Origin of the sequence: Kitasatospora sp. NBC_01300, from assembly GCF_041435235.1 — a bacterium.
Lineage (GTDB): Bacteria > Actinomycetota > Actinomycetes > Streptomycetales > Streptomycetaceae > Kitasatospora.
This window is the reverse complement of the sequence record NZ_CP108409.1, coordinates 1,178,186-1,234,841: the sequence shown is the minus strand read 5'-3', so window position 1 is coordinate 1,234,841 and position 56,656 is coordinate 1,178,186. Positions and strand designations below refer to the sequence as shown.

At 71.1% G+C, this 56,656-nt stretch carries 53 protein-coding genes and 2 pseudogenes (1 of these 55 only partly in view); 27 read left to right on the top strand and 28 right to left on the bottom strand.

Annotation, left to right across the window (positions count from 1 at the left end; all coding sequences use genetic code 11):
* The 5 genes from OG556_RS38755 to OG556_RS38735 form a co-directional block, all read left to right on the top strand.
* Positions 1-321, top strand: the 3' portion of a protein-coding gene (locus tag OG556_RS38755) for a hypothetical protein (RefSeq protein WP_331745039.1). The gene continues 99 nt to the left of window position 1, outside the view; only the last 321 of its 420 coding nucleotides appear in the window; the start codon falls outside the window, past its left edge; its stop codon occupies positions 319-321.
* Positions 318-908 (top strand): hypothetical protein, encoded by a 591-nt coding sequence (locus tag OG556_RS38750; protein WP_331745036.1) that lies wholly within the window; start codon positions 318-320, stop codon positions 906-908. The genes OG556_RS38755 and OG556_RS38750 overlap by 4 nt, the downstream gene beginning before the upstream one ends.
* 270 nt (positions 909-1,178) lie before the next feature.
* Positions 1,179-2,345, top strand: a complete 1,167-nt coding sequence (locus tag OG556_RS38745; protein WP_371523134.1) for an AI-2E family transporter — start codon at positions 1,179-1,181, stop codon at positions 2,343-2,345.
* 205 nt (positions 2,346-2,550) lie between these two features.
* Entirely contained in the window at positions 2,551-3,081 is a 531-nt protein-coding gene (locus OG556_RS38740) for a hypothetical protein (RefSeq protein ID WP_331745031.1), read from the top strand.
* Between the two features lie 231 nt (positions 3,082-3,312).
* Positions 3,313-4,038 carry a dienelactone hydrolase family protein gene (locus OG556_RS38735; protein WP_331745030.1) on the top strand — a complete coding sequence of 242 codons (726 nt, stop codon included), beginning with the start codon at positions 3,313-3,315 and terminating at the stop codon, positions 4,036-4,038.
* Between the two features lie 40 nt (positions 4,039-4,078).
* On the opposite strand, the gene OG556_RS38730 is transcribed toward OG556_RS38735, so the two are convergent.
* Together OG556_RS38730 and OG556_RS38725 are read right to left on the bottom strand one after the other, a co-directional pair.
* On the bottom strand, positions 4,079-4,561 hold the full coding sequence (locus OG556_RS38730; protein WP_331745028.1) for a hypothetical protein: 483 nt from the start codon (positions 4,559-4,561) through the stop codon (positions 4,079-4,081).
* Positions 4,562-4,770: 209 nt separating this feature from the next.
* Positions 4,771-5,382, bottom strand: a complete 612-nt coding sequence (locus OG556_RS38725) for a cysteine hydrolase (protein WP_331745025.1) — start codon at positions 5,380-5,382, stop codon at positions 4,771-4,773.
* Between the two features lie 184 nt (positions 5,383-5,566).
* On the opposite strand from OG556_RS38725, the gene OG556_RS38720 reads away from it, so the two are divergent.
* Positions 5,567-6,502: a LysR family transcriptional regulator gene (locus tag OG556_RS38720; protein ID WP_331745022.1), complete on the top strand. Its 936-nt coding sequence runs from the start codon at positions 5,567-5,569 to the stop codon at positions 6,500-6,502.
* 240 nt (positions 6,503-6,742) lie between these two features.
* Here the strand turns inward: OG556_RS38720 and OG556_RS38715 are convergent, their stop codons facing one another.
* Positions 6,743-7,171: a hypothetical protein gene (locus OG556_RS38715; protein WP_331745020.1), complete on the bottom strand. Its 429-nt coding sequence runs from the start codon at positions 7,169-7,171 to the stop codon at positions 6,743-6,745.
* A 525-nt stretch (positions 7,172-7,696) separates the two neighbouring features.
* Here OG556_RS38715 and OG556_RS38710 point away from each other — a divergent pair.
* The gene (locus tag OG556_RS38710) at positions 7,697-8,116 is read left to right on the top strand and encodes a VOC family protein (RefSeq protein WP_331745018.1); all 420 of its coding nucleotides are present in this window, start codon (positions 7,697-7,699) and stop codon (positions 8,114-8,116) included.
* A 64-nt stretch (positions 8,117-8,180) separates the two neighbouring features.
* Here OG556_RS38710 and OG556_RS38705 read toward each other — a convergent pair whose 3' ends face one another.
* Positions 8,181-9,101: a LysR family transcriptional regulator gene (locus tag OG556_RS38705; protein ID WP_331745016.1), complete on the bottom strand. Its 921-nt coding sequence runs from the start codon at positions 9,099-9,101 to the stop codon at positions 8,181-8,183.
* 130 nt (positions 9,102-9,231) lie between these two features.
* Between OG556_RS38705 and OG556_RS38700 the strand changes: the two genes are divergently transcribed.
* Positions 9,232-10,833, top strand: coding sequence for a bifunctional 3-(3-hydroxy-phenyl)propionate/3-hydroxycinnamic acid hydroxylase (locus OG556_RS38700; RefSeq protein ID WP_331745014.1), 1,602 nt, complete (start codon positions 9,232-9,234; stop codon positions 10,831-10,833).
* Positions 10,834-10,872: 39 nt separating this feature from the next.
* Here the strand turns inward: OG556_RS38700 and OG556_RS38695 are convergent, their stop codons facing one another.
* The 5 genes from OG556_RS38695 to OG556_RS38675 form a co-directional block, all read right to left on the bottom strand.
* A complete protein-coding gene (locus OG556_RS38695) occupies positions 10,873-11,757 on the bottom strand; it encodes an IS5 family transposase (RefSeq protein WP_331745013.1) in 885 nt (294 codons plus the stop codon).
* A 94-nt stretch (positions 11,758-11,851) separates the two neighbouring features.
* On the bottom strand, positions 11,852-12,406 hold the full coding sequence (locus tag OG556_RS38690; protein WP_331745484.1) for a hypothetical protein: 555 nt from the start codon (positions 12,404-12,406) through the stop codon (positions 11,852-11,854).
* Positions 12,407-12,579: 173 nt separating this feature from the next.
* On the bottom strand, positions 12,580-13,533 hold the full coding sequence (locus OG556_RS38685) for an ankyrin repeat domain-containing protein (protein ID WP_331745010.1): 954 nt from the start codon (positions 13,531-13,533) through the stop codon (positions 12,580-12,582).
* A gap of 191 nt (positions 13,534-13,724) precedes the next feature.
* A complete protein-coding gene (locus OG556_RS38680; RefSeq protein ID WP_331745008.1) occupies positions 13,725-14,096 on the bottom strand; it encodes a fic family toxin-antitoxin system, toxin component in 372 nt (123 codons plus the stop codon).
* Positions 14,093-14,335, bottom strand: a complete 243-nt coding sequence (locus OG556_RS38675) for a toxin-antitoxin system HicB family antitoxin (protein WP_063352545.1) — start codon at positions 14,333-14,335, stop codon at positions 14,093-14,095. Before OG556_RS38675 ends, OG556_RS38680 begins: the two co-directional genes overlap by 4 nt.
* 978 nt (positions 14,336-15,313) lie before the next feature.
* On the opposite strand from OG556_RS38675, the gene OG556_RS38670 reads away from it, so the two are divergent.
* The 3 genes from OG556_RS38670 to OG556_RS38660 are packed head-to-tail and all read left to right on the top strand — an operon-like array spanning position 15,314 to position 18,419.
* Positions 15,314-16,417 carry a bifunctional DNA primase/polymerase gene (locus OG556_RS38670; protein ID WP_331745005.1) on the top strand — a complete coding sequence of 368 codons (1,104 nt, stop codon included), beginning with the start codon at positions 15,314-15,316 and terminating at the stop codon, positions 16,415-16,417.
* Positions 16,414-18,018, top strand: a complete 1,605-nt coding sequence (locus OG556_RS38665; RefSeq protein WP_331745002.1) for a phage/plasmid primase, P4 family — start codon at positions 16,414-16,416, stop codon at positions 18,016-18,018. The genes OG556_RS38670 and OG556_RS38665 overlap by 4 nt, the downstream gene beginning before the upstream one ends.
* Positions 18,015-18,419 (top strand): DUF6009 family protein, encoded by a 405-nt coding sequence (locus OG556_RS38660; protein WP_063352543.1) that lies wholly within the window; start codon positions 18,015-18,017, stop codon positions 18,417-18,419. Before OG556_RS38665 ends, OG556_RS38660 begins: the two co-directional genes overlap by 4 nt.
* A 66-nt stretch (positions 18,420-18,485) precedes the next feature.
* Here the strand turns inward: OG556_RS38660 and OG556_RS38655 are convergent, their stop codons facing one another.
* The 3 genes from OG556_RS38655 to OG556_RS38645 all read right to left on the bottom strand — a co-directional run bounded on the left by OG556_RS38655 (position 18,486) and on the right by OG556_RS38645 (position 20,536).
* A complete protein-coding gene (locus OG556_RS38655) occupies positions 18,486-19,049 on the bottom strand; it encodes a hypothetical protein (RefSeq protein ID WP_331744998.1) in 564 nt (187 codons plus the stop codon).
* Between the two features lie 241 nt (positions 19,050-19,290).
* Positions 19,291-19,557: a hypothetical protein gene (locus OG556_RS38650; RefSeq protein ID WP_331744995.1), complete on the bottom strand. Its 267-nt coding sequence runs from the start codon at positions 19,555-19,557 to the stop codon at positions 19,291-19,293.
* A gap of 139 nt (positions 19,558-19,696) precedes the next feature.
* Positions 19,697-20,536, bottom strand: a complete 840-nt coding sequence (locus OG556_RS38645) for a hypothetical protein (RefSeq protein ID WP_371523133.1) — start codon at positions 20,534-20,536, stop codon at positions 19,697-19,699.
* Between the two features lie 2,725 nt (positions 20,537-23,261).
* Here OG556_RS38645 and OG556_RS38640 point away from each other — a divergent pair.
* Positions 23,262-23,543: a hypothetical protein gene (locus tag OG556_RS38640; RefSeq protein ID WP_331744992.1), complete on the top strand. Its 282-nt coding sequence runs from the start codon at positions 23,262-23,264 to the stop codon at positions 23,541-23,543.
* 1,998 nt (positions 23,544-25,541) lie between these two features.
* Positions 25,542-26,045 (top strand): hypothetical protein, encoded by a 504-nt coding sequence (locus tag OG556_RS38635; protein ID WP_331744990.1) that lies wholly within the window; start codon positions 25,542-25,544, stop codon positions 26,043-26,045.
* Between the two features lie 419 nt (positions 26,046-26,464).
* On the opposite strand, the pseudogene OG556_RS38630 reads toward OG556_RS38635, so the two are convergent.
* From OG556_RS38630 to OG556_RS38620, 3 genes and pseudogenes are all read right to left on the bottom strand, one after another.
* Positions 26,465-26,896: pseudogene (locus tag OG556_RS38630) on the bottom strand (MFS transporter); the annotation flags it as partial.
* Positions 26,897-26,928: 32 nt separating this feature from the next.
* Positions 26,929-27,213, bottom strand: coding sequence for a hypothetical protein (locus tag OG556_RS38625; RefSeq protein ID WP_371523132.1), 285 nt, complete (start codon positions 27,211-27,213; stop codon positions 26,929-26,931).
* Positions 27,214-27,462: 249 nt separating this feature from the next.
* A complete protein-coding gene (locus OG556_RS38620; protein WP_331745482.1) occupies positions 27,463-28,074 on the bottom strand; it encodes a TetR/AcrR family transcriptional regulator in 612 nt (203 codons plus the stop codon).
* Positions 28,075-28,329: 255 nt separating this feature from the next.
* Here OG556_RS38620 and OG556_RS38615 point away from each other — a divergent pair, with 255 nt between their 5' ends.
* The 3 genes from OG556_RS38615 to OG556_RS38605 all read left to right on the top strand — a co-directional run bounded on the left by OG556_RS38615 (position 28,330) and on the right by OG556_RS38605 (position 31,859).
* Positions 28,330-29,280, top strand: coding sequence for an alpha/beta hydrolase (locus tag OG556_RS38615; protein WP_331744985.1), 951 nt, complete (start codon positions 28,330-28,332; stop codon positions 29,278-29,280).
* A gap of 654 nt (positions 29,281-29,934) precedes the next feature.
* On the top strand, positions 29,935-30,573 hold the full coding sequence (locus OG556_RS38610) for a ParA family protein (protein ID WP_331744983.1): 639 nt from the start codon (positions 29,935-29,937) through the stop codon (positions 30,571-30,573).
* Positions 30,573-31,859 carry a ParB N-terminal domain-containing protein gene (locus OG556_RS38605; RefSeq protein WP_331744981.1) on the top strand — a complete coding sequence of 429 codons (1,287 nt, stop codon included), beginning with the start codon at positions 30,573-30,575 and terminating at the stop codon, positions 31,857-31,859. The genes OG556_RS38610 and OG556_RS38605 overlap by 1 nt, the downstream gene beginning before the upstream one ends.
* Positions 31,860-31,974: 115 nt before the next feature.
* On the opposite strand, the gene OG556_RS38600 is transcribed toward OG556_RS38605, so the two are convergent.
* Together OG556_RS38600 and sigJ are read right to left on the bottom strand one after the other, a co-directional pair.
* Positions 31,975-32,655 carry a hypothetical protein gene (locus tag OG556_RS38600; protein WP_331744979.1) on the bottom strand — a complete coding sequence of 227 codons (681 nt, stop codon included), beginning with the start codon at positions 32,653-32,655 and terminating at the stop codon, positions 31,975-31,977.
* Positions 32,656-32,806: 151 nt separating this feature from the next.
* Positions 32,807-33,814, bottom strand: coding sequence for an RNA polymerase sigma factor SigJ (gene sigJ, locus OG556_RS38595; RefSeq protein WP_331744976.1), 1,008 nt, complete (start codon positions 33,812-33,814; stop codon positions 32,807-32,809).
* A 168-nt stretch (positions 33,815-33,982) separates the two neighbouring features.
* Between sigJ and OG556_RS38590 the strand changes: the two genes are divergently transcribed.
* The 4 genes from OG556_RS38590 (at position 33,983) to OG556_RS38575 (ending at position 37,806) form a co-directional block, all read left to right on the top strand.
* Entirely contained in the window at positions 33,983-34,390 is a 408-nt protein-coding gene (locus OG556_RS38590) for a hypothetical protein (protein WP_331744974.1), read from the top strand.
* A 438-nt stretch (positions 34,391-34,828) separates the two neighbouring features.
* A complete protein-coding gene (locus OG556_RS38585; RefSeq protein ID WP_331744972.1) occupies positions 34,829-35,065 on the top strand; it encodes a hypothetical protein in 237 nt (78 codons plus the stop codon).
* 193 nt (positions 35,066-35,258) lie between these two features.
* Positions 35,259-37,103 (top strand): ABC transporter ATP-binding protein, encoded by a 1,845-nt coding sequence (locus tag OG556_RS38580; protein ID WP_371523131.1) that lies wholly within the window; start codon positions 35,259-35,261, stop codon positions 37,101-37,103.
* 61 nt (positions 37,104-37,164) lie between these two features.
* Positions 37,165-37,806 (top strand): nucleotidyltransferase domain-containing protein, encoded by a 642-nt coding sequence (locus OG556_RS38575; RefSeq protein WP_331744969.1) that lies wholly within the window; start codon positions 37,165-37,167, stop codon positions 37,804-37,806.
* Positions 37,807-37,855: 49 nt separating this feature from the next.
* Here the strand turns inward: OG556_RS38575 and OG556_RS38570 are convergent, their stop codons facing one another.
* Entirely contained in the window at positions 37,856-38,428 is a 573-nt protein-coding gene (locus tag OG556_RS38570; protein ID WP_331744967.1) for a dihydrofolate reductase family protein, read from the bottom strand.
* A gap of 391 nt (positions 38,429-38,819) precedes the next feature.
* Between OG556_RS38570 and OG556_RS38565 the strand changes: the two genes are divergently transcribed.
* Complete coding sequence (locus tag OG556_RS38565; protein ID WP_331744965.1) at positions 38,820-40,976, top strand: ATP-binding domain-containing protein; 2,157 nt, start codon at positions 38,820-38,822, stop codon at positions 40,974-40,976.
* A 79-nt stretch (positions 40,977-41,055) separates the two neighbouring features.
* On the opposite strand, the gene OG556_RS38560 is transcribed toward OG556_RS38565, so the two are convergent.
* Positions 41,056-43,119, bottom strand: a complete 2,064-nt coding sequence (locus OG556_RS38560; RefSeq protein WP_331744963.1) for an AfsR/SARP family transcriptional regulator — start codon at positions 43,117-43,119, stop codon at positions 41,056-41,058.
* A 111-nt stretch (positions 43,120-43,230) separates the two neighbouring features.
* Here OG556_RS38560 and OG556_RS38555 point away from each other — a divergent pair, with 111 nt between their 5' ends.
* Positions 43,231-44,109, top strand: coding sequence for an alpha/beta hydrolase (locus OG556_RS38555; protein WP_331744961.1), 879 nt, complete (start codon positions 43,231-43,233; stop codon positions 44,107-44,109).
* A gap of 126 nt (positions 44,110-44,235) precedes the next feature.
* On the opposite strand, the gene OG556_RS38550 is transcribed toward OG556_RS38555, so the two are convergent.
* The 4 genes from OG556_RS38550 to OG556_RS38535 form a co-directional block, all read right to left on the bottom strand.
* The gene (locus OG556_RS38550) at positions 44,236-45,543 is read right to left on the bottom strand and encodes a nucleotidyl transferase AbiEii/AbiGii toxin family protein (RefSeq protein WP_331744958.1); all 1,308 of its coding nucleotides are present in this window, start codon (positions 45,541-45,543) and stop codon (positions 44,236-44,238) included.
* Positions 45,540-46,304, bottom strand: a complete 765-nt coding sequence (locus OG556_RS38545; protein WP_331744957.1) for a hypothetical protein — start codon at positions 46,302-46,304, stop codon at positions 45,540-45,542. The genes OG556_RS38550 and OG556_RS38545 overlap by 4 nt, the downstream gene beginning before the upstream one ends.
* A gap of 252 nt (positions 46,305-46,556) precedes the next feature.
* Positions 46,557-47,726, bottom strand: coding sequence for a hypothetical protein (locus OG556_RS38540; protein WP_331744955.1), 1,170 nt, complete (start codon positions 47,724-47,726; stop codon positions 46,557-46,559).
* Positions 47,727-47,913: 187 nt separating this feature from the next.
* On the bottom strand, positions 47,914-48,759 hold the full coding sequence (locus OG556_RS38535) for a phosphotransferase (RefSeq protein WP_331744952.1): 846 nt from the start codon (positions 48,757-48,759) through the stop codon (positions 47,914-47,916).
* 232 nt (positions 48,760-48,991) lie between these two features.
* Here OG556_RS38535 and OG556_RS38530 point away from each other — a divergent pair, with 232 nt between their 5' ends.
* A complete protein-coding gene (locus OG556_RS38530) occupies positions 48,992-49,861 on the top strand; it encodes an NlpC/P60 family protein (RefSeq protein WP_331744950.1) in 870 nt (289 codons plus the stop codon).
* A 177-nt stretch (positions 49,862-50,038) separates the two neighbouring features.
* On the opposite strand, the pseudogene OG556_RS38525 reads toward OG556_RS38530, so the two are convergent.
* Positions 50,039-50,616: pseudogene (locus OG556_RS38525) on the bottom strand (maleylpyruvate isomerase N-terminal domain-containing protein).
* Between the two features lie 107 nt (positions 50,617-50,723).
* Between OG556_RS38525 and OG556_RS38520 the strand changes: the two are divergent.
* Positions 50,724-51,461 carry a hypothetical protein gene (locus OG556_RS38520; protein WP_331744947.1) on the top strand — a complete coding sequence of 246 codons (738 nt, stop codon included), beginning with the start codon at positions 50,724-50,726 and terminating at the stop codon, positions 51,459-51,461.
* Positions 51,462-51,901: 440 nt separating this feature from the next.
* Here OG556_RS38520 and OG556_RS38515 read toward each other — a convergent pair whose 3' ends face one another.
* The 4 genes from OG556_RS38515 to OG556_RS38500 all read right to left on the bottom strand — a co-directional run bounded on the left by OG556_RS38515 (position 51,902) and on the right by OG556_RS38500 (position 55,171).
* Positions 51,902-52,318: an arsenate reductase ArsC gene (locus OG556_RS38515; RefSeq protein ID WP_331744944.1), complete on the bottom strand. Its 417-nt coding sequence runs from the start codon at positions 52,316-52,318 to the stop codon at positions 51,902-51,904.
* Positions 52,311-53,372 carry an ACR3 family arsenite efflux transporter gene (gene arsB / locus OG556_RS38510; RefSeq protein ID WP_331745479.1) on the bottom strand — a complete coding sequence of 354 codons (1,062 nt, stop codon included), beginning with the start codon at positions 53,370-53,372 and terminating at the stop codon, positions 52,311-52,313. Before arsB ends, OG556_RS38515 begins: the two co-directional genes overlap by 8 nt.
* A gap of 89 nt (positions 53,373-53,461) precedes the next feature.
* Positions 53,462-53,860 carry a metalloregulator ArsR/SmtB family transcription factor gene (locus OG556_RS38505; protein ID WP_331744942.1) on the bottom strand — a complete coding sequence of 133 codons (399 nt, stop codon included), beginning with the start codon at positions 53,858-53,860 and terminating at the stop codon, positions 53,462-53,464.
* A gap of 63 nt (positions 53,861-53,923) precedes the next feature.
* Entirely contained in the window at positions 53,924-55,171 is a 1,248-nt protein-coding gene (locus OG556_RS38500) for an MFS transporter (RefSeq protein WP_331744940.1), read from the bottom strand.
* Between the two features lie 78 nt (positions 55,172-55,249).
* Between OG556_RS38500 and OG556_RS38495 the strand changes: the two genes are divergently transcribed.
* The 3 genes from OG556_RS38495 to OG556_RS38485 all read left to right on the top strand — a co-directional run bounded on the left by OG556_RS38495 (position 55,250) and on the right by OG556_RS38485 (position 56,636).
* The gene (locus OG556_RS38495; RefSeq protein ID WP_331744938.1) at positions 55,250-55,612 is read left to right on the top strand and encodes a MerR family transcriptional regulator; all 363 of its coding nucleotides are present in this window, start codon (positions 55,250-55,252) and stop codon (positions 55,610-55,612) included.
* 74 nt (positions 55,613-55,686) lie between these two features.
* Positions 55,687-56,493, top strand: coding sequence for an alpha/beta hydrolase (locus OG556_RS38490; protein WP_331744936.1), 807 nt, complete (start codon positions 55,687-55,689; stop codon positions 56,491-56,493).
* Between the two features lie 8 nt (positions 56,494-56,501).
* The gene (locus tag OG556_RS38485; protein WP_331744935.1) at positions 56,502-56,636 is read left to right on the top strand and encodes a hypothetical protein; all 135 of its coding nucleotides are present in this window, start codon (positions 56,502-56,504) and stop codon (positions 56,634-56,636) included.
* Positions 56,637-56,656 lie beyond the last annotated feature (20 nt).

The window sequence follows — 56,656 nt, the reverse complement described above, 5'->3', positions numbered from 1 at the left end:
TACGACATCGCCGCGACCGGCCTCGCCCCCATCGGCGCGTGGATGTTCCACCGCGCCCGGATGCGCCACCCGCTGGGCCGACACGACGGCGTCGCCTCCGCCCGGCGGGCCCACAGCGACGAGTCCCTGCTGCGGACCGCCGCGGCCTCGGGCATGCGGCCGTTGCTCTACGAGCCCCGCCGCGCCGCCAACCCCTTCTGCACCACCCTGCGCCCGGTCCTCGGCCTGCGCCCCCAGCTGGAAGCACCCCTGCGCCAGGCCCTCGGCCGAGCCTCCCGCCGGCTCCTCGGCCCCGAACAGTTCGCGCAGGCCACCCGATGACGCCCGCCCTGCCACTGGCCGCACTCGGCCTGGTCGACGCGGCGTTCAGCGGTTTCCGCGCCTACGCCGGCCGCGACGCCCGAATCCGCAAACACCGAGCCAACATGCGCGCCGCCCTGCGCGGGCTGGCAGTCGGAGCCGTCCTGCTGCTCGCCCCCGCACTGACCGCCGCTCTCCACCTGCTCACCGCCGCCGACCCGGACCGCGCCTACGCCACACTGGCCGCCGGCGGACTCGGCTACCTGCTTCCACTCACCATCTACGCCGCCGCCGTCCTGCTCTCGCTGGCCGCCTACTTCCTCCTGCCGTTCCGCGCCAGCACCCTCGCCATGGTCATCGGACTCGGCCCGCTCACCCTCCTGCGCCCACTGGCCATCGCCGCCGCCTGCCTCGGCACGCTCCTCGACAACGGCGGCTGGGCCTCCCTCCTGGTCGGAGGAGTGGCGGGGGCAGCGATGTTGTCCGTCGAGCCAGTCGTCCACCGCCGCTGGTACCGCCAAGTCCACGCCGCACGCGACAACACCACGGCAGCGGCCTTGGAACCAGGGCATCAGGCCATGAGCCCGGCCGCGCTCCGGACCCGGTGATCGGTGCACGTTCGCTGGTAACACGCTGCGCATGTTCATGTGTACGCCGACAGCTGGTCGCGCTCACGGCACACGTGTGCACGCGATCGTTTCCGGGCCGCCGGCCGTTTCCGGACCCTCGCCCGTTTCCGGCCCGTCGGCCCGGGTAGCCGCGCGACGCCGGACGAAGCCCGGCAGACGCCAGGGAGGCCGCCCGTGCGAGTGAACGGCGCGAGACCGGCCCGGCGGCGCCACCCGACCCGGGTGGTCCCGTCCCGGGCGCGCCCCGTCGTGTCCGACGGGTCCGGGGACCGCGTGCCGGCCGGGCTGCGGACCGCCGCCGGGTACACCTGGCGACTGCTCCTCCTCGGGGTGGCCGCCTACCTGGCCGTCGCCGTCCTCGGCCGGCTCCAGATGCCGGTCATCGCCGTGTTCCTGGCGCTGGTCATCACCTCGGTCCTGCGGCCGGCCGTCGACCTGCTGGCACGGGTGATGCCCCGCTCGATCGCCGTCCTGCTGGCCCTCGTGTGCGCCATCGTGGTCGTGGCCGGCGTTCTCGCCCTGGTGGGGACGACCGTCGCCAGCGAGTGGGGCCGATTGGGCACCGAACTGCGCGGCGGCCTCGGGCGGATCGACCGCCTGCTCACCGGCGCCCCCTTCCACCTGCGGGCCGGCACCGTCACCGACCTGCGGGCGAAGCTCGGCGAGTTCATCACCGCCCACCGCTCGGCGCTGCTCAGCACCGCGCTCAGCGGGGCGAGCCGGGTCGTCGAGATGCTCACCGGGCTGGCGCTCGCGGTGTTCTGCTCGGTGTTCTTCCTCCACTCCGGCGACCGGATGTGGTGCTGGGCGCAGCACCAGCTCCCGGCCCGGTCACGATCTGCCTGGAACCGCGCGGGGCAGGCCGCGTGGCGCACCTTCGACGGCTACACCCGGGGTGTGCTGATCGTGGCGGCGACCAACGCGGTGCTGGTCGGCGTCGCGCTGGCCGTCCTGCGGGTGCCGCTCGTGCTGCCGCTGATCGTGCTGGAGTTCGTCGCGGCGCTCGTCCCGCTGATCGGCTCGCCCATCGCGCTGGCCGTCGCCGCGCTGGTCGCCCTGGCGGCCCGCGGCCCGGTGGTCGCGCTGCTGGTGCTCGGGCTGATCGTGGTCATCGGCCAGATCGAGGGCCATCTGCTGCACCCGCTGGTCATGGGCTGGTCCGTCCGGATCCACCCGGTGGCGATCGCGCTGTCGGTGATCGGCGGCGCCGTGCTGGCCGGTGTCCTCGGCGCGGTGGTCGCGGTGCCGGTGGTGTCGGTCGCCTGGGCGGTGATCTGCGAACTCCGCGACCACGACCCACCGTCCCGCCCGGGCCCACGAACCAGCCCCCCAGCGGCGCACCACGGTCACCCGCCCCACCGACCCGCCGAACGCCGACACCCCCACCGCCCCACCCCCGGCCGCGGCACCCGATGACCGGTGACCGGTGACCGGTGACCGGCCTGATCACGCCATGACGGCCCGAAGGGTCGAATCCGCGCCGGAATTGCACGCGACCCGTGCCCTTCCGGCCCGGGCGTCGTTGGGCAGGTGATCGATGTGATCCGGCCCGGACGGTCCGCGCATTGCCAGGTGACCCGCCCAGGGCCCGACCCATTTGGCATGACGAGGGAGACTGACGATGAAGCTGAGTGTTCGACGCGGACTGCTGGCGGCGACCGCCACGGTCGGCCTGATCCTGGCGGTGGCCGCGCCGCAGGCCACGGCGGCCGGCCCGCAGCACCCCGCCTCCACCACCAGTGCCGAGCAGGCGGGCGGGCAGCGGGTGGCGCCGGGGGACCCGGTCCGCGACGGAAGCCCGGACTCCGCGGTCGACCGGGTCGCCGACTTCTACGGCGCCTACATCGACGCCGTCTTCGACGGCACCGACAACCTGTCGAACGACCTGCGCGCCCACTACCTCACGGTGGACTTCCAGCAGCGACTGGCCGCCTGGGAGGAGGCCAACCACGCCGACGGCGTCCTCCGCGCCCAGAACGTGCCCACCCACTGGGAGGTGCGGTACCACGACTCCGGAGCCGGCCACCTGTTCACCACCGTCACGCTCACCTGGGGCACCGGCCCCAACGCCGGGCACACCAGGCTGGCCGTGCAGAGCGACCTGAGCACCAAGCTCATCTCGGACATCGAGGACGCCCCGGCCGGGTACTGACCCGAGCCCGGAGCGGATGACGGAGCGGGCGGTGCGAGCGCGGGCGGCCGACGACGCCGCCTGAGACGAACCCGCCGATCCGCCTCCCGTCGACCGCCGTCCGTGGTGGGACCGGCCCCCGAGCCGGTCCCACCACTGCCGTCGCCGCATCGTCCGAGGCACACCCGCGCCGTTCTGCCGCCGGCTAAAAACCGGCCCGGCCGGGCTCGACGGTCACTACAGTCCGGTCCCATGACGACGGTTACCACGCGCACGGTCGAGTACCCGGCCGACGGCCTCACGATGATCGGGCACCTCGCGCTCCCGGCCGGCACCGGCCGCCGACCCGCGGTCCTGGTCGGACCCGAGGGGCCGGGGCTGAACGACTTCCAGCGCCGCCGGGCCGACGCCCTCGCCGAACTCGGCTACGTGGCAATGGCCTTCGACATCAACGGCGGGCGCTGGTTCACCGACCCGCAGGAGATGCTGGCGCGCATCACTCCCCTGCTCGCCGACCCCGACCGGATGCGGGACATCGGCCACGCGGCGCTCGACGTGCTGCGCGCCGAACCGCGGACCGACCCCGACCGGATCGCCGCCATCGGCTACGGCACCGGCGGCGCGATCGCGCTGGAACTCGGGCGCGACGGCGTCGACCTGCGCGCGATCGGAACGGTCAACGCCCTGACCACGGGACGGCCGGGCGAGGCCGCACGCATCCGCTGCCCGGTGTGGGCCGGGGTCGGATCGGAGGACCCGATCATGCCGCCCGCGCAACGGGACGCGTTCGCCGCCGAGATGCAGGCCGCGGGCGTCGACTGGCGCCTCATGGTCTACGGCGGCGCCCTGCACGCCTTCCACCACCCGACGGTCGGCCACGCCGTGCTCCCCGGCGTCGGCCACCACCCCCTGCACGCTCAGCGCGCCTGGCGCGACATCGTCGGCCTGCTCACCGAGTGCCTGCCCGTAGCGGAGTGACCCGGTCTACGGACCCGACCTGCCCGGCGAGTCAGGCGAGTCAGGCGTTGGGTTCTGCGATCTGACGCACCATGTGATCGCCCTCGAACCAGCGGCTCAACAGCTGGTGGACCGGGTCCGCGCTCCCCGCCTGGTCTCCACGGCCCCAGCCCCAGCCGGCTCCCTGGGCGGGCGGCGTGCCGCCGGTCATCGCGGCCAAGCGGATCAGCGCCGTCTCGGTGGCGCTCGCCTCCTCCTTCCCGAGGGCCCACATGAACACCTGCGGATCCGCGGCGGCCGCCAGGACCGGGGAAAGCCCGCAGCCGGCCGAATACCACAAGGTGTTTCCACGGCGCCGCGCGTCCCGGAACTGCTCGGTCCACGTCCTCTCGTTCCTCGTTCGCCTGGCCACGTTGCCCGACTTGCCGATGTACAGCACCGGATGACCGGCTGACCCCGCGTCCACCCAGGCGTAGATGCCCGACCCGGTCACCTCTGCCGGGCTCTCCGGCCCGATCGCCGCACGTATCGTGCCGATGTCCATGTACCCCTCCCAGGTCTCACGAAGGACGCCGACTGTACTGATCGGCCCCGGCGCACTGACAGCCGGGGCCGACCGACACCCCCTGGCCGACCTGCCCCGGCCGCGCCGGACACCTCGGCGGGCCCCGCTGTTGCCGGCACCCACGACCGTGACCCGCACGAACTCGACTCGACCCGACTCGACCGACTCGACCGGTGCAGCGGTTCGAGTCAGCCGGCCCGGAGCAGGGTGCGCAGCTCGGCGGTGTCGATGATGTGCGCCCGCGAGGGGAGGACCTTCTGGAGCAGGACGTCGTGGACTTCGGTGTCCGGGTCGGCGACGCCGTCGGACAGGACGTAGAGGTGGTAGTCGCGGTCGGCCACGTCGAGGACGGTGGACAGGACGACGCCGCTGGTACTGATACCGGAGACGACCAGCGTGGTGATGCCGCGCTCGCGCAGCTGCTGGTCGAGGTCGGTGGTGGACATGCCGCCGTAGCGGGTCTTGCGCACGGCGAGGTCGCCGTCCCGGGGGGCCAGGCGCTCGTGGACGGCCGTGGCAGGGTCCTCGTGGTGCATGACGCGGTGTCGGGCCAGCGGGGCGAAGGACTTGTTGGTGGCCGGGATCGCGTCCCAGTCGGCCTCGGTGAAGCCGACGCGTGCGTAGGCGATGGTGCCGCCGCTGGTGCGGACGTCGGCGATCGCCGCTTCCACGCGGTCGAGGAGGGCTTCCCGGCCCCCGCCCTCGGGCAGAACGGCCAGGATCGCGGGCTGGCAGTCCAGGACGAGCAGAGCGGTGTGCGCCGGGTCAAGCGCGGGGGCAGGTGCAGGGGCAGTACTCACGCGAGTGTTCTCCTTGCTTGGCGGCGCCCGGTCGGCGTGGGGACACGATTCGGCGGGCCGACGACACACCCCTTCGCACAACCGATCAGCGATCGGAAGCATCAAAGCGCGCCTCATCCTCGGGGATCAAACAACCAGAGGACCGCCAAGCCACAACCATAAGTTGTACCTATAGAGTGCCGTCATGGACCTCGACACCGTTCGGACCTTCGTCGCAGCCGCCGACGCTGGGCAGTTCCAGGAGGCCGCCGCCGAGCTGGCCGTCACCCAGCAGGCCGTCTCCAAGCGCATCGCCGCGCTGGAGCGCAACCTCGGCGTGCGGCTGTTCACCCGCACCGCACGCGGGGCCGAGCTCACCATCGACGGGCAGGCCTTCCTGCCCCACGCACGCGAGCTGCTGCGCGCCGCCGAGCGCGCGGTCGAGTCCGTGCGACCCGGCAGCCGTCCGCTGCGCGTCGACGTGATCAACCTTCGCGGCTCGGCGTCGGGCCTGATGCGCGGCTTCCACCGTGCGCACCCCGAGATCGATCTCGACGTGATGATGCTGTTCGAGATCGAGACGGCCGTCAACGCCATCCGCTCCGGTGCGATCGACGCGTCCTTCCGCGCCGTCGTCGCGCCCGGCCGGCCCCTTCCCGAGGACATCGAGTCCGTCCGGGTGGTCGACGAACCGCTCCAGCTCCTCACCGGTCCCGCCCACGCACTGGTGGGCGCCCGGTCGGTGACCGTCGCCCAGCTCGCCGGGCACCGGATCTGGATGCCCGGCATCGTCCCCGGTACCGAGTGGGGCGCCTACTACGACGACCTCGTCGCCGAGTTCGGCCTCACCATCGAGGCGACCGGCCCCAACTTCGGCTCCGACGCGCTCCTCGACACCATCGCCGACACCCCGGCCCTGGCCACCTTCATGGGCGAGCACACCCGCCTCGTCTGGCCCGCCGACCACGGCCTGCGCCGCATCCCGGTGACCGACCCGACGCCCGTCTACCCCCACTCACTCCTCTGGCACCGCGACAACCCCCACCCGGCACTCGCCACCCTCCGCGCCCACCTCGCCGCCACCACGACCGGCCACGACGCCCCCGGCACCTGGACACCGGACTGGGTCCTTCCACGCTGAACGCCACCGCGCCGGCGATCACCGTGACCGGATCGACGGGCGGCGGCTCTGGTCCCGGCCCGGTGCCCTGGGAAAGGTCTGCTCACCCCACCAGAGGTCGAACTCCAGCAGACCCAGGCGGCGGCCGCAAACCACGAATCCAGCGCCGAAGTTGGTCCCCACGTGCAACGTCGGGCGGTGCAGTGGCCGCTCGGGAGCGGGCACCGCACCGCCCGACGGCGGGGGGCCGTGGGCCGTGGGTCAGCGCACGGTCACGGTGAACACGGGGGAGGCGACGTCTCCGCTGACGATGCGCAGCTCGTTCAGGCCCTTGATGCCGAGCTTCACACCGAGCGAGTAGGAGCCGTTGTGGTTGGTGGGGACGGAGGCCGGCAGGGTGACCCACTTGCCGTGCTGCTTCTGCTGCAGGGTCACCTTGGTACCCGCCTTGAGGCCGGTGGTGGTGCCGTTGACCCGGAACAGCTGCCAGGCCTGGACGGAGGTGACGGACGGCGTGGCGGTGATGCCGGCGTGCGCGGCGGCCTGCTGCGCCGCGGCCTGCTGCGTGGTGGAGGTGGGGTAGGCGGCCGGGGCGGCCGCCATGGCGGCGGTGCCCGCCAGCCCGAGGGAGAGCACGGCGACGGTGGTCACGGCGGCCAGGCGCAGGGAGTTCCGCTTGGAGACGATCACGGGTGCCCCTTTCAAGGGGAGGTGATTGCTCGGCCCGAAGAGCACGGTCGGCGCGATTCGGGCTCTGTCATCTGTAGGGACGTCGCGCTCCACGCTTCGGTTGTGAGCGGATCGTCACTGCCTTGTAACAGTCGGCGACGCCCCGGAGTTCCCAACCCCCAAGCACGCGAGCGGAATTGGCACTTCCTGTTCTACGGACGCGACAGTCGGACCCGACGGTCTCCCTCGACGGCAGGCGAGGGCACAGCACCTCCGGACCCGGTGCGTTCGGGGCCTGTGGATACGTCGGCCGCCGGAGTCAACCGCAGGGCCCACTCCCCCAATCCCGCCCCTACGAGTCCGAACGGCAGCAGCTCCGACGGCGTGTCGGGCATGAGTTCGGGGCCGGCCACCAACGCGGCCTGCCGGGTCGGCGCCACCACCGCGTCGTCGATGCCCGGGTCCGTGGCGAAAGCGCCGGCGCCGTCTCCTGTCCGGCCGCAATTCGGTAGCGGACCGAGCGGTGCTTCCGGCAGGCTCGCGTGCATGGTCTCGGTGTTGCAGAACGTGGCGATCGACTGTGCGGATGCCTACGGGCTGGCTCGGTTCTGGAGTGAGGTGCTCGGTCATCCGCTGCACCCGGAGGACGGCCCGGGTGATCCGGAGACTGCGGTGATGCTGCCGGAGGGCCAGATGCTGTACTTCCACCAGGTGCCGGAACCGAAGACGATCAAGAACAGGGTCCACCTGTGCCTGCGTCCGGAGACCACCCGCGAGGCGGAGGTCGAGCGGCTGCTGAACCTCGGGGCCACCCTCGTCGACGACCGCCGGGAACCCGATGGTGCCGGCTGGGCCGTCCTCGCGGACCCTGAGGGCAATGAATTCTGTGTTCTCCGCAGCGCGGCCGACCGCGCGGCGATGTCCTCCTGCGACTCCACCACGCAACGGCCCGCTGCTCCGCAGTAGCTGGTCACAGCCGTTCGTTGACGGCCGGGACGACGCGGTGGTCCCGGCCGTTCTCACCTCCGGTTCAGCGCAGCGTGGCGGCGAGCGGTCGGACGGCTTCCAGCACGTGGCGGCGGAGCCACCGGGACGCGGGATCGTCGTCGAGTCGGCGGTGCCAGCGCAGTTCGATGTCGGCCGCGGGCATTTCCAGCGGCACCTTGTGCCACCGGAGGGGCACCTGTCGCTCGACGAGGTGCTCCGCCACCACCCGGGGGCCGAGGCAGATGACGTCTCCCTCCAGCGCCATCAGGGCTGCCACGGCGAAGGACGGCACCACGGCGACGACGCGGCGGGAGCGGCCCAGGCGGTGCAGGGCCTCGTCCAGCGGCCCGTGCGCGAGGCCTCGGCGGGAGGCGGAGATGTGCGGGTGGGCGCACAGGTCGTCCACCGTCAGCCGTGCGGCCTTGCCCAGATCGGAGTGTGCCGCCACCACGGCGACGAAGTGGTCGGAGAACAGCGTTCGCGCGCGCACGTCCGGAGGGGGCGGGTCGGCGACGCCGATGTCGAGGTCGAGCGAGCCGTCGCGTAGCCGATCGGGTTCCTTGGAGTCCTGGGCGACGAACCGCAGGCGGACCTCGGGTGCCTCGGCGGCGATCCGGTGGGTGAGGCGGGGTGCGAGGACGGGGCTGAGTCCGTCGTTGACCCGGATGGCGAAGGTGCGCCGCCACGATCGCGGGTCGCTTCCCGCGGCATCCACCCGGAGTTCGGCCGCGGCCTCCAGCAACGCCTTGACCCTGGCGGCCGACCGCTGGGCGAACGGGGTGGGTACGAGGCCCCGGCCGGCGCGCACCAGGATCTGGTCGTTCATCGCCCGTCGCAGCCGGCCCAGGGCCCTGCTGGTGGCCGGAATGGACAGGTGAAGGCGCGTCGCGGCCGCGGACACGCTGCCGGTGTCCATCAACGCGTCGAACACGCGCAAGAGGTTGAGGTCCAACTGGTCGGCCACGGACGCCCCCTTCGTTTGCGTCTGACGCAAACTCCCTGTGCAAATCATGCATTAGACATCGTGTCAGGAGCGTTCGAGACTGGCGTCGTGGCCACCACACCCTCCGTCCCACCCCCGAGGAGCTGCAGCCATGACGAACGACAGGCACCCTGAGAACCGGACGCCGTCCCCTACCGAAGTCCCCGCATTCACCGAAGCCCCCGAAACCGTCGAAATCGCCGTAGTCGGCTGCGGGCCGGTCGGCATGACGCTCGCGGCCCTGCTGGGCAAGGCCGGGCATTCGGTCGTGGCGCTCGAACACTACCCCGGCCTGTACGGCCTCCCGCGGGCCGCCAGCTTCGACGGCGAGATCATGCGCGCGTTCCAAGGGCTCGGACTCGTCGACGAACTGGCGCCCGCCCTGCGGACGCAGGACGCGTACGAGTGGCGCAACGGAGCGGGCGACCTCCTCATCCGACAGGTGTTCCGCAACGTCGGCGCCAGCGGTTGGGCGGACCTCTACAAGTTCCACCAGCCCGACCTGGAGACGGCGTTGCACTCGTTGTGCACCTCGCTGCCGAACGTCGACCTCCGTTTCGGCACGACGGTCACCGGCCTGTCCCAGGACCGTGACCAGGTCACCCTGAACACGTCGGACGGTGCGACTCTCGCGGCGCGCTACGTGATCGGCTGCGACGGCGGGAACAGCTTCGTGCGGAACGCCCTCGTCGTCGAGCAGGACGACCTCGGCTTCTCCGAACCCTGGCTGGTCTGCGACTTCACCCTCCGCCGCCCCGCGGCCGACCTGGGACTGCCGTCGATGCTGCAGATCGGCGATCCCGAGGGACCGACCACCGTCATCACCACCGGTGACGAACGCCAGCGGTTCTGCTTCCTGCTCGACGATGACGACGACTTCGGGCGGGAGCGTGCGGCGGACGCCGTGTGGTCCCGCGTGGGTCGCTACCTGTCCCGCGACGACGCCGACATCGCCCGTACCGCCACCTACACCTTCCAGTCGCTGGTCGCGAGGCGCTGGCGGGACGGCCGGGTCCTGCTCGCGGGCGACGCCGCACACCAGATGCCGCCGTTCCTGGGGCAAGGGCTCTGCTCGGGGGTACGGGACGCACTCAACATCGCCTTCAAGCTGGATCTCGTGCTGCGCGGAGTCCGGGGCGCCGAGGTGCTCGACACCTACCAGAGCGAGCGGGAGCCGCACGTTCGCGGCGTGACGGCCACGAGCATGGAACTCGGCCGCCAGCACACCCTGCGGGACCCGGTGCTCGCCCGCGAGCGCGACCGCACGCTGATGGCCCACCGACGCGCGCTCCGGGAGCCGGACCGGATCCGGCTGCCCGACCTCGGCCCCGGCCTGTTCGCCTCCGGCGGAGGCCGACTGTCCGTCCAGGGCTGGGTGAGCGACGGCCGACGGACGGGCCTGCTCGACGACATCGTCGGCGGAGGCTTCCGGCTGCTGGTCGCCGAACAGGCCCTCCCCCGACTGAACCGGGCCCAGCTCAGCGACCTGGGCGTCACGGTCGTCGGCTTCGGCCCCACCGCCACAGGCGCCGCCGGAGCCGCTACAGGATCCGGAACCGTTGTCGCCGACCCGGACGGCACCCACCGTCGCTGGCTGTCCGACCTCGGCGCCACCGCTGCCGCCGTGCGCCCCGACAACTACGTCTACGCGGCCGGGCCGGACGCGGACGCGGTGGCGAACCAGCTACTGGCCCTCCTCACCCCCGGCACCTGAGCCCGGAACCGACTCAGAAAGTGTTGGGTAATCGGGTGATCACTCGTTCTTGAGGTCGTCGGCGAGGCGGCGGGCTGCTTCGGTCTCGATGGGGCCGCGTGGTTCGACCTCCTCGCCGGCGAGGCGGGCGGCCATGAGCCGGATCATGGCGACCTTGATCATCGCTTCGGCGTGCGCGGTCTTGCGCTCGTAGTCCCGTGCCAACCGTCTGCACCGTCCCAGCCAGGAGAATGTCCGCTCGACCACCCACCTGCGGGGCAGCACCTGGAAGCCTTTCACATCAGCATTGCGCGGCACCGCGACGATCTCCAGGTTCTCGCGTTCCGCCGCCCAGCCGACCAGGCCCGCATCGACGATGTTGACGTAGCCGCCGTCGACCCAGACGAGCCCGACCTGCGGGAACAGCTCCCGGATGCCGGAAAGGACGAGCTTCGCGCCCGCCCGGTCCTGCACCGAGGCCGAGTGCACCACCGCCCGCAGGACCAGCCCGCAGGTGTCCACGAGCAGGTGCCGCTTGCGGCCCCGCACGCGCTTTCCCGCGTCGTAGCCGATCGCCTCGCCGCCCTGGTGGCTGCGGGCCGACTGCGAGTCCAGCACCGCCGCCGAGGGCTGCGGATCCCGCCCGTCCGCCACCCGGACCCGCTCGCGCAGCGTCTCGTGGACCCGGCTCCACGTGCCGTCGGCCGTCCAGGCGCGGAACCACCGGTAGGCCACGTCCCACGGCGCCAGATCGTGCGGCACCAGGCGCCACGCACATCCGCTGACCAGCACGTACAACACGGTGTCCACGACCAGCCTGCGCGGGAACTTCAACGGCCGCCCTCCCCGACGCGGATCCCGCTCGGGCAGCAGAGGCTCGATCACCAGCCACTGGGCATCCGTCAACGACGAGTCGTAGGAAGGCTTGCACGCGCAGACACACATGGCGGTGATCGTCGCGGATGCCCCGCCCGCGACGATCACCGCCAGCGCATCACGCCACGAAGTTGATCAATTACCCAACACTTTCTCAGCCGACTCAGCCGACCCCCAACGCCGTGCTCCGCGCCCGGAACCGCGCCCACGCCCACGAACCCGCGCCCACCAGCAGAGCCGCCCCCAGCGCGTACACCGGCAGCCAACGCGTCGTCGTCGCCGCCAGGCAGACGTCGACGGCCTGGCGGCTCTGCTCCCGCTGCACGTACGCCAACGCGTCACCGGCATTCCCGGCCAGGTCCCCCAGCGTGGCCTGCGTCCGCAGGACCTCGTAGCGGCCGGCCTCGACGCACCCGCTCCGCGTCCCCGGCATGGGTAACAGCCAGTCCCAGCGCTGAAGTGCCGGAGCCAGCGCCAGCGCCACGCACAGCCCCACGACCAGCGAGTACGCCACCAGGCTCCGCCCGTAGGCGGCCCGCCGACCCGGCGCCGGCAGCGGCGTACGGCCGAAGGACAGGACCACCGCGAGCAGCGTCACCCCGAGATAGGTGGAGAACCACTGCCATGACCCCTGCGCGAGCGAGAACGCCAGCACCACGCCGAGCGCCGTCCCCAGCACACCGGCATCACCGGCCGTCCGTCCCGCGCCCGCGCCCATCGACACGGGGCCGCGGTCACCTCCAGGGCTGTGCCCACTCACAGGCTCTCCTCGTCCGCCAACGGGGCACCAGCCTCCCGCCGGCACCCGGCACCACGGCTTGTCACCACACCGCTGGGCCCTCGGACGCCACCCGCCCGGCCCAGCCCGGGCCTACGGACGGGTCAGTGCCCTCACGGCTCCCAGTAGTCGACGTCGGGCAGCCGTATCCAGCTGTCGACGGGGCCGGTGACGGCGCGGGCATCGGTGGGGCGCAAGCCCGCGAAGGCACAGGCCTGGGCGACGGCGTGGTGGTGGTAGAGGTAGCCGGTCAGGACCTCGTCCGGGGTGTGGTTCGGGAGGGGGCCACCACCGGGGTGGAGGTCCCAGGCTTCGACGGTGCCGTCGCGGACGATGCTGCCCTGGTTGCCGCTCTTGGGGTTGGCGTACAGGCCGTAGCCGACCGTGCCGGCGGTCAGCCGGGCCATCACGCCCGAGGTGGACGGCGTGTAGCCCCAGGGCTGGGTGACGATGCATCCGCCGGGAACGGTCGTGACACCGGCGATGAGCAGGCCCTCGTCCATGTCGTACTCGTTCGGGTCGTCGAGGAAGTCCTCCATGAACTCCTCGTCCAACGGAGTGGCGTCCAGTCGGCGGACCGCTTCGGCGGCGTCGATGGCGGCGATGCAGGCGAGGCCGGTGCCCTCGTAGGGGAAACGGCCCAGGGCCTGGACGAGTTGCCGTCCGTGCCGGACGGTGGCCTGTTCGGTCGCTGTCAGACCGGCTTGTCCGTCCGGCACGGGGAACAGGTCGAGGACCGGCCCGGCCAGGGCGATGCGGCCGGGAGACCAGCCGCCGAGCTGGGGCCGCCACGGGTCGGCGCCTGCGGCTGCGAGGGCCCGGGCGTTGTCCGGCCGGTTCTGCATGACGGCCTCCCACAGGGCCGTCGTCCCGTTCTCCAGCGCGTCGACGTCCGACACCCGGCGCGTCAGTTCGGCCACCACCTCGGGCGAGCCGAACCCCGCGGCCTGGTGCAGGGGGCGGAGACCCCCGCCCCACAGGTCCGGATCGGCTCCTGCGTCGAGCCGCGCGCGGATGTCGTCGTGGTCCCGCCAGCTGTTCCAGGTCACACCGTCCCAGCCCGTCATCGCGGCCCCCCGTTCGTTCGTCGTCAGCGCGGCTCTCCGTGAGCGCCACCCGTCCACACACGATTGCATACCGGTCTGACAGTCGCTGTCCGGTGCCTTCGGTAGCTGCTGGGGCCGCGCCCTCGGTGAACACCACTCGTCACCGCACAGCGCCGCGGGGGCTCCCCCGACCGGCCGGTCGTCGACCGGGGTCAGCGGTACCAGGTGCGGACGGCGGCCGCCGTCTCCCGGACGTCCGAGTCCCCGGCGCGGATGCGGGCGGCCAGGTCGGCGGCCTGCTTGGGCTCCGCGGTGACGATGACCCCGGAGGCGCTGAGGTAGGAGGCGGCCACGACAGCGGCGAAGTGCTCGTTGGCGAACTCCAGGGCCGGGACGCGGATCAGCTGGTGCATGAGGGCCGCGGCCCGCTGGTGCACCTCGCCGTACACCGGCATGTCCATGACCTCGTCGAGGTGGCGGGCGACCGCGGCGGCGAGGGTGCCGTAGTCGGTGACGTCCGGATCGGCGGGCAGGAACTGGTGGGCGATGTCAAGCAGCCACGCCCGGTCTATCTGGAGGATCACGCGGCGTCCGCCGCGGCGCCGCGGGTGCTCTGCGGGTAAGGCCCGAACTCGGCCTCGAACGCCGGCGCCCAGGTCGGCGCGAAGTGCGCCGCAGCTGTCAGGAACCGTTCGCGCCGCTCGTCGGCCTCTTCGGCCAGCACCTTGCGGGCATAGTCCGTCAGGCTGAGCCCGGCGGCCTCCGCCCGCTGCTCCAGCGCTTCGTGCACGGCGTCGTCCAGTCGCACGTTCAGCTGCTTCATACCGGCGAATCGTAGTTCGCCGTACAGCTCGCTACAAGCCAGAAGACGGCGTGTCGGGCAAGACGGACCATCCCCGCGGACTCCGGCACGGCCTGAGCTACGAACTCGGCCGCCGGCCGGCGGAGCGTCGGCCCGTTGCTTGCTCGACCAAGTCGGAGTCTCAGTCGCTTGGGTCGCTTCAGTAGCTGCCCTGCCGAGGCATGTCCTGAGTCGCTGGGGGCCTCCGCCGGCTCAGACCTCCAGCGACCGAACCGGATCCGGTGCCACGAACAGGCCCTACGTACCGGGACAACAGGGCAACAGCACTGTCCTCGGAGGGCAGGGGCGACCGAAGCGACTCAGCGACTGAGTGCTGGAAGTGTTCAGGCACTGAGCGCTCCTGCGGACATAGTCCCAGGTCACAGCATCGAAGCGGCTCTCCAGGCCCTGCGGCGGAGCTACTGAAGCGACCCAAGCGACCCAAGTCGGGGACTTCCACGAGAACCTGGTCCGGCGACACGCCGGGGAAGAGTGCCCGAGAGACTCAGTCGCTTTCAGTCGCTGAGGTTCAGTCGCTGGGAAGAATCCCAGGTCAGGGCAGGTTCACCCACCCCGTCAGCGACCGAAGCGACTCAAGGTCAGGTATATGAAGACATTCCCCTGTGCGTGTGCGCGTTATAGACCCGGGCTACAGTCGCTTCAGTCGCTGTTTGCTGTTAAAACTGGCTTTGACCTGCGAAAATGCCGGAAGACCGAAACCAGCGACTGAACGGGGTCGGTCGCTGGCCCGGTTTTCGGTAGCTGAGTTTCGCCGCAGACTCCGGCAGTTCGCGTCCCCACGTCCTCGCTCGGATAGTCTGTGTGAGCTATCTTCTGGACTTCGGTCGCTTCAGTCGCTGATCCGGCGCCCACCAGTGCCCTGACCTGGCTATTTGCCCTCAGCGACTGAACGAGCGACTCAAGTCCGAGCAGCTACCAACCATGGGGAGAGGGACCAGCGTGACGGCGCCTAAGGCCGTGGGGAGCGACCGAGCGTTTCGCCAGCCGGATGCGCTGGCCGTTGCGCGCTGGTGCGCCGTCCAGGGTTGGCCCGTCCACCCGCTCGCACCAGGTCGCAAGACCCCGCCCGCCAACTGCCAGCCCTGCCAGGAGCCGGCCCACAGTCCCGCCGACTGCCCGTGCCCTGCGGCCGGTCGCTGGTGCCACGGCTTCCACGCGGCCACTCTCGACCAGGACGTCCTCACCGCTTGGTGGCGCGTCAATCCGGACTTCGGTACTGGGGTCGCCTGTGGCCCTGCGGGTCTCGTCGTCATCGATGTCGACAGCCACCCCAGCACCGTCCCTGCGCGGGACCGGATCCTCCCCGGGATCCCGATCCACGAGAACGTCAACCTCGACGGGCTGGAGAACGGGTACCACACCCTCGCTCTGCTCGCGGCCCTGCGCCAAGCTCCTGATCCTGCGACGGACACGGAAACCCTGCGCGTGCGCACCCCCTCCGGTGGCCTGCACATCTGGTACCAGGAGGACGCTCCCCGCAGGTTCGCCTGCTCCACGGGCTCCTCCAACGGTCGGGCCCTGGCCTGGCAGGTCGACGTGCGCGCCCACGGCGGCTACATCGTCGCCCCCGGCACCGTGACCACCGCCGGTACCTACACCGCGCTCCCCGGGGCGAGGACCCCCGCGCCCCTGCCCCAGTGGCTCAGCGACGAACTCGTCCGCACCGGCCACCTCAAGGACCAGCCCAGCACCCCGAGTCCCTCCCAGCCGTCCGTCCCCGACCGCGGCCGTGCGGCCGTCGTCGCGGCAGGCGGCGGCAAGCGCGGGGCCGAGCGAGTCCTCGACACCGTCCTCCAGGACGTCACCGACTGTGCCACCACCCCCGAGGGCGCCGGTTTCACCGGCAAACTCAACCGCGCCGCCTACACGATGGGAGGCCTGGTCTCCGCCGGTCACCTGACCCACACCGCCGCCGAGCGGCTCCTGCTGGACGCGGCCCACACCGCCCGCCCCAGCCAGGACAGGCAAAGCTCCGCCGTCATCCGCTCCGGCCTCGCCGCCGGCGCCCGACAGCCCCTGCACGTCGGGAAGGCACGCGGATGAACGACAGCACCCGCAAGAGGACGGTCTTCGATCCCGTGGCCACGGCCCAGCAGATCCTGGAGTACCCGCCGGTCCCCGGCCCAGCCTCCCCACCCCCCTGGCACGGCACCCCCGTCCAGGAAAGCCTTCTCGACACCCCGTCCGCCGAACCCGCACCGGCCCCCGAGCCTGTTCAGGAGACCAAGCAGGCCCCGGCGGGTCCGGAGGCGAGCGCGCACGGTCTCCTGCCCGACTCGCTGTCCGACCGGGGCAACGCCAAGCTCTTCGTCCACCTCTACGGAGGCGACTACCGCCACGTCCCCGGCCTCGGCTGGTACCGCTGGTCGGCGCACCGCTGGCAGCTCGACGAGGACGACACCGTCTTGTGGGCCGCCGGCGAGATGGCCGAGAGCATCGCCACCCACGACTCCCGCGGCGTCTACACCAACACCGATCTGCGTCGGCACCGCCGCCGGGCCCTCTCCACCTCGGGCATGAACGCCATGCTCGCCCAGGCGAAGTCCGCCCCGGGCATGGTCCTCAACGCCGCCCTCCTGGACGCCGACGCCTACGCCCTGTGCACCCCCGGCGGCGTGGTCGACCTGCGCACAGGCGCCATCGTCCCGCCCGACCCGAAGGTCCACCACCACTCCCGCTCCACCACCCTGGCCCCCGCCCGGATGCGGACCCCGCGCTGGGACCGCTTCCTCACCGACACCTTCGGCGACGACAAGGAAGGCCGGCAGACCCGCGACTTCCTGCACCTGCTGCTCGGCTACTCGATCAGCGGCGACGTCGGTGCCCAGGTCATGCCGTTCCTCTACGGCCAGGGCAAGAACGGCAAGAGCGTCCTGCTTGACGTCATGATCCAGCTGCTCGGCGACTACGCGGACGCCGCTCCGCCCGGCTTCCTGATGGCCAAGACCTTCGACGGGCACCCCACCGACCTCGCCGAACTCCACGGCCGACGCATCATCGTCTGCTCCGAGCTCAAGCCCGGCGACCGCTTCGACGAGGCCCGGGTGAAGCTCCTCACCGGCGGCGACAAGATCAAGGCCCGCCGGATGCGCCAGGACTTCTTCTCCTTCGAACCGACCCACAAGCTCTGGCTGCTCGGCAACCACCGCCCCGAGGTCGGCACCGGCGGCTTCGCCTTCTGGCGCCGCATGCGCCTGATCCCGTTCGAACGGGTCGTCCCCGAGGAACGTAAGATCGACAACCTGGCCCACGTCCTCGTCGCCGAGGAGGGCCCCGGTATCCTCGCCTGGCTCATCGACGGCGCCCGTCGCTACTTCGCCGGCGAGAAGGACCTCGCCGGTCCCCAGCGCGTCCAGGTCGCCACCACCGCCTACGCCGAGACCGAGGACCACGTGGGCCGCTTCCTCAAGGAGGCCTGCATCACAGGCGAGGGCATGCGCGCCGAACAGTCCCAGCTCTTCGGCGCGTACACCCGCTGGTGCGGATTCGAAGGCGCCAATCCCGTATCCGGTCGTGCGTTCGCTGCACGAGTTCGCGAGACACTGGGTATGACCTCCCCCAAGGAGATGGTCCTGTCCAACAGTCGCAAGTACTACCCGGGCATCGGCCTGATCACCGACGACACAGAGGAGCAGAACGCGTGAGCGCGCTGATCGACCCGGCCGAGCTCGCCCACGAAACCGATCTCGTCTGGCTTGAGGACACCACCGACCTCGACTACGTGCGCCAGTCCCTGGACCGCCTCACCACCCGCCGCGGCCGCCCCGCCTACCACCGCGACGGCCGCATGGTCGGCTACGCCATCCTCGGCCCCGACGCCAGGTCCTCCCGGGCCTCCGGCACCTTCCGTCGACGCGTCTTCTGGCTCCTGCCGCACGACCGCGACCAGGACCCAGAGGGCCTCTACTCCACCGGCGCCCCCTCCGAGGCCGTCGACCCGCGCACCGTCGCCCCCGGCGTCAAGGGGTACAAGACCGAGCGCTCCGAGGGCGGACCGGCCTCGCCGGCGATGCTCGAACTGGGGATAACGCTTCCGAAGGCGTGACCGTATCGGCGTGGGTGCACTCGCACCCACGCCGTTCTGCTCAGACGACTGCTTTTCGTCCGGCGGTTACGGCTCGGCGTCCGGGCGGCGCTTCTCCTCGAAGAGGGCCGGCTGCCCCGCCAGGAGGCTGTCCAGGAACCGGCCGTGCTGCGGGGGCGTGCGGTCCGGGTGTTCCATGGCCGGGGTGAGAGCCTGTGGAATCTCGGCCTGCGGAACCTCGGTCTTCGGAACCTCGGTCCGCAGGTCTTCCGCCCGCGGCTTCTCGGCTTGCGGCGTTTGGATCCGTAGGGTTTCGCTCTGGAGGACTCGGGCTCGGAGCACTTGGGTCTGCGGGACCTCGACCTGGCGGACCCGCCCGGCGCCCAGGACGCCGAGCGCCTCGGCGAGGCAGGTCATCGCCTGACCAGTCTCGGCCTCCCTCTCCCCCGGCCTCTCCCCCGCGCCGGTCTCGTTCTCCACCTGGGCGCGGCCGCGCGGCGACGTATGTGCCTTCGTGGCTCTCGCTGCCTTCGTACCGCCCCGGCCTGCCATCGCCGCCCCCGTGCGCGACGCGGCGGACTCCTTCCGAAGCCGGTCGACCTCCGTCTCCAGTGCCGCCAGGCGCATCCGCAGGTCGTCGAGCTCGCTCATGCTCCCCCTCGTTCAGGACCGTCCCCGGCCTCCCACGGCCGTTGACGTGCCGCTTCAGCCTAACCGGGCGCTCCCGGGCCGTCGCCCCCGGCTACGGACTTGGCCACGGGCATGCCAGTTCGTTCGACGAGCACGCGTTCGCCAAAGGCGACGGCACGTAGTTCGGACGCTGCCGCGCTGCCGTTACTTCACCTCCTGGGTATCGGGAGCGGCCGCTGAAACCGCGCGGCCGTTGCGGGCCTCACCGGGTTGCGGCTCCGGGCAGTCCGCAGAGGTCGAGCAACTCGTGGAGGTGGTCAGCTGTCAGGTTCGGGTTGGCTGCGGCTCCTTCCGCGTGCTCCGGGTCGTTCAGCAGAGCCGAGAGCAGGTCGAGAAGAAGACGCGGATTGGCTGCCGCGGCTTGACGGACGAGGGGTTCGGGATCGGAGAGCAGGCGGACAGGCGGCTGGGCCTGGCCGACGTCGGAGGCGGCCAGGGCACGGACATCCGGGTCGTCGTGGTCGAGCAAGTGGCCCAGGCCGGTGCGGGGCAGGCGGGGCAGCGTGAGCAGGTAGGGCCGCTGGCGCGGTGCGGCGATGAAGGCGTCGAGAACAAGTGCGGGCGGTGCCAGCGGGTGGTCGAGGATTCGCAGACGCGGCGCGAGCCTCCTACCAGCTCGTCCCCGGCTCGACGAACATCTTGCCGACGGCGCCGACGTTCTCGACGGTGTGCCCGTAGACCCGGTCGATGGCGGCGCGCCGCGGCCAGGTCCGCGGCAACGGGTGCAGCAGGCCCCGGGCCCGTACGGCGCTGTCCGGGTCTTGGGCCAGTTCTGCCAGAAGCTGCGGGTCCAGATCAGCTCGGGCAGCCACCTGCTCGCGCACGTCCGGATCGGGGTCGTGGGCGAGGCGGGCGACGATGTCGCCGGGCGTGTGGGGGTCGCGGGCAAGAGACCACAGCTCGCGCCGTTCGGCGGGACACTGCTCGGCCACGGCGTGGGAGACGGCGTAGTTGATGAGCAGAAGGTTCCGAGCATGGCAGCCGTGCTCCGGCAGCTCCGCTTCCATCGCTGCCGGGTCCAGGATCCGGCTGTGGTCACGGGCGGCCTCCGAAACGGTGGGATCCGGGTCGGCCAGGAGCGCGTCGCGCTGGCCGGGAGCCAGCCACAACCACAGGCTGGCGGCCTGGGCCCGAAGCACGGGGTTCGGGTGGTCGAGCCTCCCACGGTGGAACGAGGTGCGGATCTGCCCGGAGAACGCCAGCTCCTGCCGGATCTCGTCCGCGCTGAGCAACTGGTCCCGGCGGTGTTCGTCGCGGGTGGTCAGCAGGATTTCCAGGACATCGTCGGGCAGCGGCTCGGCCCTGTCCAGACGCGGGCGCGGACCTGCGGCAAGGCCTGCGCGGATGAAGGCATCGTGGTCGTCGACCAGCCGGCCGCGCTGTTCGGGAGAGGCGTGCCGGTTGCGGGCGAATGCGCGGCGGACCGTCTGCTCGGGGTGTGCGAGCACTGCCTCGACGACCTCGGGGGAAAGAGCGCGTTCCTGACAGAGGGCCGTCCAGGCGGCGCGGCCCGGTTGGCCGCGACGCCTCGCAGCCACGGTTCCGCGAGAAGGGATGAGGACATCGGGACATCGTGGCAGTGGGTACGGCACCGGGTCGATGGGTTCGCCGAACCTGATGGCCCACCGAATCGAAGCCGCCGACCTTGGTCGACCAGTTGCTGTCTCCTGAATTTTCTGCGGAAAATTCGGGGGACAGCAAGCGGGTGGGGCCGACGCGTCATCTGGATCGGGCTGCCGCTCCCCCGCTGGCTCAGCTATCCCCCCTGAATTTTCTGCAGAAAATTCTGCGCCTTCGGACTGCGTGCTGCGGAAGCGGCGGCCCGCTGGCGGACCTTCGGTCGTGCTGCGGCCGCAGTGGATCAGGTCGACTGACACGGCCTGGGGCGGTCGTTCCCGACGTCGGGGGCGAGGCCGGGGCTCGCGGTGAGCCGGGTTCTCTGCGACTCCCCCGCGCTCGTCCCCCGGTTCGGGCCGTGCTGTGCCGTCGCTTGCTACTCGCGCTGGCGGCCAGTCAGCTGAGCAATCGGCGGGCCGTCCCGGTGTCCTTTCTGGGGGCCGTCGAATTTTCTGCGGAAAATTTCGCGGCGTGGTTCAGCACTTCGGCTGTCTGGTCCACGGCGGTCTGAAGGGATCGGCACCCGGCCGGCTGGCCAACGATCCTGCGGGCGGTCCCGGTCACACCGCGCTGGTGCTGGCTCCGGCTGAGGGTTCCAGCATCCGCGTGCGGTTGTGGTGGGGCTCAGCTGTGTGTGGGGGAGCTGTTGGTTTGGCGGGGAGGGAGCGGGATTCTGTCCCGGCCTGGAGGTGGCTGAGCGATTTTCCGCAGAAAATTCTCCATGCCCTGGGCAGCCACGGGGCAGCAGCTTCTGCCGTTTCTTGCGCTGGCGGGGGATGGTCGGCAGGGCAGCTGTGTGCGCTGGCTGGCATCGGACTCATGGATTCGCGCGCTCTGCCGCTGGCGCAGCATGGCGGACACACGCCGTTGGGGGTAGGTCCGGACGGCGTGTGACGTCATCTCGGGGAGCCGGTCAATCCCCCCGAGACGTCCCAGTGCCCCCTTTGAGAGCCCCGAATTTTCTGCGGAAAATTTCGCGACCCGGTTCGAGAACCTGGCTGTCTGGCCCCGGCGATCCGAAGAGAGCGGCACCCGGCCAGCTGGCGAACGACCCTGGGGCGGTCCCGGTCACACCGTGCTGCTGCCTTTCCCGGTGGAGATTCTCAGCATCGGCGTGCGATTGTGGCGGGGCTGAGCTGTCGGAGCTGTCGGTCCGGCGGGGGAGGAAGCGGGATTCTGTCCCGACCTGGACGGGCGCGGTTGAGGATGGATGGGTGTCATCCTGGCAACGCCTGCCGTCGTCGCCTGCCAGAACCAGTGCGGTGGACACTTCTATACGCGGTATGGGTCGGCGGGCAATCGCCGCGAAGCGAGCTCGGCGCGGACGATTTTCCGCAGAAAATTCTCCACGCGTAGGGCAGCTGCGGGGCAGCAGCTTCGGCCGCTTTTTGCCCCGGCGGGGGATGGTCGGCAGGGCAGCTGTGTGCGCTGGCTGGCATCGGGCTCATGAATTCGCGCGCGCTCTGCCGCTGGCGCAGCATGCTGGGCGCACGCTGTTGGAGTGGGTCCAGACGGTGTGTGACGTCATCTCGGGGAACCTGTCAGTCCCCCGCGCTGTCCCGCTGTCCTCTCTGAGACCCCCGAATTTTCTGCGGAAAATTTCGTGACGCGGCTCAGCAGTCCAGCCTCCTGGTCCACCGCGATCCGAAGCGAGTGGCACTTGGCCGGCTTGCGAATGACCCTGGGGGTGAGCCCGGGCAGACCGTGTCGGTCCTTTTCGGCGGAGCCGTACCATCGGCCCGCAGTCGTGATGGGGACTCAATCATGTGTGGGGGAGTCGCTGAGGCGACTGATCCAGCCCGAAGTAGATGGCGCGTCTGTGTTGGCAGGCAGGCGATCGTTGCGCAGCGAGCCCCGGACAACGCGTCGAGTCATTAGGGGAAACCCAGCCGTCCCCCGGGTTGCCCAATTGCTCTTCCCGAGAGCCGCCGAATTTTCTGCGGAAAATTTCTCAGCGTGGTCCACCGCAGTCCGAAGCGAGTGGCATCCGGCCGGCTGGCGAACGACCCTGCGGGCTTGCCGGCCGTACCGTGTGGGGCGGGCCGGTGGAGCTGCGTCATTGGCCTGCGGTTGCGACGGGAGCTCAGTCGTATGCGGGGGAGTCGCTGAGGCGACTGATCCAGCATGGAGGAAACGGCGCGTCTACCTCGGACTGGATGGGTGTGGCCCACGATGAATGTTCGTCATCGTGGCAGTGTCCATCGGCGTCGCTTACCAGAACCGGTGCGGTGTGCGATCCTGCGCTCGGCATGGGCAGCCGGGTAGCCGTCGCGCAGTGAGCTCCCGACAGCACGACCGTGTCCGGGGCCAGGGGATCGTGGCTCCCCGATTTTCTGCAGAAAATTCGTCGGCGGTCGGGCAGGGACAAAGCCGCAAGGAGCTCGGTGCCGGCGACGGTCGTCGCCCAGGTCCGGCGAGGATGACTAGCGCGCTCAAGCAACACCGCGTGCGGCGGCGACGGGGTACGACGAGCTGGCTGTCCGCTACGAGGCAACCGCATTGATCGCAGCCCTGTACGAGTAGCTGCGAAATGCTCCCCGCTGCGATCATGTGGCGGTGAACGATGGACTGCCAGACGGCTGGACGATCGAGCGAGTGCGCTCCGCATCAGGGGATTTTGAAGCCGCCCTGCTCACCCTCGAACGGCTGGTCGTGGTCGAGGAGCACGGTCGCGCAGACTACGTCTCACTCCGACCCGACGTCATCCTGTCCTTCCACGGCCTGTGTCTCGTGCGAGCGGACGACGACTGGTACATGGGCGAGCTCGACTTCGACGGCTCAATCATCTGCTGGGCCGCCTACGGTCCCGACTTGGGCGAAGCCATCCAGGGGTTGTGACGTATCAGGCGATCAGCTTGATCACTTTCACAGCGTGCCTCAGCGGGGGAGAGGGCCACCCCCATTCGCCGTGACAGGCGTTCCCCCGCAGGAGGTCGCGGGGGAGTCGAAGCTGTCGGCAGTTCGTGTTTCGCGAGGGTGGGTCGGTCGCTTGCTGGGACCGTGACACAGCGCTCGCGCCGGCCGGAGTCCTGTCTGCCTACCAGTCAGCCGACGGATTTTCCGCAGAAAATTCGAGGGCTTCGATGGGGGAGCAGCATCGACACCCGGACCAGCCGACTGGCAAGCACACGCTCACGTGCCGCACAGCCACGGCCCGACTCGGGGTTCGGGTTCCGGCTCATTCAAGGGGCCTCCGTAGCACTGACCCATATCGTCCGGGTTGGCTCGATCCGAGCTTCTCCGCGACGGCTGGTCAGAGTTCTCGACGGACATCCATCGTGCCCACGGCAATGGACGGTGCCAGCAACGGACGGTTCCGGGGATGGCCGATCCGTGGGTTCCGTCGAGGGACGCTGAGTTTTCCGCGGAAAATTCGATGCGCCATCGGCCAAGCGATGCTCTGGACATCCACAGCGGCGTCGAGTGTGCCACCTTCACGATCGAACCAGCAGCTCATATCCGGCCGGACCGATGGCCCCGGAAGTGCTTACCGGGGCAGAACCGCTACCTCCAGATCTCGACCGTACGGTTCGCACCTTGGAGAGGACCCGGCCAGTGGGGCGGTATGCCACAGCTGATGTCGATCCTCGAACGCATCGGGGTCAAGGGGCCAGGTGCGGTCATCCGCGCACGCTCCCGACTGCCGCCGCAACTGTCGCTACCTGTGAAGGCGCCAGATTCGAGCACGCCATTCCGGAGGGGCCGGATCAGCGGGCCACCGCCGGCAGTGAGGCAGCCGAGGTGGCTGGCCTGCGAGCGTCGACAAGGAGATGTACAAGCGCCGGAACGAGGTCGAGCGCGCGGTCAAATCGACTCGGTGTCCTCGATCCGACTGTGGCCCAGGTGGTGGGCCCGTTCGGTCAGGCTCGTCGTGATGCCGTTCCAATCCGGGCTGTGCAGCCACAGGTTCTGTGCCGTCTTCCCGCATCAGTGCCGGCTCGTCCGGCCGTGACAGAGGTACGGGCCGGTACGCCGCACTCCGTATCTGCACCGGCAGGCAGCCCCGTCAGCCGGCCGCAGGCACAGCGCCCTCAACATGGCGAGGACCGCATCCGCATCGGCGAAGGTCAGCTTCTCGACGAAGTAGTGCTCGTCGTAGTCGCTGAAGCGATGTCTCGTGACGGGCTTTCCGACGGCGGCCGCAGCTGCGGCCAGCCTGGCGGTGGCGCCGACAGCCGGTACCTCGGTGCTGCCACGAACCCGGGCTTACCGTGAAGCGGAGGACCGGAGGTGAGGGGAGCGGGTGAAGGCCCAACTTGCCAAGCTGCCGAAGCGAGCTGCGGTACGCCTGAGATCGAGTTGGCGGCCAGGAGGTGGCGGAGCCGGGAACGAGCTTCCGCCGGAAGGAGGAGCGGGCGCGACGTTCGGCACCCGTCCGGCGTGGGTGTGAGCGTGAGTGGCCTCTTCGAGGCCTCGGGAGCCGACTCCTCAGCGCTCAGAGGCGATTTGCACGCCGCAGGCCACTTCACGTTCAAGGGCCTGAACACAAAAGACATCAGAAGACCCGTTATAAACAAATCTCGGTACGGCCCTGTTTTCGGACGAGGTGGTGGTGGGCATGCCGACCCGCAGCCTTCCGACGGTAACCGAGCGCGTCGGTATTTAGTTCGTACGAATAAGAGAGGAGTTGGTTCGGACTCGGTGGCCGACGCGAGCCCCGTCGACGGTCGAGGCTCGCGATGTGTCGGGTGATCAGCCCGACGAGTCCGGATGTGGGGGGAGAGCGCGGGTGACGGCTCGGGAGAGTGGCGGAGCGCTGGGCGCCTCGAGCGGAGGAGAGCCCGGTGCGCGGGGATGACTCCCGCCCGCCGTGATGTCACGGGACTCTGGGATTCGGTGGCCGAGCCCTGGAACCTCATTGACGCCTGGCTGACGAAGAACGCATCAGCCAGCTTGGCCGAGCGTCGCCCGCCCGCATCGCCCGAAGCCGTCGGGTGCACCGAGGAACGGCTCGGGTTCGAGATCCCCGTCGATCTGTGCGAGTCGCTGCTGTGTCGTGACGGAGACGACGCCTACCTCGCTGTCCTTCCGTGTGGCTCCCTGAACTCCACGGAAAGGATCGTCGAGATCCGCACCATGCGGATGAGGATCTGGGACCCCGACGATCCGGACCAGCGAGACGACCCGTGGTGGGGGGCGTGGTGGGTCCCGTTCGTCGGCCGCTACGGCGACGAGCACTTCATCGCCGGCTGGGCCCGACCTGTGGCCAACCACCTGGGGAGGGTTGCCCAGGATGACTCGGCCTACTCCGCCGGCTGGCCGAGCATGGCCACCCGGCTCTATGCCGTCGCCCAGGCGATGCTGCACCACGAGGACCGCGATCACGTCGAGGCAGGCTAGTCGCCAAGTCGCTTTTATATCAAGGTAGTTGAGTGATAGATCTCGTCGAAGGAACGGAACTCAGTTGAGCGGCAAGCCCTTTGTGGGAGCCTTGCTCGGGCGTCGGGGACGCAACACCCGAACTGGGCAAGCTGGTCTTCGGTGTTGTCCACTACCTGGTCGAGGAGTCCGGCATGTGGTGTGTCATCGCGACTCGTGCGAGGCTTGCTGTGAGGGCCAGTTGCAGGTGTCTGGGCATCGGGCGCGAAATGACCGTGGCGACTGCGGCGCTGGGCCGACCGAACTCCGCTGCCTGTGTGAGAAGTTCGGAGTCCGTCGGCTGGAAGTCGCCCACGAAATGGCTCCCGATAGCGGAGGCGGCCTTCGCGAAGCCGTCAACGGCGCAGCGGGTGATGCGAGTGGGGCGCTGCCCGGGGCGGTCACACCTGATGCCGTCGGGGCAGTTCAGCGTGCCGGACCGGGGTGGAGGCCAGGGCGAGGGCCGCGCCCAGGCCGGCGACGGCGCCACAGCCGAGGAACACCGGTGCGGCGCCCCAGATGCCGATGGCCGCGCCGACCAGCGGGTAGCACAGGGGCGCGAGACCGACCATGGTGAGCATGACGACGGAGGTGACCCGGCCGAGATAGGCGGGGTCCGCCGCAGCCTGGATGAGGGCGCTGTCCAGGGCGCCGGAGACGCCCACGCTCAATCCGACAACTGCGGCCAGCACCGCGGCGGTCCACAGGGCCGGGACCAATGCCATGGCGGCCGCCCCCGTGCAGCCCACGAGCAGTGTCGCGGCCAACTCCACGCCCGCGCGCGGCAGCCATCCGACGACGGCGAGCAGCGCGGCGCTGACCGCCGCTCCGGCGCAGTTGGGGGAGGGGCCGGGGACGGACCCGGTCAGGCCAGCCAGCGCAGTACGGTCCAGGGGCCGGCGGGCAGCGGGGAGAAGACGAGCGTGGGCACCAGGAGCAGTCCGGCACTCACCCACCAGTAACGCCGGCCCCGTAGGCCGGTCAGCTTGCGGAGCCCGAGGTTGAGCAGCCACCACAGCAGGCCGAAGAACGTCCAGACGACGACGCCGGCCACCACCCACACCATCGGGCCGTCGTTCTCGGTGGGTTCGCGCTGCCCGAGCCCGAGCCAGACCAGCGGGTAGTTGAGGAAGAACACCATCGTGAACATCAGCGGGACCATGGCGGCGAACCCCAGCGCGACGTTGACCAGGACTGGGGCTACCCACGCCGCCCACAGCGCCCGCCTCGTCCGGGCCTCAGGCGCTGCGCAGGGGTGCATAGTGCTTCTCCAATGCCCGTTAGAGCTCGGTCAGTTCGACGTCGTGCTTGCCGTGCGGTCCGGTCCGTGACCGGGCCGTCGTAGCGTCGGGAAGTCGATGGCGGAGTGGGTGGCTGTTGCATTCGTCCTGCGCGCTCGTCATCCGCGGGTGGGGTCCTCGGGCGCTGCGCGGGTGAGGGTGTCGGCCACCGTGGTGCAGGCGAGCCGGGCTACGGAGCGCAGTTCGGCGTCGGGGGTGCCGGCCCGGCTCAGTACGGCCAGTGACTGGTTGACGGCGACGACGAATACGGCGAGTTCGTCGAGCGTCCGGGGGTCGGCCGAGGAGTCCGCCAGGGCCGTGCGTACCCGTTGGCGCTGTGCGTCGAGCAGGCCGCGAACCTGTGCGTTGTTCGCCTCCTCCAGCGTCGGCGACTGTGCGGCGGACTGGGCGATGAGGCACCCCGAGGGGACCGATGGGTCGGCGATGCGGTCCAGGACGACGCCGAAGAACGCCTCGACCGCGCGCACCGGATCGCCGGGGTGAGCCGCGAGCGCCTGCTCGTACTGCGTGCCGTAGATCGACGCGTAGCGGTCGAGGCACTGGCCGAACAGGGCGTCCTTGTTGCCGAAGGCGCCGTAGAGGGAGCCGCGGCCCAGGCCGGTGGCCGAACCGAGGGCGTCGAGTGAGGCGTCGGCGTACCCGCGCTGCCAGAACACCTGCATGGCCTGGTCCAGTGCCGTGCTGATGTCGAACTGCTTCCGGCCGGACACGGTGTGCACCTCTTCTGCTTCTCTGCTGTCCCACGTCGTCGCGACGAGCCTACCCGCATCTTGGACCGATCGGTCAGCTCATCTTTGACTGACCAGTCCAAGATGGCTAGCGTGCAGGCAGGCGGTTCCCGGATCCGAAGGCTTGCCGGGGGCCGGCCGCCGGCCGCCGGCCACCGGCCGTCAGGCGCCCAGCCGGACCGGGTGGTTCCCGTCGTCTCGGCGGACCCGTCAACCCTGTGCCTCCGAAGGATGATCATGAATCTGTCGCCGACCCGCCCGCCCACGCCCGAAGGCCGCGGTTCCGTCTCCCAGGTGCCGAACCTCCCGGCCGGCTTCACCGACACGTTCACCAGTCGCTACGTCGACACCGGTGAACTGCGCCTGCACGCCGTCACCGGCGGCGAAGGGCCTGCGCTGCTGCTGGTCGCCGGGTGGCCCCAGACGTGGTACGCCTGGCGCCTCCTGATGCCGACGCTGGCACAGGACTTCCGGGTCGTCGCGGTCGACCCGCGCGGCGTCGGACTGTCCGACAAACCCCCGGGCGGGTACGACACCGGCACGCTCGCCCGCGACCTGGTGGCGCTGATGGACGCGCTCGGGCACCGGCGGTTCGCCCTGGTCGGCCACGATGTCGGGATGTGGACCGGTTACGCCCTGGCTGCGGACCACCCTGACCGGCTCGACCGCCTGGCCGTCGCCGAGGCCGCGATCCCGGGGCTGTCGCCCTCACCGCCACTCCTCGGCAGCCGGGAGGCCAACGACCGCCTCTGGCACTTCGCCTTCAACCGCCTCGCCGACGTCAACGAGCAGTTGGTCAGCGGACGCGAACACCTCTACTTCGGCCACCAGTTCGCCACGAAGTCCGCGAAGGCCCTGCCCGACTACGCCGTCCAGCACTACGTCGACACCCTCGCCGCCGACCCGGAAGCCCTGCGGGCCAGCTTCGAGTTCTACCGCGCACTCGACACGACCATCGCTCAGAACCAGGAGCGCAGGACTCGACGGCTGACCCTGCCCGTCCTGGCGATCGGAGGAGCGGAGAACCTGGGCGCCTCGGTCGGCGAGACGATGAAGCTCGCCGCCGACGACGTGCAGGGCCTCGTCCTCCCCGACTGCGGCCACTACCCGGCCGAGGAGGCCCCACAGGCGGTGCTGGCCGCGCTGACCGCGTTCCTAACCCCGTACCGGGATGGAGCGGGCGCCTAGGACGCCCTCAGGGCCCGCGTCGGCCCCACGCCATCCCGACCTACGAGGTCGACTCCGGGTACGCGGCCTCCACGATCGGTGCCCAGCCCGTCTCGAACGCCCGTCGGCAGGCGTCGGAAACTGACCGCTGTGACCACTGAGCGTTCTCTCCTGACTGGCCCCGTGCTTGCGGGGAGGAGCTTCTTTCCGGTCCCGGCGGAGCGGTGCCGCCTTTGCCGTTTCTTGACCAGGGTCCGCGGTGCCGGATAGTGAACTGCGGTGATCTGTTGAACTGTCAGGAAACGGCAGCCCGGTGTTCCAATGCACCGGGGCTGCGCGTGGGCGCACGGCTGTTCGGGGCGGCCGGAGAAGGTGAATGCGTCCCGGCGGCGGCGCCGTCCCGACGCCGCTGTCCGTGCGTCACGCGCTCGTGCGATGGCGGGATTCGGGGCCGCGTCGCCGGGGATATCCGAGGGGTCCTCGGAAATCAGGGCTCGGAGAAACGGACATTGTGCTTCATGACACGCGGGTCGTGTCGGCATCAGGCCTGATCATCTGGAATGCTGTTCCAGTCCGCCGTCACCGGCTTTGATCGGCGGACATCCGCAGTACCGGGCAAGCGGCCCGGGAAGCCCACGGAGAGAACGGAACATCATGAAGCCATCTGTACTTGTCGTGTCCACTGACCCTCAGGGATCGGCCGTCGTCTGGGCGGAGCGGGTGGGAGACAACCTGCCCTTCGATTTCATGGCGGCGCACGACCAGGCCGATCAGCTGCTCCACCTCAAGAAGACCGGTGCCAAGGTCCACGTCATCGCCAACCAGAAGGGCGGCGTCGGCAAGACCACGACCACGGTCAACCTCGCGGCGTGCACCTTCGACGTCCTCGGCGAGAAGGACGAGTACGAGCACATCTTCATCGACACGCCGGGCACCCTGGCCGACGAGGAGATCCTGCGCAGTGCTCTGGAGATAGCGGATGACGTCCTGGTCCCGATGATCACCGAGCCGTTGTGCTTCGACCCGACGGCGCGGACGATCCAGAAGGTCATCGAGCCGATGGACATCCCCTTCCGGGTCGTCATCAACAACTGGGACCCCCGGGACGGCCGCGCCGACCTGGAGGACACCGAGGCGTACATCGCCGCGAAGGGGTGGCCGCGGGCCAAGACGGTCCTGCGGCGTTACAAGATCCACTCCCGGGCGGTGGCCGAGGGAACGGTCGTCACCCAGTACAAGGAGAGCGGCACCGCCTACCGGGCCCGCGAGGACTTCTTCCGGCTGTCCCTCGAGCTCGGATACGGGGGTCGCTGATGGCCGGCCGTCGTGTTTCCTTCGCCTCGATGGCGGCCGACCCGGTCGTCGACGCCCCCGGGGTGGTCAGCAACCAGGAGACTCCGGCCCGGTGGGTCCCCACGGGGCCGGACTCTCCGGCCCGGTGGGTTCCCACCGCCAACTGCCTCCCCAACCCGCGCAACCCGCGCGACGACCTCGGCGACCTGTCGGACCTGGCGAGCATCAAGGACCGCCAGCTGCAGAGCTGCCTCGCCGTCACCCCGGACGCCTACCTCCGGCTCTGGCCGGAGGACGAGGGACTGCTCGGTGCGGGCCCGCAGGACGTGGTGATCGTCAACGGCAACCGGCGCCGGGCCGCTGCCGCGCTGTACGGGCGCGAGCAGCTGCTCGTCGTCGTCGACGACTCGGTGGCGGACTCCAAGGCGACCCTGCTGCGTGCGGCGCTCGACGAGAACATGGCGCGCAAGGACTTCGACCCGATCGAGGAGGCCAACGCGGTCCTGCTCATCGTGGCGCAGTACGCCACCGCCAAGGAGGCCGCCGAGTCGGAGGGCTGGTCCCAGAGCTGGATCTCGCACCGCAAGAACCTGCTGAAGCTCCACCCCGAGCTGCAGCGGCAGGTGCGGGCCAAGGCGCGGGGCGAGGAGGGCATCTCCATCAACGTCGCCCGCCGTCTGGGATCGGTCAAGGGCATCGAGGCGATGGCCCTGGCCGAGCAGACGGAGCAGCTGGAGCAGTTGCTCCAGGCCGACGCCGACGCCGTCGCGGCCAAGCGGGCGGCGAAGCTGGGGGCCCGGGCGGCGGCGGTTCAGGCCTCCGCTGACGGGGCGACTCCTCAGGCCGCGCCGCAGCGACCCGTCGCGTCGGCGAGTGGGCCTGCGGAGAGTGCGGTCGCGACCACGGCTGTGTCCACGGCCGCGTCCGCGGCCACCGTGACGCCGTCGCCGGCGGATCCGTCGCCGGTGGAACCGTCGGCCTCGGCTACCCGGTCGAAGCCTGCCGGTTCCGGCGCGGGGGAGAGCACCAAGCCGGCTTCGAGCACGGAATCCGCTTCGAGTGCGGAGTCCGCGCCGAGCGCCGAGCGATTTTCCGCGGAAAATTCCGAGCCTCTTCCGATGCCGGAACAGCGAGCCGAGGCCTCCCCGGCCGAGCAGTCGTCGGCCACTCCGTCCGCGGAGCTGGGCGATGTCGACTGGCACGACGTCGAGGAACTCGCCGACGCCATCTGCCGCACCCTCTCGGCCGACGAGGCCTACCGCCTCGCCGACGCCCTGGCCAACCGTCTGCTGACGACCAACAGCTGACGCGACCTCCGGTGCCCGCTCCGTCGTTCGTACGGGGCGGGCACCGGATCGGTTTCCCTCGCCGGTGCCCGTGGGAAGGAGGCGTGGACTTCCCCGGCCGGCCGAACGGCGTCGCTCACAGTCCGGCTTCGTACGTCCCGGGCGGCACGGGCGTCCGGTCGTACGGGAGGTAGCACCTCATGCGGTACGACAGCAGGTGCTGCACGAGGTCGCTCGCCAGGAACGGCTCCGCCCACTCCCACTGGGCGCCACCGCGGCAGGCGGTGCAGGCGGCGTCCCGGTGGCTGCGGCACACCGCGCCGCGGGCAACGTGCTGGGTGCGCATCTTGAGCCGGCCGGACAGCCAGATCTCCGTATGGGCCCTCGCCTTCTGCGGCTTGCAGCGCATCAGAACGCAAACCTCTTCGACGCTGAGGACCCGCAGGGCGGCGCCCAGGCGGGCGTGCTGGCTGACCTGTGAGGTCGCCAGGCCGGGCAGGAGCTGCTCGATCAGGCTCGGCTCAAGCCGCTTGATGAGTTGGTAGCTCGCTCTCTTGCTGTCATCTCCCTGGGGGAGATCGTGGATCAGCCAGATGAGCGGGCTGTAGACCACGCTGGTTGCTTTCCGGTTCGACCGCAGGAGGCGCGCGGCGTTCTTGAAGTCCTGGCAGGACTTCTCGTCCTCAAGGTGTTCCAGGAGGTTGCGACGTGCCTCGGCGTACTTTCCGAACGGCCGGTATCCGTAGTCGACGACCTTGATCTTCGTCTCGGGAGCCGTCACCAGCTTCGCTGCTATCCAGGCCCACTCCGTCAGCATGGGACCGACCATAACCCAGGAGGGTGCTCCCGGAGGAGGCCTCGTCGCGGACCCGGGCGGTGACGGAGATCGGTTTCGGCCGCTCGAAAGTTCGCAGGGGGAAGGCGTTTTGACGATGTGTTGGTTAGTGCGTTCCCGTCGTGGCGTGCAGTCAGGTCTGTTCGTTCCCGGTCCACGCCCGGAGCTTTTCCGGGTTGCGGACGGCCCAGATGCGGCTGACGCGGCCGCCGCTGGTCTCGAACGCGGCCACGGTCACGGTGACGCCGCTGTGCTGGGCGACCAGGCCGGGGCGGCCGTTGACCGTCCGCTCCAGGAGCGTCAGCCCGGGGGCCTTTCCGGCGATGTGGATCAGGTACTGGGCGATGCTCCTGCCGCCTTCGACCGGGCGCAGGACAGCACCGACCAGGCCGCCGCCGTCGGCGGTCATCGTGGCGGCGGGGTCGAGGAGGGCGATGAGGGCCTCGATGTCCTTGGACTCCCAGGCCGCCTTGAAGTGCCGTACCAGAGTGGCTTGCGCGGCCTGCGCGGCTTGCGTGGCTTGCGCGGCCTGTGCGGCCACCAGGGCCGGTGGTGCTGCCGGAGCTGCCGCAGTCCGTGCGGCGCGGATGCGCCGACGGCCCGAGGACGCCAGCTGTCGGCAGGCCGCGGGCGTCCGGCCGACGATCTCGGCGACCTCGGCGAAGGGGTAGCGGAAGACGTCGTGCAGGACGAACGCGACGCGTTCGGCCGGCGTCATCGACTCCAGGACGACGAGGAAGGCCATGTTCACCGACTCGTCCAAGGTGATCCGGTCGGCGGGGTCGGCCGGATCGGACCTGCCGGCGCCCACCTGCCCGCCGATCCACTCCGAACGGTCGGGCAGCGGTTCGGGTATCCAGGCGCCGACGTAGCGCTCGCGCCGGGCCCGCGCCGAGCCGAGCACGTCCAGGCAGACGCGGCTGGCCACCGTCGTCAGCCATGCGCCGGGCGACGCGACGGCCGCCTGCTGCTGCCGCGACATCGTGTACCAGCGGGTGTAGGTCTCCTGCACGGCGTCCTCGGCCTCGGACAGCGAACCGAGGAGCCGGTAGGCGAGATTGATGAGCCGGCGCCGCTCGCCGACGATCGTGCTCAGATCCGGCTCGGACCGGTCGTGCGCTGACTCGGATGGGGTGCCCATGGTCGCTCCCTGGTTCTTCGTCGCCCGCTTCTGCTCTCACCCCTTCGACGAAACCCGGCACCGGACTGTGAGGTCGGCGCCGCACGTCACATTTCGCGGGCCTGCGTCGTCGGACTGCCGAGACCCTACCGATCCACCGCCGCGAGGCAGACGAGACGGGACGACATCATGGCCGTACAGACGACGACAGCACCGGGCAGGATCACGTTCCTGCGCGTCGCGATCGCCGCGCAGACCTTGGCGATCCTCTTCCAGGCGGTCACCGCCGGACTGCTGCTGTCCTCGTCCCACGGCGAGGTGCTGCACGGCGTCGGAGCGCGCGTGATGTACGGCGCGTCGATGCTGTACGTGCTCGCCGCGATCCTGGCGTGGCGGCCGGGCGGTGGGTCTCCCCGCCCCATCCTGCACGCGGTGTGCTTCCTCGCACTCGCCTCGGTGCAGGTGGTCCTCGGCGTCGCGCACAAGCCGGCGTTCCACGTCCCCCTGGGCGTCCTGATGTTCAGCCTGAGCGTGCTGGCCTTGCGGCAGGCACTGCCCGGCGCCTCTGGCACCGACCCGCTGCGACGCACCCCGTGACGCTCACGGAGCCTTGAGAGCCCAGAGCCGTACCGTCAGCGACCGGTCCGCGGGCTCGTGGCCCGGACGCTGTCCGGCTTCCGGCGCTCCCGGCCTCGCTCGCCCCGCTGGGGTCCGTCCTGCTCGGACCAGCGGGGCCACCTGGGTGCTTGCCGGCGCTGCCGCCACGACTGGACGATTGGCCGTAGCTGTATGGCTATTGCGTGAGGTGAATGATTGCTGGGGAGCAATGATTCACACTGAAATCGGCGGATTGGGTGGCGGCTCGTCACGCTCGGTTTCTTGGGGGATTCTTGACCGGGAAATCGAAGTGCGCGCCTGTCGAGTTGGACAATCCGGAAGAGTCATCAAATTTTCACATTTTGCGCAATCGATGCTTGTGCATTGCGGAGGTGAGGATGACGATGGACCGAGGGGGACTTCGAAAGAAGGTTGGTCATGTCATTCCTCGGACAGTTCCGGTCCTTCGGTCGGTTCCGTGACGACTGGGGCGGCGGTGGTCGCGGTGGCGACTACGGCGGCTTCGGTGGTGACCGTGGCGGCTACGGCGGCTACGGAGGCTACGACGACTTCCGCGATGACTTCGGTGGCGACCGTGGCGGCTACGGCGGCTACGGCGGTTACGGAGGCGGCCGTGGAGGCTACGGCGGAGGCTACGGCGGAGGCCGGTGGTAAGGATCGCTTCCCTGTGAGAGCGGGCCGGGCACGTGTGCCCGGCTTTGCCGTGTGGGCCGGGAGTGACCCCGTGCGGGCCCGTGCCGGCCGTTCGTGTGGAGACCTTCCATTTCCGGAGCAGGGCCTCTTTGATCGGGAGTTCCTCTCAATCCGGAAGTGATCTGGGCTCGGGGACGATCGAGAAGACCGTGAGATGACGAGGAAACACAGCCTTCGGTTGGCTCTGCGACGCTTGGTCACGGTCGCCGAGTCATCGGACGTGGTCGCCGCGGCACCGCCGGTCCCGCTCATGGGGATCTTCCGGCGCTTCTGGCCCTACACCAAGGGCGGCCGCCGGTGGCTGGTGGTGCTGCTGGTCCTGGTCGCGGTGGGCCCGGCGATCGAGGCGATGGAGATCTGGCTGTTCAAGATCGTCATCGACGACATGCTCATTCCGCACCGGCTGAACCTGTTCCTGCCGATCGCCCTCGCCTACGCGGGACTGACCCTGCTCTCCGGAGTACTGGGCTTCGCCCAACGGGTGACCTCCACCTGGGTCAGCGAACGCTTCCTGCTCATCCTGCGGTCGGACGTGTTCCGGCACATCCAGGGCCTGTCACTGGGCTTCTTCGAGCGACGGCGGCTCGGCGACGTGCTGTCCCGGGTGACCGGCGACGTGGACGCGGTCGAGACCTTCCTGCTCTCCGGCATCGTCAACGCGCTCGGCCAGGTGGCGCGGCTCGGCATCTACGTCGGCCTGCTGCTGGTGCTGCGCTGGGACCTGACCCTGGTCGCGCTGGTCGCCGCGCCGCTGTTCTTCCTCACCGCCCGCCGCTTCGCGAAGCTGATCCGGGCGGCCTCGCGCGAACGCCGCCGGCGCAGCGGCTCGATCAGCGCGGTCACCGAGGAGACGCTCGGCAACATCGCGCTCGTCCAGGCCTACAACAGGCAGGACTGGGAGCACGCCCGGTTCCAGCGCGAGAGCATCGGCCGGTACCACGCGGCGATGGCCTCGACCAGGATCGGGGCGCTGTACGGGCCGACGGTCGACTTCGTCGAACTGCTCGGCGGCCTGGTGGTGATGGGCCTCGGGGCCTGGGAACTCGTGCACGGGCGGCTCACCTTCGGTGGCCTCATCGTCTTCCTCACCCTGCTGAGCAGGCTCTACGGCCCGATCCAGAGCATGTCCGGCCTCGGCAACACCTTCTACGCGGCCTCCGCCGCCGCCGAGCGGATCATCGAACTGCTCGACCAGCGTCCACAGGTGACCGATCCCGCCACTCCGCGGCCGCTCGGCCGGGCCCGGGGCGGGATCGAGTTCGACGACGTCACCTTCCGTTACCCGGACGTGGAGGCGTCCGCACTGTCGGAGGTGTCCTTCGCGGTGGCGCCGGGGGAGACGCTGGCCCTGGTCGGCGCCAGCGGCGCGGGCAAGTCCACCGTCGCCAAGCTGCTGTTGCGCTTCTACGACCCGGACGACGGCGCGGTGCGGCTCGACGGCCTCGACCTGCGCGACCTCGCCCTCACCGACCTGCGCGAGAACGTCGCGGTGGTGCTCCAGGAGACCCTGGTCTTCCACGGCACCGTCCGGGAGAACATCGCCTACGGGCGCCCCGAGGCGAGTGAGGCCGAGATCCTGGAGGCGGCCCGGGCGGCGGACGCGCACGAGTTCATCACCCGGCTCCCGGACGGCTACGACACCCTGGTCGGCCAGCGTGGCAGGCTGCTCTCCGGCGGCCAGCGCCAGCGCATCGCGATCGCCCGCGCGATGGTCCGGGACGCCCCCGTCCTCATCCTCGACGAGCCCACCACGGCCCTGGACGCGGAGTCGAGCCAACGGATCATGGGCCCGTTGCACCTGCTCATGGCCGATCGCACGACGATCATCATTTCGCACAACCTGCTGACCGTCCGCGACGCCGACCAGATCGTCCTGCTCGACCAGGGCCGGATCGTCGCCCACGGCACCCACGCCGAGCTCCTCCTCAGCAGCCCTGTCTACGCGGGCCTGCACCGGTTGCACCAGCCGCCGGGCGAGTCCGTGAAGGTCGTCCCCTGAGACGTGCCCGGGTGCACCGATCTCGGCCACGGCCCTGCGGGCCCGTTGGTAGATTCCTCGCGTGAGCGAGCAACTGCCCGGCGGTGGGATCGAGCTGTCGGCCGACGAGATCGCGGCCCTCGAGGACAGGTGGTCGTCGTGCTGGACGCCGGACGAGGTCGCGCGGCGGTTGGCGGGGATCGGCACGCCGTGGTGTGTGGCCGCGGGGTGGGCGCTGGACCTCTTCCGGGGCGGGCAGGCGCGTGCGCACGGGGACATCGAGATCGCGGTTCCGGCCGCGAGCTTCCCCGAGGTCCGCAGTCGCTTCCCCGGGTACGTCTTCGACGCGGCGGGCAGCGGCCGGATCTGGGAGGACGCCGCACCGGGGGTGCTGGCCGCCACCCATCAGACCTGGCTGCGCGATCCGGCGACCGGCGACTACCTGCTCGATGTGTTCCGCGAACCGCACGACGGCGATGTCTGGATCTGCCGGCGCGATGAGACGATCCGGCTTCCCTACGGCGACATCATCCGCCACACGGCAGGTGGCATCCCGTACCTGGCGCCCGAGCTGGTCCTGCTGTTCAAGGCCAAGCACCTCCGCCGGAAGGACCAGGCGGACTTCGACACGACCGTCCCGCTGATGACCCCGGCCCAGCGCGGGACCCTGGCCGAACTGCTCGCCTGCGTACACCCGGGGCATCCCTGGCTCGCGGACCTGTAGCCCCCGCGCAGTCGTCGGCGCGGGGGCCCTTCCGGGTCTGCGGGGAACGTCAGCGGACGACGTCGAAGACCTGCTTCTGCAGACCGTTGGGGTAGACCTCGTGCTCGACGAGCGTCAGCTTCTGGGTGTCCTTGTCCGTGGTGCTGAACAGGCGCTTGCCCGCGCCGAGCAGGAGCGGGAAGACGAGCAGGTGGTAGCGGTCGACCAGACCGGCGTCGGAGAGGGCCTGGTTCAGGGTCGCGCTGCCGTGCACGATGATCGGGCCGCCCTCGGTCCGCTTCAGCGCGGCCACCTCGTCGAGCGAGCGCAGGATCGTGGTCTCGCCCCAGTTCGACACCAGGTCGTCCTCGGTGAGGGTGGTGGAGACGACGTACTTCGGCATCACCTTGTAGTCGGCGAAGTCCGCCATGTCGGGCCACACCGAGCTGAACGCCTCGTAGCTGACCCGGCCCAGCAGCATCGCGGTGGCCTCCTGCTGCTCCCGCCCCTTGATCTCGAAGGCCTCGGGAAGGAACTCGATGTCCTTGAAGGTCCAGCCGGAGTTCCGGTAGCCGGGCTCCCCGCCCGGGCCTTCCACAACGCCGTCGAGCGAGATGAAGGCGGTGCTGATCAGGGTGCGCATCTCTGGTTCCTCGGTGTCTCGGGTCTGGTTTCTTCCGGGCCTGCCGACCTGGTCGGCACCGGACGCCCTGCGGCCGGCCGCCGATGTGATCAAGGTAGCCGGGCCGGCCGAACGAGGCCATCAGCCGGGGCCGTGGTGCGTTGCCGTCAACCCCTGGGGAACTCGCCGTCGTCCACGACGGGATTGCTCCCCGCCTGGTCGCCTACCTGCGGCCTCGACGTCCTCGGTGATCACTCGCGCGGTAATGGCTGATGTTGCGTCAGGTTTGTTGCATGGGTTGAGAGTTGGGGAAGCGTGGGGCGGAGGGCGCAGCGGCGATGCGTTCGTCAACTTTTACTTTCCCCCGCCCGCCCCCGCATAGTGACGGCCCGAACCCGAGAGGAGGCCCGTCGTGCCGTACAGCGATGACCGTGCCGAGTGCCAGGTGCAGGCGGAGAACGCGCAGGTGGGGGCCGTGTGCGCTGAGTACGACCGGCGCCTGGAGCAGACGCGCGCCGAACTGGCCCGTACCCTCGCCGCGCCCGCCGACGGCACCGGGGCCGTGTACGAGCGGGACCTGGCGGCCGCGCGGTGGGCCGGGGAGGTGCGCCGGCTGGAAGGCGCCGGCCACGGGCTGGTGTTCGGCCGCCTCGACGCCGCCGACGGCACCACGCTGCGGATCGGGCGCCTGGGCCTGCACACCGAGGTGGACGAACTGCCGCTGCTGGTGGACTGGCGGGCCGAGGCCGCCAGGCCCTTCTACGAGGCCACGCCCGTCCACCCGATGGGCCTGCGGCGCCGGCGCCACCTGCGTCTGGACGGCCGCACCGTCGCCGCCGTCAGCGACGAACTGCTGGACGGCTCCGACCCCACCCGTGAGGACGTGATCGGCGACGGCCCGCTGCTCGAGGCCCTGTCGGCCCGGCGCACCGGACGCATGGGCGCCGCGGTCGCCACCCTCCAGGCCGAGCAGGACGCGATCGTCCGCTCCCGCCACCGGGGGGTGACGGTCGTGCAGGGCGGCCCCGGCACCGGAAAGACGGTGGTGGCCCTGCACCGCGCCGCCTACGTGCTGTACGCCTTCCCGCGCGCCGCCGAACGCGGCGTCCTCGTGCTGGGCCCCAACGCCCGCTTCCTGGACTACATCTGTCAGGTGCTGCCCTCGCTCGGCGAGAACGACGTCGCCCTGGCGACCTGCGCCGACCTCGCCCCCGCCACTCCCGGCCCGGTGGCGCCCGAGGAGCCGCAGGCCGCCCGCCTCAAGGGCGACGCCGCCCTCGCCGATGCCCTGGCCGCGGTGGTCCGCGCCCACCAGGCCCCGGCGGCGGACGGCCTGGCCATCCGGGTCGGCCAGGAGGAGGTACACCTGCCGCAGTCCGACCTCGCCGCCGCTGCCCGCGCCGCCACCGCCGACGGCCTCGCCCACAACCGTGCCCGCGACCTGTTCAAGGACCTGCTGGCCGACGCCCTCACCCGTGCCCTCGAACGCGACACGGCCGACACCCTCGACCAGCTCGACGCCGAGGTCGCCCAGCTCACCGGCCTCAACCTCGACCGCGTCGCCGCCGGCGACCTGCGCCGGCTCGGTCTCGACGGCTCACGTGGCCACGACGCCGCCGGTACCGACGACGCCCCGGGTATCGACGGCACTGTGGGTACCGGCGGCACCGCCGGTACCGACGGCACCTTCGACGCCGAGGCCGTCCGCGCGGCCCTGCTGGACGACCCGCACCTCGACCGCGTCCTCGACACCCATTGGCCCGTCCTCACCCCGCACGACGCTGTCCGCGCCCTGCTCACCGACCCCGCCGCCCTCACCGCCCACCTGCCCCACCTCTCCGACGACCAGCGCGCCCGCCTGCTGCGCGCCCCCGACGCCCCGTGGACCGACGCCGACCTGCCGCTGCTGGACGAGGCCGCCGCCCTGCTCGACGGCCCCCCGCAGCGCAGTTGGGGCCACGTCGTCGTCGACGAGGCCCAGGAACTCACCGCGATGCAGTGGCGCGCCGTGCTGCGCCGCTGCCCCACCCGCTCGATGACCGTCGTCGGCGACTTCGCCCAGGCCGGCCCCGCCGCCCAGGCCCGCGACTGGCACGAGGCCCTCCACCCGCACACCGGGAGCCGCTTCGACCTGCACACCCTGACCGTCAGCTACCGCACCACGCAGGAGATCCTCGCCGCCACCACCGACCTGCTCGCCCGCATCGCCCCCGACCAGACCCGCGCCCGCGCCATCCGCCACGGCGAACCCCCGCGCACCCTCACCGCCCCGGCCCACGGCCTCGCCGCCGCCGTCCTGGCCGAACTGCGCGCCCAGGCGGCCGCCCACCCCGGCGACCTCCTCGCCGTGGTCTGCGCGGACGCCCGCCTGCCGGAACTGGAGGCCGCCGGGCTGCCCGGACACGTCCGCCTCGTCCCCGCCTCCGAGGCGCGCGGCCTGGAGTTCGACGCCGTCCTCGTCGTCGACCCCGACCAGATCACCGCCGCCCGCCCGGCCGGCGAACGCGACCTGTACGTCGCTCTCACCCGTGCCACCCGCCGCCTGTGCGTGATCAGGACCTCGGGGTAGGCCGGGCGGCGGGGGCGGGTCCGGCCCGGTGGCGGCGAGGTGCGCCGGCCGGGGGCGCTGGGTACCCGGGCAGCGTCGCCTACCCCGCTCCGGCGCATGCCTCCGCCTCCGCCAGGTACCGCGCCACCGGGCCCAGCGTCAGCATTCCGCTGGCGGCGCCGGCGTGTTCCGCACGGGCACCGCGCAGGGCAGCCCCGGCGCGTGCGGCGATTCCGGGCTCGCCGAGGCGTACGGCGGCGCGGGCGGTCAGGCACCACATGGCCTCCTGCATGTGGTCGCGGGCCGGCTCGGGCACCGCGGTGAGCGCGGTACGGGCCTCCTCGACCCGCTCCTGGGCCAGCAGCACGAGGGGGCGCGCCCAAGGCCGGTACGGGCCCCAGTCGAGGTGCGGGTCGGTGGGCGCGGGCCGGTCGTGCAGCAGGCGCAGTCCGAGGAGGGCGAGCGCGAACAGGCCGCGGTGCAGCCCCGGCATTCCGGCCCGCTGGAGGGCGTTCTCGGCGGCCCGGTAGTGCGCTGCGGCCGTGGCGGCGGTCGGCCCACCGGGTTCGGCGCTGCGGGCGGCCGTGGCCCGGGCCCGGAACCACCCGGTGAGGACGGGGACGAGGGGCGCCTCGGTGGCGGCGGCGACTCGTTCGGCAGCTTCGGCGTGCGAGGCCGCGGCGTCGAGGTCGCCGAGGGCCGAGGCGGACTGGAGGCGGACGAGTCGGCCGAGCACGGCGAAGTTCGGCAGCTCGTGCCGGGCGGCCACGTCGAGGATCTCGGCGCCGATCCCGTCCCGTACCGCCGCGAGCCCGGGGCGGGTGAAGGACTGCAGGAACACCCCGTTGAGGGCGAAGACCAGCAGGGCCGGATCGGCCAGGCCCCGCGCCAGCGCCTCCGCCTGTCGTGCCGCCTGCTGGGCGCGGCCCAGCTCGGCCGCGGACAGCTCGGCTGCGGACAGCTCGGCTGCGGACAGGTCGGCTGCGGACAGGTCGGCGCTGCGGCTCTCGACGGCGACCGTGGCCAGGAGGCGGGCCGACAGGTCGGCGGGGCCGTCGGGGCCGAGCGCGGTGAGCGTGCGTTCGGCAGCCGCGACGACCGCGCGGGACTGCTCGGGGTCGTCGGCCCGGCTCCAGACGGCGGGCACGTCGTAGGCGCCGATGATCCGGGCGGTCAGGAGGAGGTCTCCCGTGCGTTCCGCGGCCTGAATGGCGGCGAGGCGGTCGCGTCGCGAGTGGACCAGGGCGTCGCCACCCGCCAGTGCGAGGGTGCGGGCCAGATCCACGGTGGTGCGCGGGCCGAGCCGGACGCCGGGGCCGCTCCACCCGGTACGGGCGCCTTCGAGGGTCACGGCCCCGTTGAGGATGTCCGTCTCCAGACGCCGGAGCTCGGCGCCGGGGTCGAGCCCGAGTTGATCGACGAGCATCGCGCGGGCGCGGCGGAGGGTGGCCAGCGCGTCGGCCTGGCGGCCCGCGCGGTACAGCGCGCGGGCCAGCAGCCCCCAGGCTGGCTCGCGCCACGGCTGTTCGGCGACGTGGGCGCCCAGTTCGGCGACGAGACCGGCCCCTTCGCCGGAGTCACCGGAGTCACCGGATTCACCGGAGTCGAGGAGGAGGCGGGCGCGCAGCTCCACCGCCTCCAGCCGCAGTTCCTCCAGCCGGGTCCGCTCGCGCTGAGCCCATGCGGCGCCGGTCACGTCGGCGTAGGCGGGGCCGCGCCAGTCCTTGAGTGCCGCGCCGAGGTCGGCCACTGCGTCGCGGGCGGGCACTGTGTCGGGGCTGGTCAGGGTGTCGGGGCCGGGCACTGTGCCGGGGCGGCGTCGGGCCCGGGCCAGGGTGTCCTGGAACCGGTGGACGTCCACGTCCTCGCGCGGCAGGCGCAACGCGTAGCCGGGCCCTTCGGTGACGATGACGCGCGGCGGATCGCGGGGCGGCCGGTCGGGTTCGAGGGCGCGGCGCAGCGCGGCGACGAACGTGCGCAGAGCGCCCACGGCGCGGGCCGGTGGATCGGTCCACAGGTCGTCGACGAGGGTGTCGGTGGTGACCATCCGCCCCTCGGCGGCGACGAGCCGGGCGAGCACCTCACGATGGCGGGGGCCGCCCAGGTCGATCGGGCTGCCGTCGTCGCGGAGGGCTCGCACGGCACCGAGCACGTCGATTCGCATGCACCCATCCTCCGTGCCGGGGGTCGGCTGCGCTTGACCGTACTGATCCGTTGCTGATCGCCGTGGCCCAGGCTGGTCCGGTCAGCCCCCGACCGACAAGGATGGCCCTTCATGACGCTCACCATTCCCGGCTTCGATCACGTCCGCCTGCCCGGTGCGGACGGGGTGGAGCTGGCCGCCGCCGTCGGCGGCAGCGGGAGCCCGGTCGTGCTGTTGCACGGTTTCCCCCAGACCCACCTGATGTGGCGCCACGTTGCCGAGCGGCTCGCCGACGAACACACGGTGATCTGCCCTGACCTGCGGGGCTACGGCGCCAGCGACAAGCCGGCGGCCACCGACCCCGAGGTGTACGCCAAGCGCGCCATGGCCGCCGACGTCGTGAACGTGGCGGCCGCCCTCGGCCACGAGCGCTTCGCCCTCGTCGGCCACGACCGGGGCGCCCTGGTCGCCTTCCGGGCGGGGCTGGACCACCCTGAGACCGTCACGCACCTGGGCATCCTCGACGTCGTGCCGACCCTCGACATGTGGAACGTCCTGCACGGCGTCCCGGCGGCGGTCGGCTACCACCTCTTCCTGATGGCGCAGCCGCCGGGCCTGCCGGAGGTGATGATCGCCAACAGTGCGGACGCGTTCTTCGGCTCGTTCCTCGACTCCTGGGCCAACGACGCGACCGCCGTTCCCGAGGACGTCCGTGCCGAATACCTGCGGGCGAGCGCGGCGGCGGTGACGTCGATCGTCGCGGACTACCGGGCCTCGGCGGGCATCGACGTCACGCACGACCGAGCGGACCTGGACGCGGGGTCGCAGCTGGCCATGCCCGTGACGGTCGTCCAGCAGGACTGGGGCGCGCAGCTGGGCTACGACGCGGCCGCGGTGTGGAAGGCGTGGGCGCCGGACCTCGACCACCGGCTGACCCGCGCGGGGCACTTCATGGCGGAGGAGGCGCCCGACGAGATCGCGGGGGCGATCCGGGAGCTGCTGGCCCGCTGAGCCGTCCGTTCCCGGGTCGCCGGATGACCGGCTCGCCTACCGACCGGCGGACCGACCGACCGGGCCATGGTCGGTCGGCGAGCCTTGGGCTTCCTCGGTGGTCGGGGATCTCTTCCCGGGTCGGTGTCAGGTGTGGTTGCCGTCCGCCGGGGGTTCGTCGGCGAGCTCGGTGGCGTAGCGGGCGGCGGCCTCCGTCAGCTTGCGGGTCTTCCGGTCCGGGTTGTCGCCGAGGTGGGCGGCGACGGCGCGGCGGGCGTCTTCGAGGTTGCCCCCGAGGCCGCCGCCGAGCAGTTCGCGGGTGATCACCAGGGAGTTGTCCGGGGCCATGTACCGCTGGGACATCCGTTGCTGGACCTCGTCCATGCCCTCGCGCGCCAGCACCTCCCGCAGTTCCTCGATCAGCGGGGCCAGCCACTGGGCGCGCAGTGTGTACTCGCCGTGGTCGGCGAAGGTCGTGTGGAGCGCGGCGAGCAGTTGCGCCGGGTACTCCTCCACGGAGTCGGCGAACTGCGGGTAGTCCTTGGCGAATTCGTCCCAGTCGACGTAGAGTCCGGCGATCTGTTCCGGGAGGAGCGGGCAGCGCGACCAGGTCTCGTCGGACTGGGTGAAGACCTGCCGCAGCAGGTCGTAGGGCACCTCGTCGGTGCGCGAGAGCAGGATCGCGTCGTAGAGGTCCTTGCCCTGGGGGTGGTCGTCCGAGGCCAGCCAGAGGATCTTCCACGCGAGGGAGAGTTGTGGCGTGGCGGCGAACAGCCGGCCCGTGACGCCGGGGAGCTGGTAGGACTCCGGCGGGACGGGCAGGTGTTCGGTGAAGACGAAGTCCAACTGGACGGTCCCGCCCGGGATGCCGGGTGCCGACCACGGCAGGACGAGCCGGCGCCCGGGAATCCGGCTGTACGTCCAGATCTCGTCGTTGACCGCCTGGTCCGCGTGCAGCCGCACCGCGCCCGAGAGCCGTTCGGCGTCGGCGGCGAGCTCCTCGAACATGCGGTCCGTGCGCTCGTCCTCCAACTGCCAGTCCGTCGGGCGGACCACGAAGTCCAGGTCCCCCGGCTCCCGCGCCTGCTCGCCGTACCAGGCCCGCAGCAGGACGCTTCCGCGCAGGACCAGGTGCTCGGCCCACTGCGAGCCGGCGACGGCGGACAGCACGGTGTTGAGCGCCTCGCGCCGCGCGGCGAGCCACGGTTGGGCGAGCTGCGGGTCGGTGAAGGCGGGTTCGCTGGGCCGCAGGGCCCGGGCGTACCCGGCGAGGGCGGGGTCGAAGACCGGCTGCTGGCTCACCGCCTCGTCGTCGATCGGCCGGATGCTCCTGGGCAGGCCCCGGTCCTCGCGGACGTCCTCCGGCGGCGGCTGCCGGGGCAGCAGGACGCCCTGCCACGGCCCGTATTGCAGTTCCTCCCACGCCACTGGCGACTGGGGCTGGTCCTCGGTCATCGCGGGTCTCCCTCTTGCTCTTGCTCGTGCTCGTGCTTCTGTTCGCGTTCGTGGTTCTGTTCGTGCTCGTGCTCGCTGATCCAGCCCTCGTCCAGGGCCTCGTCGCTGTCCACGGCGACGAACTCGCGCTCCACCGACACCACCTCGCGACCGTCGGCGGCAAGGCCCCGGAGCAGCGCCTCCAGGCGGTGGCCCGCGGTGCTCAGGCCGACCAGGCGGCACCGCTGGGTCACGAACCACTCGCGCCGGCCGTCGTCGCGTATTCGGCGCGGGTTGTGCGACAGGTGCGCACCGTGGCGGACGGCCAACTCGGCGAGGTCCGCGAGGCGGGCGGGGTCGGTAAGGTCGGCCGTGGGAAGTGGGCCCGGAAGCAGCAGCTTGACGTGGTGTTCGAAGTACCGGTGCGCCCCGTGCGGCACGGCGTCCTCGTCCGAGACCGGAACGCCCTCGGCCCATGGCGTGGCCTCGATCTTCGCCCGTAGGACCGTGAACCCGGCTTGAGTCAGCCGGCCCGTGGTGCGGGACGTCGCCGCGGCGACCTCGTCCAACGAGCCGTCGGCGCGCAGGGTGAGCATCGGCTGCGAGGGTGCCGCACCGCGCGCCAGCAGGATGTGGGTGAACTTCAGGCCATGACCGTCGGCCCACCCGGCCAACGCCTCGGCGGCGCCGGGCTCCACGGTCAGGTGCACCTCGAAGTCCCCCCGGAGGTCGGGAGGACCGGACCGGTCGTCACGGTGTTGGTCAGGACGGATGGCGAGCATGGGAGCATCCTGCCAAGCCCCTACGACAACGCCACGCCCGCCCGGGTGCGCAGCGAGCTGGTCCCCTCCGCGCGAGCCCGTGACCTTCTGTTCTTGTTGCCGAAGCGGCACTGGCCAGCGGGACCGGCCTTCGGTGGTCGACGTTGGTCAGCGGCGTTCTCGGCCCTCATACGCCGTGGATGCGCCCTCGTCGTTTCCGTATCGGTCTCCAGTGCCGGCCGCTGAGGCCGGGGCCGTCGCTGTGTCGGTGGGTCAGTTGGTGGCGGGCGAGTTGGTGGTGCTGCGGTCGTCGAGGACGATGCGCGGCTGGTGCAGGCGGTCGTTGCCGGCCTGCTCGTCGGCGGGGTGGGTGCTGTTGATGACGGCGGCGATGCGCTCGTAGCTGGTGACGGCGAGGGCCCACGTTCCGATGCTGGTGCCGCTGCCGCTGCCGCTGCTGACTCCGCTGTAGGCGGTTTCCCGGAGGGCGTTGAGGAGGGCGATGGTGCTGGGGCCGGACAGGATCGTGTCCTCGTTGCCGTCGTTGACCGGCTTCGAGAAGTGGTCGGCGCCCTCGGCCTGGGCGGCCAGGAAGTCCCAGGTCTCGGGGTGGCAGGAGATCGCGACGGTCTTCACGGCTGCGGCCTTGAGGAGGGTGTTGACGTGGTTCTCCCAGACGAAGGGCTCCGGGATGAGAGCGGACACGTCGTCGGCGCGACTGCTCGGGAGGTCGTCGATGACGGCTTGGTCCGGCGCGACTGCTTCCGTGCCCTCCGGATCGACCTTCTTGTCGTGCTCCGTGGGGCCGGAGGGACGGAACCGGTCTGCGAGTTGGGCGGCGACCTCGGTCGCGATCTGGTTGAGCTGGTCCTCGGTGAGGACCTGCGGGGAGGTCGGCGTGTCGTCGGGACGGGTGGGTTCGGACACGGTTGTCTCCTCGCTGTCGGTTTCCGCGGCCTCGCCGGCTACGGAGGGGGAGGCCTGCTCTGTGGTCTGCTCTGCGGCCTGCTGCGCGGCCTGCTCGGATGTCGGGGGCTCGGCGTCGGGGAGCTCGTTGGTACCGGGGGAGTTGGTGCTGACATCGCCGCTGGTCGGGTGAACGGCTTCCGTCGCCTGGCCCACGGTCTCGGGGGAGTCGACGGCGGGCCGAGGCGCTTCGGCGGGGCCGCCGTCCAGGGAGACGCGGCCACTGTTCTGCCGAGTGCTGAGTTCGTTGCGAAGGTTGCCCAACTGGTGGTGGAGCCTGCGGTTGGCCTCCTGCCGTTCTTTGGCGATCGCTTCGAGGAATTCGTCGCGGTGTTCGCTCAGGCCGGCCGCCAGCGTCGCGGTGAATTCGGCCCGGAGGCTGTCGGTGTGGTTGCGGATCTCCTCCAGGCCGACCTGAAGGGCCGTCCCGACTTCTGCGCGTAGCAGTTCGACCTGGTGGGCGGTGCCCCTCGCCATGTCCCCTCCTGATCTCGCGCACCCGGAGGGGTGGCGGTGGGTACAGCGTGGCGGCAAGGGCCCGTGCGCGATGAGTGGATCGGGGGGACTGTCGAGAACGTGCCGATCACCGTCTGGAATCGGATCATCACGCAGATGTGTCACATTGTCGGTTGATAGACCGAATGAAGCGTCATGCTGGTGTTCGTCACGGTGCGGACTCCTTGTCGGAGTTCCGGAGGATGTCGGTGGTCCAGGCCGGCCTGATCGCGTGCCAGCTGTACCGGTAGCCGTTGGTGCCGTGGTGGGGCGTGGTGAGGATGTGGTGGAACTCGCTCCACGCGGCGAACTCGCGCCAGGAGCACCCGGGAAGACCGCGCTGCTCGGGATGGCGGTTGTAGGCGGCTACGGCCTTGCGGATGGTGTCCTCGGGCAGGGGGCCGGCGGTCATGGAGATGGTGACGACGATCTTGGCGAGGTCGTAGCCGAAGGGGGCGAGGGTGAGGGAGTCGAAGTCGACGACGGCGACGGTGGTGTCGGTGATGAGGAAGTTGCGCGGGTTGGAGTCCTTGTAGAAGGCGGCGGGCATGGTGGCGGCCCGCTCCAGCCAGTCGTCGATCGCGTCGGGGGTCAGGAGCGGGGACGGTACGGTGCCGGTGGCCAGAAGTCGTTGGAGGCGTTCGCGGCGGCTGTCGGCGAAGTCGTCGATCGTGACGTCGGCGGTCGTGACGGCGCCGCTGGTGTGAGGTGCGTTCATACGGGCGGCGTGCAGGTGGTGGGTGTGGGCGGTGGTGTGCTGGTGGCCGAGGAGGTCGGCCAGCGTCAGCAGGTCGTCGGGAGTGCCGTGGTGGCCGTCGAGGTGCTCGTAGTCGATCGCGGTGGGGTGGACGTGGACGACGTGGGGGACGCGTACGTCGGGGTTGGCGCGGGCGATCCAGCGGTGGTGGGCCAGGGAGCGCTGCTGGGTGTGGGGGTCCGCGAACGTCTTGGTGAAGGTCCTCGTCATGTGTGTGGTGCTCCTCAAGCGCGGCTGCTCTCCCGAGATCGCGGCCACACCGGCCCCGCAGGACCGCGCTGTTGCAAGGACGGTACCGGCGCGCGGCGGACGTTCACAGGTGGCGCATCAGGACGCCCCCTGCCCCGGCAAGCGAGGGGCTCGCCTGGGGGTGGGGCGACTGGGTTTCATCAACTGTCCGATTCGGCAGGGGCGTTGATGCCCGGCTTTCACAGGAGGATGGTCAGTCCCGTAACCCGTTCCGTTCCGGCTCGGTGAAAGAGGACCTCCGTTGAGAACGAACACTCGTGGTATCGCTCTGGCCAGTCTGCTGGTCTGCCTGGTGGTCGCCCTGCTGGCGGCGGTGACGCCCCCGGCCCGGGCCGACGCCGCGTCCGAGCCGGCCGACGACGCGTGTGCCGCGCAGGGCACTCCGATATCGGAGGCCGCCGGCCGGTCCATCGCCGCCGCCTGCAGCCAGGTCGCCGCCGGTACTTGGTACACCTGGGGCGGCGGCCACGGCACCACCCCCGGCGCGACGTACGGCCAGGTCGACCCCAGCGACCCCGAGCGCTCCGGGAACGACCCCTTCCGCGTCGGTTTCGACTGCTCCGGTTTCGTTCGCTGGGCCTGGTCCCAGGCCGTCGGCAGCGACGTCGTCGGGCAGCAGGACGCCGCCGGGATCTCCCGCCTGCCCGGACAGCAACTCGGCCGCGATCAGGGTGTGCTGCGCCCCGGCGACCTGGTCTTCTGGGGCCTGTCCCACGTTCACCACGTGGCGATCTACCTCGGCGGCGGAAAGATCGTCGAGGCCCGGGAATCGGACACCCACCTCATGGTGTCCGACTTCTCCAGCCACACGGCCGCCGACTACGCAGGCGCCCTGCGCTACACGCCGGACGTCCCCTCGGGCGCCGACCGCCGGACCTGGAGCAGCGGGGTGAACATCCGCCCCACCCCGTCGACCGCCAACCCGCCCGTCGCCGTCCTGCCCGGCCCCACGACGGTCCGCATCCAGTGCCAGCAGCACGCCGAGAAGGTCGAGGCCGAGGGCTACGTCAACGACGCCTGGTCCTACCTGCCGGACTACCGCGGCTGGATCAGCAACATCTACGTCCAGGGCCCGGCCTGGCTCGACAACATCCCCACCTGCACCACCTGACCCCGTCACACGCAGTAGGACGGCGCAGGCGCGCGACGAGGCCGCCCGAGCCCCCACGACGGTGCGGGCTCGGGCGGGTTCGGCCGTTGACGCGGGTGTGATCACCGGGCTGGTGCTGTGACCGGGACCGTTCGCCGTGTACGGGGGCGCCTCTCAGTCTTCCTGCGAGAGGTCTGATCACTCGGCCACTGCCGCGCGCCAGGTCCATGAGGTGCGGCGGGGACGGTCTTCCAGATCGCCCCGGCCGGTGCACCAGAGGAGGACATGAGCCGGGTCACCGGGTGGAGCTTCGGGGAAGAGCCGGTGGAGTACCGCCGCGCAGAGCGGCGCCGGGGGCAGCCATGGCACGCCCAGCCCCTGGGTGATGTCGTGGGTGTGCAGGAGCACCTCGCGACACCCATTGCCGCAAAGCCTGACGAGTCGCAAGGACCCCAGTGCCAGGCCCGCACCTCCGGGCCGGCCGTGGCCAGTGCACTGCCGAGTAGCCCTGCGCAGGCGGTGACCACCTGGAGCACCTCGTGTGGGGAACTGTCCGAGCGGACGGCGAGGTCGAAGGGCAGATAGGCGTCCGTCGGGCGTGCGGCGATCTGCCCGGCGTAGGCCAGCAGGTCATGGGCGATGTGGGCGGCCGTCGTCCAGCAGCTCCATTCCAGCGGACCTGCCGGTACCGACCAGTCCTCCGCGTCGTGCGGGCCAAGTACCCGCATCATCTCGGTCACGGCCTCGTTGACGTCTCGGTTGTCGATGTAGCGCATCCGGCGATGCTACGGCTGCGACAGGAGAGTTCATCCGTCCACGGGGCCCCAGCCTTCGCCCAGGCAGGAAGCCGGTGAACCCATGCGGTGAGGGCTAGGCTGCTCGCGTGGCGGGGAACGAAGGCTTCGGTGTGCTGGTCGAGCGGTTGGCGGACCGCAGACATGTGAATCTCGCTGACCTGGCCCGGTCGGCTGACGTAGACCAGTCCGAACTCCTGACCCTGATCCGGGGCGGCGCGCCGAGCCCGTCCTTGTTGCGCCGGCTCGCGCCCGCTCTAGGCCTGCACACGGCGGACCTCTTCGCCATCGCAGGTGTCGACGTACCCGACGATCTTGCGCCTGTGGACACGAAGGCCGGATTGCACGTTCCCAGCCTCGTCCAGCACGTCGTCACCCTGTCGTCGGAACAGAGGGACGCCGTACGCCAGTTCGTGGCATCCCTGCCGCAGGAGGGGCACGTGCAGCCGGTGCTCGAATTGCGGGCGTACGAGCGGTACCCGGCGAGCCCCGGGGCCGTGCTCATGTGCCTGGCCCGGAACCGAAACCTCGGCTGGTCAGCGATAGCCAAGACCTTCTACGTGGTCACGGGCCGGTGCTGGTCTGCCTCCACCTACGGCGGGGTGGGCTGCGGTACCGTCCCGCTGACCCCCGGACTCCTCGCCGACTTCTCCGCTGTGCTCGATGTTTCCTTTGATGACCTGACGGCGTTGACCGGTGTCGCACTGCCCGACGTGTCCTCGATTCCGGAGCCGACCGCCGTTGGTGTGGCCGAACTCCTCTGGGCCGTGCGTCGTCTCACCGGGACCCAGCTTCGGCAGGTCAGGACATTCGCGGAATCCTTGTAGCAGAAAGCAGTAGCTGTGGGGTGGGGGAACGGAGCAGAGCCGGCCCCAACGGTGCCGACATGTGACCCGATGCCCCAGGGATTTCGACTCCTCGCAGGAGCGATTGCAGCAGCAGCGCATTTTCGCACCGGCAGATTGGGCTGGCCGCGAAACAGCGGCAAGCTGCTGCTCCGCGGCCAGGGCGGGGGGATTTCCTTCCCAAGGCCGGGGGTCGGGCGGTCAGGCCCAGGGGGTTTGCCGGTTCCCTCGGCCCACGGGGCCGGGGCCCGTCGGTCGATGGCGTGGATGCCGACGTTCGCGCAGAACGCGGCGGCGGCCTTGGTGAACGAGCTGGTCGTCACCACGGTGACCGCGACCAGAGCCGCGATGCCCGGCGTCAGCGCGTACGGCGTCGGGGTGCGCCCGGCGCGTAGGACTGCCCTGGGGCTACCGGTGGGTTCTCACGCGCTGGGCTGGATGCCGAAGTCGGTGAGCAGGCCGCGGATCCGGGTCTCGATCCGGTCGCGGATCGGGCGTACCGCGTCGACGCCCTGTCCGGCCGGGTCGTCGAGCGTCCAGTCGAGGTAGCGCTTGCCGGGGAAGTACGGGCAGGCGTCGCCGCAGCCCATGGTGATCACCACGTCGGAGGCCTGTACGGCCTCGGTGGTGAGGATCTTCGGAACCTCGGCGGAGAGGTCGACGCCGACCTCGGCCATGGCCTCGACCACGGCGGGGTTGACGGTGTCGGCGGGGGCGGAGCCGGCGGAGCGGACCTCGACCCGGCTGCCCCCGAGGTGGTTGAGGAAGGCGGCGGCCATCTGGGAGCGTCCGGCGTTGTGGACGCAGACGAAGAGCACGGACGGCTTGGGCTCAGGCACGGGCGGAACCTCCGGGGGCGGCGGGCTGGGGGAAGAGGCGGCGGGCGGCGAGGGCGACGTGGACGAGGCCGATGAGGACGGGCACCTCGATGAGGGGGCCGACGACTCCGGCGAGGGCCTGGCCGCTGGTGGCGCCGAAGGTGGCGATGGCGACGGCGATGGCCAGTTCGAAGTTGTTGCCGGCGGCGGTGAACGCGAGTGTGGTGGCCCGCGGGTGGTCCAGGCCCACCGCGCGGCCGAGGAACAGGGAGCCGGTCCACATGAGCGCGAAGTAGACCAGCAGGGGCAGCGCGATCCGGGCGACGTCCCACGGCCGGGAGGTGACGGCCTCGCCCTGGAGGGCGAAGAGGATGACGATCGTGAACAGCAGCCCGTACAGGGCGAAGGGGCCGATGCGCGGGAGGAGCGTGCCCTCGTACCAGGTGCGGCCCTTGGCCTTCTCGCCCAGGCGGCGGGTGAGGTAGCCGGCGGCGAGGGGGATGCCGAGGAAGATCAGCACGCTGCGGGCGATCTCCCACACCGACACGTTCAGGGCGGTCTGTTCCAGGCCGAGCCAGCCGGGCAGGACGGACAGGTAGAACCAGCCCAGCGCACCGAAGGTGACGACCTGGAAGACGGAGTTGAGGGCGACGAGGACGGCGGCGGCCTCCCGGTCGCCGCAGGCCAGGTCGTTCCAGATGATCACCATGGCGATGCAGCGGGCGAGGCCGACGATGATCAGCCCGGTGCGGTACTCCGGCAGGTCGGGCAGGAGGAGCCAGGCGAGGGCGAACATCAGCGCCGGGCCGACGATCCAGTTCAGCAGCAGGGAGGGGACGAGGAGGCGGCGGTCGCGGGTGACGGTGTCGAGGCGGTCGTAGCGGACCTTGGCGAGCACCGGGTACATCATCACCAGCAGGCCGAGCGCGATCGGCAGCGAGACGCCGGAGACGGTCACCCCCGCCAGTGCGCTCCCGAGGCCGGGCACCAGGCGGCCCAGCCCGATGCCGAGTCCCATCGCGGCCAGGATCCACAGGGCGAGGTAGCGGTCCGTGAACGACAGCCGGGCCGCCACCGGGCCGTTCGGTCTGGTCGGTGCGGTCGGTGCGGTCGGTGCGGTCGGTGACTTCGGCGTGTTCGGCGTGTTCGGCGCGTTTTCGGTGCTCACGAGGCGGACCCGGTGGGTGCGGGCAGGGGCTCGGCCGCCGGGCGGGTCAGGATGCCGGCGAGGCGGTCGGTCATCTCGGGGACCAGCCGGTAGTACACCCAGGTGCCCCGGCGCTCGCAGTCGATCAGTCCGGCCTGCCGCAGCAGCTTCAGGTGGTGGGAGATCGTCGGCTGGGAGAGGTCGAAGGCCGGGGTCAGGTCACACACGCACACCTCGCCCCCGGCCCGGGAGGCGATCATCGACAGCAGCCGCAGCCGTACCGGATCGCCCAGCGCCTTGAACACCCGCGCCAGTTCCACGGCCTGCTCCTCGTCCAGCGGGGCGGTCAGCAGCCCGGGGCAGCATCCGTCCGCGTCGTCGTCCTGGCCGAGCACTCGAAGTTCCTGATTCGACATACATCTATATTGACGAACTTCGATCCAAGGCGCAAGGTTGCATCGACCGGACGACCGGACCGCTCAGTCGGCCGGGTGGCCGGCCGGGCGGGGGAAGCCGTGGCGGCGGGCGGCGACGGTGACGGTCAGGGCGGCGGCGAGCAGGGCCAGGGCGGACCAGGGCAACGTGCTCGGGCCGCCGAGGTCGAGGAGGACACCGCCGGTGAGTGCGGCGCCGGCGATGCCGAGGTTCCAGCAGGTGACGAGCAGGGACTGCGCGATGTCCCCGGCCGGGCCGGCCGCGTCGGCCACCGCCGTCTGCAGGAGGGTGGCGGCGCCGCCGAAGGCGAGACCCCAGACCCCGGCGCTGCCGTAGACGGGCCAGGAGGTGCCGGTGAGCAGGGCGGCGGCGACGGACAGGGCCGCGGCGGAGAGCAGGGCGCAGGCGGCGATCGTCAGGGTGCGCAGGTGGCGGTCGATCAGCGCCCCGGTACCGAGGATGCTCACCAGGGAGGACAGTCCGAGGACGAGCAGGACGGTGTCGGTCCGGCCGCCGAGCCCCAGCGGCGCGAGCAGCGCCGCGACGTACGTGTAGAGCAGGTTGTGGGCGAGGACGAAGGCCGCCGTGACGGTGAGGACGGCCGCCACCCCGGGGACCCGCAGCACCTGCCGGACGGGGGTGCGGGCGTGGCCGGGCCGCCCCGGGACGGCCGGGAGCGCGACGAGCATCCAGATGGTGAGTGCCACGGCGACGGCGCTCATCAGTCCGAAGGTGGTGCGCCAGCCCACCAGCGCGGCGACCAGGGTGCCGGCGGGCACGCCCACCGACAGGGCGACCGTCGAGCCGCCCATGGCGACGGCCATCGCCCTGCCGCGCTGCTCCGGCGCGACGATGCTGCGGGCGTACCCGGCCAGCAGGGCCCAGAGCAGGCCTGCGACCAGGCCGGCGGCGAAGCGTGCCGCCATGGTGAGGGGGTAGTTCGTCGAGACCGCGGTGACGGCGTTGGCCGCGGCGAAGCCGCCGACGGACAGTAGCAGCAGGCGCTTGCGCGGCCAGTCGGCGGTGGCGGCGGTCAGCGGTATGGCGGCCGCGATGGAGCCGGCCGCGTAGAGCGTGACGGACTGTCCGGCGCCGGACTGGCTGACGCCGAGGTCCGCACTCATCGCGGGCAGCACGCCGGCGGGCAGGGCCTCGGTCATGATGGTGACGAATCCGGCGGTGCTCAGGGCCAGCAGGCTGGGCCAGGGCAGCCGGGCGGCGGGCGGGTTCGGGGGCTGGGGAAGCCGGGTGGCGGGCGGGTTCGAGGGGCTGGGGGAGTGGAGTTCGGGCATGGGCCCGATCGTCTATCCTTGACATCCATGTCAAGGTCCAGCCCGGAACGGCACCGGTCGGACGTGAGGGTGGTCACAATGCGTATCGGCGAACTCGCCCGGCTGACGGACACTCCTCCGCGCCTGCTGCGCTACTACGAGCAGCAGGGCCTGATCACCGCGCACCGCGAGGCGAACGGCTACCGCTCCTACGACGACTACCTCGTCGACCGGGTCCTGCAGATCCGCGGGCTCCTGGACGCCGGGCTGCCCACGCGGATCATCAGGCAGATCCTGCCCTGCCTGGACAGCCCGCGGACGATCCACTTCGCCGACGCCACACCGGAGATGATCGGCACCCTGGAGTCCGAGACGGAGCGGATGACCCGTCGGATCCAGTGCCTGACCCGTAACCGTGATGCCATCCGGGAGTACCTCACCGAGGTCAGGAGCCGGGCCTGAGGCGTGAGCCCGAGGTGGGTGTCTGATGGTGTGGCTTGACCTTGCCATTGGTGTGATGGTTGGACCCTTCCGTCATGACCGACTCCGCCATCCGGCACCTCGAATTCGGCGACGGCACACCGCTCGTCATGATCCACGGCTACACCGTCGACCACCGGGTCCTGCTCCCCGTCGAACCCGCCTTCGCCGACCGCCCCGGGTGGCGGCGGCTCTACCTCGACCTCCCCGGCCACGGCACCAGCCCCCGGCTGCCGGGGACGACGTCGGCGGCCGCCCTTGCCGACTCCGTCTTCGACTGGATCCACGCCGAACTGGGTGAGCAGCCCTTCGCCGTGCTCGGGCAGTCGTTCGGCGGACAGCTGGCCCGGGCGGTGACGGCGAGGTTCGGGGCGCAGGTCCTGGGATCGGCGCTGCTCGTACCGGTCGTGCACTGGGGCCCCGACCGGACCCTGCCCGGCGCGACCGTGGCCGAGCGTGACGACGAGCTCCTCGACCGGCTCCCGCCCGCCGACCGCGAACTCTTCGGCCTCGTCATGGCCCGTCACACCGTGCGCAACTGGAAGCTCTTCGAACAGTACGTCCGGCCGGGATGGCGCGCGCACGACCAGGCGGCCGCCGCCGAACTCGAAGCCGACTTCCTGCTGCCGCACTGGCCCGAACACCGCGTGCCAGCCCACCAGGGCCGGCACCTGCTGGTCACCACCCGGCAGGACGCCCTGGTGGGCTGGCGCGACCAACTCGCCCTGCTCGACCACTACCCCCGGATGGCGGCGACGGTGCTCGACGGCGTCGGCCACAACCCGCAGGTCGAGTGCGCCGAGACCGTCCAGGGCCTCATCGGCGCCTGGCTCGACGACCTGCCCCGCCCCGCCCGCCAGTGAGCGGGGCGGTGCTGTGGCCGCACCGGACCGTCCGACCGAACGCCGACCACGTCGCCGGCTCGGCCACCACGGTCACCGCCTGCCAGTGGGGGCTGGCCGCTCTACGACAACCCGGGGCGGTCGAGGACATCGACGGACCGTAGGGTCATCGTGAATCCGGCTC

Coding starts and splice junctions, on each gene's coding strand:
- OG556_RS38740 (WP_331745031.1), top strand. CDS start 2,551: ATGAAGCTGAGTGTTCGACGCGGACTGCTGGCGGCGACCGCCACGGTC.
- OG556_RS38545 (WP_331744957.1), bottom strand. CDS start 46,304: ATGCTCGCCATCCGTCCTGACCAACACCGTGACGACCGGTCCGGTCCT.
- OG556_RS38585 (WP_331744972.1), top strand. CDS start 34,829: ATGTCATTCCTCGGACAGTTCCGGTCCTTCGGTCGGTTCCGTGACGAC.
- OG556_RS38655 (WP_331744998.1), bottom strand. CDS start 19,049: ATGAGCGAGCTCGACGACCTGCGGATGCGCCTGGCGGCACTGGAGACG.
- OG556_RS38625 (WP_371523132.1), bottom strand. CDS start 27,213: ATGTTCACGATGGTGTTCTTCCTCAACTACCCGCTGGTCTGGCTCGGG.
- OG556_RS38750 (WP_331745036.1), top strand. CDS start 318: ATGACGCCCGCCCTGCCACTGGCCGCACTCGGCCTGGTCGACGCGGCG.
- OG556_RS38555 (WP_331744961.1), top strand. CDS start 43,231: ATGACGCTCACCATTCCCGGCTTCGATCACGTCCGCCTGCCCGGTGCG.
- OG556_RS38710 (WP_331745018.1), top strand. CDS start 7,697: ATGGTCTCGGTGTTGCAGAACGTGGCGATCGACTGTGCGGATGCCTAC.
- OG556_RS38700 (WP_331745014.1), top strand. CDS start 9,232: ATGACGAACGACAGGCACCCTGAGAACCGGACGCCGTCCCCTACCGAA.
- OG556_RS38605 (WP_331744981.1), top strand. CDS start 30,573: ATGGCCGGCCGTCGTGTTTCCTTCGCCTCGATGGCGGCCGACCCGGTC.
- OG556_RS38600 (WP_331744979.1), bottom strand. CDS start 32,655: ATGCTGACGGAGTGGGCCTGGATAGCAGCGAAGCTGGTGACGGCTCCC.
- OG556_RS38580 (WP_371523131.1), top strand. CDS start 35,259: ATGACGAGGAAACACAGCCTTCGGTTGGCTCTGCGACGCTTGGTCACG.
- OG556_RS38695 (WP_331745013.1), bottom strand. CDS start 11,757: ATGTGTGTCTGCGCGTGCAAGCCTTCCTACGACTCGTCGTTGACGGAT.
- sigJ (WP_331744976.1), bottom strand. CDS start 33,814: ATGGGCACCCCATCCGAGTCAGCGCACGACCGGTCCGAGCCGGATCTG.
- OG556_RS38720 (WP_331745022.1), top strand. CDS start 5,567: ATGGACCTCGACACCGTTCGGACCTTCGTCGCAGCCGCCGACGCTGGG.
- OG556_RS38500 (WP_331744940.1), bottom strand. CDS start 55,171: ATGCCCGAACTCCACTCCCCCAGCCCCTCGAACCCGCCCGCCACCCGG.
- OG556_RS38505 (WP_331744942.1), bottom strand. CDS start 53,860: ATGTCGAATCAGGAACTTCGAGTGCTCGGCCAGGACGACGACGCGGAC.
- OG556_RS38550 (WP_331744958.1), bottom strand. CDS start 45,543: ATGACCGAGGACCAGCCCCAGTCGCCAGTGGCGTGGGAGGAACTGCAA.
- OG556_RS38730 (WP_331745028.1), bottom strand. CDS start 4,561: ATGGACATCGGCACGATACGTGCGGCGATCGGGCCGGAGAGCCCGGCA.
- OG556_RS38735 (WP_331745030.1), top strand. CDS start 3,313: ATGACGACGGTTACCACGCGCACGGTCGAGTACCCGGCCGACGGCCTC.
- OG556_RS38560 (WP_331744963.1), bottom strand. CDS start 43,119: ATGCGAATCGACGTGCTCGGTGCCGTGCGAGCCCTCCGCGACGACGGC.
- OG556_RS38685 (WP_331745010.1), bottom strand. CDS start 13,533: ATGACGGGCTGGGACGGTGTGACCTGGAACAGCTGGCGGGACCACGAC.
- OG556_RS38490 (WP_331744936.1), top strand. CDS start 55,687: ATGACCGACTCCGCCATCCGGCACCTCGAATTCGGCGACGGCACACCG.
- OG556_RS38540 (WP_331744955.1), bottom strand. CDS start 47,726: ATGGCGAGGGGCACCGCCCACCAGGTCGAACTGCTACGCGCAGAAGTC.
- OG556_RS38495 (WP_331744938.1), top strand. CDS start 55,250: ATGCGTATCGGCGAACTCGCCCGGCTGACGGACACTCCTCCGCGCCTG.
- OG556_RS38690 (WP_331745484.1), bottom strand. CDS start 12,406: ATGGGCGCGGGCGCGGGACGGACGGCCGGTGATGCCGGTGTGCTGGGG.
- OG556_RS38590 (WP_331744974.1), top strand. CDS start 33,983: ATGGCCGTACAGACGACGACAGCACCGGGCAGGATCACGTTCCTGCGC.
- OG556_RS38665 (WP_331745002.1), top strand. CDS start 16,414: ATGAACGACAGCACCCGCAAGAGGACGGTCTTCGATCCCGTGGCCACG.
- OG556_RS38570 (WP_331744967.1), bottom strand. CDS start 38,428: ATGCGCACCCTGATCAGCACCGCCTTCATCTCGCTCGACGGCGTTGTG.
- OG556_RS38615 (WP_331744985.1), top strand. CDS start 28,330: ATGAATCTGTCGCCGACCCGCCCGCCCACGCCCGAAGGCCGCGGTTCC.
- OG556_RS38675 (WP_063352545.1), bottom strand. CDS start 14,335: ATGAAGCAGCTGAACGTGCGACTGGACGACGCCGTGCACGAAGCGCTG.